General features: G+C 69.2%; 48 protein-coding genes. 5 read left to right on the top strand and 43 right to left on the bottom strand.

Annotated features, from left to right (window positions below):
• Window positions 1-292: 292 nt before the first annotated feature.
• From flgA to AAD027_RS07515, 4 genes are all read left to right on the top strand, one after another.
• The gene (gene flgA / locus AAD027_RS07500) at window positions 293-940 is read left to right on the top strand and encodes a flagellar basal body P-ring formation chaperone FlgA (RefSeq protein ID WP_425605425.1); all 648 of its coding nucleotides are present in this window, start codon (window positions 293-295) and stop codon (window positions 938-940) included.
• A 171-nt stretch (window positions 941-1,111) separates the two neighbouring features.
• Window positions 1,112-1,420 (top strand): flagellar biosynthesis anti-sigma factor FlgM, encoded by a 309-nt coding sequence (gene flgM / locus AAD027_RS07505; RefSeq protein ID WP_341725409.1) that lies wholly within the window; start codon window positions 1,112-1,114, stop codon window positions 1,418-1,420.
• Window positions 1,417-1,770 (top strand): flagellar protein FlgN, encoded by a 354-nt coding sequence (locus tag AAD027_RS07510; protein ID WP_341725410.1) that lies wholly within the window; start codon window positions 1,417-1,419, stop codon window positions 1,768-1,770. Before flgM ends, AAD027_RS07510 begins: the two co-directional genes overlap by 4 nt.
• A 179-nt stretch (window positions 1,771-1,949) precedes the next feature.
• The gene (locus tag AAD027_RS07515) at window positions 1,950-3,101 is read left to right on the top strand and encodes an ATP-binding protein (protein WP_341725858.1); all 1,152 of its coding nucleotides are present in this window, start codon (window positions 1,950-1,952) and stop codon (window positions 3,099-3,101) included.
• Window positions 3,102-3,636: 535 nt separating this feature from the next.
• On the opposite strand, the gene AAD027_RS07520 is transcribed toward AAD027_RS07515, so the two are convergent.
• The 32 genes from AAD027_RS07520 to flhB form a co-directional block, all read right to left on the bottom strand.
• Window positions 3,637-3,786, bottom strand: a complete 150-nt coding sequence (locus AAD027_RS07520) for a hypothetical protein (protein WP_341725411.1) — start codon at window positions 3,784-3,786, stop codon at window positions 3,637-3,639.
• 168 nt (window positions 3,787-3,954) lie between these two features.
• Window positions 3,955-4,233 (bottom strand): GIY-YIG nuclease family protein, encoded by a 279-nt coding sequence (locus AAD027_RS07525; protein ID WP_341725412.1) that lies wholly within the window; start codon window positions 4,231-4,233, stop codon window positions 3,955-3,957.
• Window positions 4,226-5,872, bottom strand: coding sequence for an EAL domain-containing protein (locus AAD027_RS07530; protein WP_341725859.1), 1,647 nt, complete (start codon window positions 5,870-5,872; stop codon window positions 4,226-4,228). Before AAD027_RS07530 ends, AAD027_RS07525 begins: the two co-directional genes overlap by 8 nt.
• A 65-nt stretch (window positions 5,873-5,937) precedes the next feature.
• On the bottom strand, window positions 5,938-6,597 hold the full coding sequence (locus AAD027_RS07535) for a histidine kinase (protein WP_341725413.1): 660 nt from the start codon (window positions 6,595-6,597) through the stop codon (window positions 5,938-5,940).
• Window positions 6,598-7,037: 440 nt separating this feature from the next.
• Window positions 7,038-8,228 (bottom strand): methyl-accepting chemotaxis protein, encoded by a 1,191-nt coding sequence (locus AAD027_RS07540; protein WP_341725414.1) that lies wholly within the window; start codon window positions 8,226-8,228, stop codon window positions 7,038-7,040.
• Between the two features lie 279 nt (window positions 8,229-8,507).
• A complete protein-coding gene (locus AAD027_RS07545) occupies window positions 8,508-9,578 on the bottom strand; it encodes a protein-glutamate methylesterase/protein-glutamine glutaminase (protein ID WP_341725415.1) in 1,071 nt (356 codons plus the stop codon).
• Entirely contained in the window at window positions 9,578-10,180 is a 603-nt protein-coding gene (gene cheD, locus AAD027_RS07550) for a chemoreceptor glutamine deamidase CheD (protein ID WP_341725416.1), read from the bottom strand. Before cheD ends, AAD027_RS07545 begins: the two co-directional genes overlap by 1 nt.
• Window positions 10,177-11,088, bottom strand: coding sequence for a CheR family methyltransferase (locus AAD027_RS07555; RefSeq protein ID WP_341725417.1), 912 nt, complete (start codon window positions 11,086-11,088; stop codon window positions 10,177-10,179). Before AAD027_RS07555 ends, cheD begins: the two co-directional genes overlap by 4 nt.
• A gap of 100 nt (window positions 11,089-11,188) precedes the next feature.
• Window positions 11,189-13,423 (bottom strand): methyl-accepting chemotaxis protein, encoded by a 2,235-nt coding sequence (locus AAD027_RS07560; RefSeq protein ID WP_341725418.1) that lies wholly within the window; start codon window positions 13,421-13,423, stop codon window positions 11,189-11,191.
• A gap of 93 nt (window positions 13,424-13,516) precedes the next feature.
• Entirely contained in the window at window positions 13,517-13,921 is a 405-nt protein-coding gene (locus AAD027_RS07565; RefSeq protein WP_425605416.1) for a hypothetical protein, read from the bottom strand.
• Window positions 13,922-14,094: 173 nt separating this feature from the next.
• A complete protein-coding gene (locus AAD027_RS07570; RefSeq protein ID WP_341725419.1) occupies window positions 14,095-15,654 on the bottom strand; it encodes a diguanylate cyclase in 1,560 nt (519 codons plus the stop codon).
• Entirely contained in the window at window positions 15,629-18,217 is a 2,589-nt protein-coding gene (locus AAD027_RS07575) for an EAL domain-containing protein (RefSeq protein ID WP_341725420.1), read from the bottom strand. Before AAD027_RS07575 ends, AAD027_RS07570 begins: the two co-directional genes overlap by 26 nt.
• A gap of 248 nt (window positions 18,218-18,465) precedes the next feature.
• A complete protein-coding gene (locus tag AAD027_RS07580) occupies window positions 18,466-20,718 on the bottom strand; it encodes a methyl-accepting chemotaxis protein (RefSeq protein ID WP_341725421.1) in 2,253 nt (750 codons plus the stop codon).
• A gap of 269 nt (window positions 20,719-20,987) precedes the next feature.
• Window positions 20,988-21,476, bottom strand: a complete 489-nt coding sequence (locus tag AAD027_RS07585) for a chemotaxis protein CheW (RefSeq protein ID WP_341725422.1) — start codon at window positions 21,474-21,476, stop codon at window positions 20,988-20,990.
• Between the two features lie 266 nt (window positions 21,477-21,742).
• Window positions 21,743-24,337, bottom strand: coding sequence for a Cache 3/Cache 2 fusion domain-containing protein (locus tag AAD027_RS07590; RefSeq protein ID WP_341725423.1), 2,595 nt, complete (start codon window positions 24,335-24,337; stop codon window positions 21,743-21,745).
• A 115-nt stretch (window positions 24,338-24,452) separates the two neighbouring features.
• Window positions 24,453-25,232 (bottom strand): flagellar brake protein, encoded by a 780-nt coding sequence (locus tag AAD027_RS07595; RefSeq protein WP_341725424.1) that lies wholly within the window; start codon window positions 25,230-25,232, stop codon window positions 24,453-24,455.
• A 362-nt stretch (window positions 25,233-25,594) separates the two neighbouring features.
• Window positions 25,595-27,844, bottom strand: a complete 2,250-nt coding sequence (locus tag AAD027_RS07600) for a methyl-accepting chemotaxis protein (RefSeq protein WP_341725425.1) — start codon at window positions 27,842-27,844, stop codon at window positions 25,595-25,597.
• A 398-nt stretch (window positions 27,845-28,242) separates the two neighbouring features.
• Window positions 28,243-30,219, bottom strand: coding sequence for a chemotaxis protein CheA (locus AAD027_RS07605; RefSeq protein ID WP_341725426.1), 1,977 nt, complete (start codon window positions 30,217-30,219; stop codon window positions 28,243-28,245).
• A gap of 51 nt (window positions 30,220-30,270) precedes the next feature.
• Window positions 30,271-30,636, bottom strand: a complete 366-nt coding sequence (locus AAD027_RS07610) for a response regulator (RefSeq protein WP_341725427.1) — start codon at window positions 30,634-30,636, stop codon at window positions 30,271-30,273.
• On the bottom strand, window positions 30,633-30,950 hold the full coding sequence (locus AAD027_RS07615; RefSeq protein ID WP_341725428.1) for an STAS domain-containing protein: 318 nt from the start codon (window positions 30,948-30,950) through the stop codon (window positions 30,633-30,635). Before AAD027_RS07615 ends, AAD027_RS07610 begins: the two co-directional genes overlap by 4 nt.
• A 180-nt stretch (window positions 30,951-31,130) precedes the next feature.
• Entirely contained in the window at window positions 31,131-32,123 is a 993-nt protein-coding gene (locus tag AAD027_RS07620) for a chemotaxis protein CheW (RefSeq protein WP_341725429.1), read from the bottom strand.
• Entirely contained in the window at window positions 32,120-32,902 is a 783-nt protein-coding gene (locus tag AAD027_RS07625) for a ParA family protein (RefSeq protein ID WP_341725430.1), read from the bottom strand. The genes AAD027_RS07620 and AAD027_RS07625 overlap by 4 nt, the downstream gene beginning before the upstream one ends.
• Before the next feature lie 12 nt (window positions 32,903-32,914).
• Entirely contained in the window at window positions 32,915-33,865 is a 951-nt protein-coding gene (gene motD / locus AAD027_RS07630) for a flagellar motor protein MotD (protein ID WP_341725431.1), read from the bottom strand.
• A gap of 18 nt (window positions 33,866-33,883) precedes the next feature.
• On the bottom strand, window positions 33,884-34,624 hold the full coding sequence (locus AAD027_RS07635) for a flagellar motor protein (RefSeq protein ID WP_341725432.1): 741 nt from the start codon (window positions 34,622-34,624) through the stop codon (window positions 33,884-33,886).
• A gap of 195 nt (window positions 34,625-34,819) precedes the next feature.
• Window positions 34,820-36,658, bottom strand: coding sequence for a chemotaxis protein CheA (locus AAD027_RS07640; protein WP_341725433.1), 1,839 nt, complete (start codon window positions 36,656-36,658; stop codon window positions 34,820-34,822).
• A 131-nt stretch (window positions 36,659-36,789) separates the two neighbouring features.
• Window positions 36,790-37,398 carry a protein phosphatase CheZ gene (locus AAD027_RS07645; protein ID WP_341725434.1) on the bottom strand — a complete coding sequence of 203 codons (609 nt, stop codon included), beginning with the start codon at window positions 37,396-37,398 and terminating at the stop codon, window positions 36,790-36,792.
• Complete coding sequence (gene cheY / locus AAD027_RS07650) at window positions 37,398-37,778, bottom strand: chemotaxis response regulator CheY (protein WP_341725861.1); 381 nt, start codon at window positions 37,776-37,778, stop codon at window positions 37,398-37,400. Before cheY ends, AAD027_RS07645 begins: the two co-directional genes overlap by 1 nt.
• A gap of 202 nt (window positions 37,779-37,980) precedes the next feature.
• Window positions 37,981-38,730, bottom strand: a complete 750-nt coding sequence (locus AAD027_RS07655; RefSeq protein ID WP_341725435.1) for an RNA polymerase sigma factor FliA — start codon at window positions 38,728-38,730, stop codon at window positions 37,981-37,983.
• Complete coding sequence (locus AAD027_RS07660; RefSeq protein WP_425605417.1) at window positions 38,727-39,608, bottom strand: MinD/ParA family protein; 882 nt, start codon at window positions 39,606-39,608, stop codon at window positions 38,727-38,729. The genes AAD027_RS07655 and AAD027_RS07660 overlap by 4 nt, the downstream gene beginning before the upstream one ends.
• Complete coding sequence (gene flhF, locus AAD027_RS07665) at window positions 39,598-41,316, bottom strand: flagellar biosynthesis GTPase FlhF (RefSeq protein WP_341725436.1); 1,719 nt, start codon at window positions 41,314-41,316, stop codon at window positions 39,598-39,600. Before flhF ends, AAD027_RS07660 begins: the two co-directional genes overlap by 11 nt.
• Window positions 41,317-41,485: 169 nt before the next feature.
• Window positions 41,486-43,531 (bottom strand): flagellar biosynthesis protein FlhA, encoded by a 2,046-nt coding sequence (gene flhA, locus AAD027_RS07670; RefSeq protein ID WP_425605426.1) that lies wholly within the window; start codon window positions 43,529-43,531, stop codon window positions 41,486-41,488.
• Between the two features lie 29 nt (window positions 43,532-43,560).
• On the bottom strand, window positions 43,561-44,691 hold the full coding sequence (gene flhB / locus AAD027_RS07675) for a flagellar biosynthesis protein FlhB (protein ID WP_341725438.1): 1,131 nt from the start codon (window positions 44,689-44,691) through the stop codon (window positions 43,561-43,563).
• 153 nt (window positions 44,692-44,844) lie between these two features.
• Here flhB and AAD027_RS07680 point away from each other — a divergent pair, with 153 nt between their 5' ends.
• On the top strand, window positions 44,845-46,668 hold the full coding sequence (locus AAD027_RS07680; RefSeq protein WP_341725439.1) for a DUF885 domain-containing protein: 1,824 nt from the start codon (window positions 44,845-44,847) through the stop codon (window positions 46,666-46,668).
• A gap of 10 nt (window positions 46,669-46,678) precedes the next feature.
• Here the strand turns inward: AAD027_RS07680 and AAD027_RS07685 are convergent, their stop codons facing one another.
• The 11 genes from AAD027_RS07685 to AAD027_RS07735 form a co-directional block, all read right to left on the bottom strand.
• Complete coding sequence (locus tag AAD027_RS07685; protein ID WP_341725440.1) at window positions 46,679-47,662, bottom strand: GGDEF domain-containing protein; 984 nt, start codon at window positions 47,660-47,662, stop codon at window positions 46,679-46,681.
• 271 nt (window positions 47,663-47,933) lie between these two features.
• Window positions 47,934-49,862 carry a YadA-like family protein gene (locus AAD027_RS07690; protein WP_341725441.1) on the bottom strand — a complete coding sequence of 643 codons (1,929 nt, stop codon included), beginning with the start codon at window positions 49,860-49,862 and terminating at the stop codon, window positions 47,934-47,936.
• Window positions 49,863-50,294: 432 nt separating this feature from the next.
• Entirely contained in the window at window positions 50,295-50,885 is a 591-nt protein-coding gene (locus AAD027_RS07695) for a TetR/AcrR family transcriptional regulator (RefSeq protein ID WP_341725442.1), read from the bottom strand.
• Between the two features lie 217 nt (window positions 50,886-51,102).
• Window positions 51,103-51,894, bottom strand: coding sequence for a flagellar biosynthetic protein FliR (gene fliR, locus AAD027_RS07700; protein WP_341725443.1), 792 nt, complete (start codon window positions 51,892-51,894; stop codon window positions 51,103-51,105).
• Window positions 51,895-52,022: 128 nt separating this feature from the next.
• Window positions 52,023-52,292: a flagellar biosynthetic protein FliQ gene (locus AAD027_RS07705; RefSeq protein ID WP_341725444.1), complete on the bottom strand. Its 270-nt coding sequence runs from the start codon at window positions 52,290-52,292 to the stop codon at window positions 52,023-52,025.
• Between the two features lie 109 nt (window positions 52,293-52,401).
• Entirely contained in the window at window positions 52,402-53,157 is a 756-nt protein-coding gene (gene fliP, locus AAD027_RS07710; protein ID WP_425605427.1) for a flagellar type III secretion system pore protein FliP, read from the bottom strand.
• Between the two features lie 63 nt (window positions 53,158-53,220).
• The gene (gene fliO, locus AAD027_RS07715) at window positions 53,221-53,616 is read right to left on the bottom strand and encodes a flagellar biosynthetic protein FliO (RefSeq protein WP_341725446.1); all 396 of its coding nucleotides are present in this window, start codon (window positions 53,614-53,616) and stop codon (window positions 53,221-53,223) included.
• Between the two features lie 10 nt (window positions 53,617-53,626).
• Complete coding sequence (fliN, locus tag AAD027_RS07720; RefSeq protein WP_341725447.1) at window positions 53,627-53,962, bottom strand: flagellar motor switch protein FliN; 336 nt, start codon at window positions 53,960-53,962, stop codon at window positions 53,627-53,629.
• Complete coding sequence (fliM, locus tag AAD027_RS07725) at window positions 53,959-55,002, bottom strand: flagellar motor switch protein FliM (RefSeq protein WP_341725448.1); 1,044 nt, start codon at window positions 55,000-55,002, stop codon at window positions 53,959-53,961. Before fliM ends, fliN begins: the two co-directional genes overlap by 4 nt.
• A 15-nt stretch (window positions 55,003-55,017) precedes the next feature.
• The gene (locus AAD027_RS07730; protein WP_341725449.1) at window positions 55,018-55,548 is read right to left on the bottom strand and encodes a flagellar basal body-associated FliL family protein; all 531 of its coding nucleotides are present in this window, start codon (window positions 55,546-55,548) and stop codon (window positions 55,018-55,020) included.
• A gap of 237 nt (window positions 55,549-55,785) precedes the next feature.
• On the bottom strand, window positions 55,786-56,994 hold the full coding sequence (locus AAD027_RS07735) for a flagellar hook-length control protein FliK (RefSeq protein WP_341725450.1): 1,209 nt from the start codon (window positions 56,992-56,994) through the stop codon (window positions 55,786-55,788).
• Window positions 56,995-57,001 lie beyond the last annotated feature (7 nt).

Here is a 57,001-nt window from a genome sequence, read left to right on the forward strand (position 1 = left end):
TTCGTATGGCACAGGGATGTGCCTTACGAAAATTCCCGGTCCGCTTGCGCACCCGGAGCGAAGCGCAGGGCGCGCCGCCTGGGGTGTGCTTTCTTTGGTTACTTTCTTTGCACAAGCAAAGAAAGTGACGCCTCGCGGCGAGCGCACCACGCATCAGCGCCCATGGCAATGCGCCACAGGCCCAGCCCAGCACCCGCGCCGCACTCACACGCAGACGGCGCCGAGAACCCCCGCCTGCGCTGGCACAGTCCTTGCACCACCCGTGACGATGAACCGACGGAGTCCGCCCATGCTGCGCCTTGCCACCGCCCTGATCGCCGGATTGACCGCCTGCGCGGCCATGGCGGCCGATTTCCAGCCCGTGGACAGCATCAAGGCCGCGGCGCTGGGCGCGTTGCCGGCTGGCAGCGACGCCGACGCCACGCTCGATGCCGCGTTGCGCCTGCCCCGCTGCGGGGCACCGCTGTCCGCGCGGGTCAACGGCTCCAACTCGGTGGAAGTCAGCTGCCCGCAGGACGCCGGCTGGCGCCTGTTCGTGCCGGTGCGCGTGCGTCGCAGCCAGACGGTGCTCGTGCTCAACCGCGGGATCGCCCCGGGCGAGGCGATCACCGCCGATGCCTTCACCGCCGAATCGCGCGATGCCGCCCGCATCGTCGGCGCGGCGGTCGCCGATCCCGGCCAGGCCATCGGCCGCGTCGCCCGGCGCACGCTGTCGGCCGGCGCCGTGCTGTCCGCCTCCGACCTGGTCGCTCCCCGCCTGATCCGCCGCGGCGACAACGTCGCGCTGGTGTCGCGGCGGGGCGGGGTGGAAGTCCGCGTGGCCGGCAAGGCGCTGGCCGACGCGGGGGAGAACGAACGCGTCACCGTGGAGAACCTGTCCTCGCGCCGGGTGGTCCAGGGCGTGGTCGGCGCCTCCGGCGACGTCTGGGTCAACCGTTGAAGTGTTGTTGAAATTCCGTCCTAAAGTTGCATCCGGGGCGGCCGATACCGTACGTGGGTGGAAGGGGCATGGCGGAAAACCGTTCCCTTCGCAGGAAACGTGGACGTCGTCACTAAAGTGTCGGCGCCCGCGGCCGATAACCCCCATGAACCCTGTTACAGGTGAACCGACATGAGCCAGAAAATCGAAGGCACTCCCCCCGCCGCCGTACGCAGCACCGGGCCCGTGGGCGGCCGCGTTGCCACGGCGGGTGCCGACCGTTCCGGGCCGGTGGAAGCCAGCGCCGGCAGCGACAGCCTTCGTCTGACCGGCGAGGCCGCCAGCCTGCAGGCGATGCAGCGCGAGCTGTCCACCGCCCCGGCCATCGACAACGCCCGCGTGCAGGCCGTGCGCGAGTCGCTGCAGGCCGGCACCTACCAGGTCAATGCCGAGGCCATCGCCGACGGCATGCTCAGTCTGGAAAGCCAACTGGACGCATGACCGCCATGACGGCCGCGCCCCTGCAGCGACTGTCCGCCGCCCTGGAAGAGGAGCGGCGCGCGATCCTGGAACATGACGTGGAAGCGCTGGTGCGCTCCACCGAGGACAAGCTCGACGCGTTGCGCACGCTGGAAAGCGCGGCCGCCGGCTATGGTTTCCCCGGCGAGCTGCAGGAACGGCTGGCCGAGCTGGCCGAGTTCAACCATGCCAACGGCATCCTGCTGGCGCGCCGCCGCCGTGAGGTGAACTGGGCGTTGCGCCACCTGGGCCGCAGCGAAAGCGCCGGCGCCTACGATGCGCAGGGCCAGACCAGCACCGTCACCAAGGTGCGTCCGCTGGCGGTCGCCTGAGCGCGCCGGCTTCGCAAAGCGGGAACCCGCAACTTGCCGCTCCCGCGGCGGCGCCGGATACTGGCGTCCCGCCGTCCCCGACGGCACCCGCCAGCGCCCCTCCCGTGAGTAGCCCGCGACCCCTCCATGCGCAGGACGATGCGCCGCGCTTCGCCGACCTGCAGGCGCTGGGCGAGTTGATGGACGATGGCGTGCTGCTCTGCCACGGCGACGGCCGCCCGCTGCACGCCAACACCGCGGCCCGCGCGCTGGTGCCCAAGGCCAGCGACCCGCTGGGCGCGCTGGTCGGGCTGCTGCCGCTGGAAGCGCTGCGCACCGCCCGGGCGGAAGGCCGCTGGAACGACGACCTGGCGTTCGACGACGGCCGCATCGTGCAGGTGCGCGCCTACCACCACGACAACGGGCACGGCGGGTACTGCCTGATCGTCTTCCACGATGTCAGCGAAGCGCACGCGCGCCAGCAGGAACTGCAGCGCCGCCATGCGCAGCTGCGGCAGACGCTGGTGCGCCTGGCCGGTGCGCAGGAACAGCTGGTGCAGTCGGAGAAGATGGCCTCGATCGGCCAGCTGGCCGCCGGCGTGGCGCACGAGATCAACAATCCCATCGGCTACGTGCATTCCAACCTGGGCTCGCTGCAGGAATACCTGCACAGCCTGTTCTCGCTGATCGAGGTGTACGAGCGCGCGCTGCGTTCGCCCGATCCCAAGGCCATGCTGCCCGAGATCGACGACTTGCGCGGGCGCTACGACATCGACTTCATCACCGGCGACCTGCCGCAGCTGATGTCCGAGTCGCGCGAGGGCATCGAGCGCGTCACCGCCATCGTGCGCAACCTGAAGGACTTCTCGTATTCCGGCCGCGACGACAGCTGGAAGTCCACCGACCTGCACGCCGGCCTCGATTCCACCATCAACATCATCTGGAACGAGCTGAAGTACAAGGTCACGCTGGAGAAGCACTACGGCAAGCTGCCGCTGGTGCAGTGCCGGCCCTCGGAGTTGAACCAGGTGTTCATGAACATCCTGCTCAACGCCAGCCACGCCATCGACGAACGCGGCACCATCACGGTCACCACCGGCGTGGACGGCGGGGAAGTGTGGGTCGAGATCCAGGACAGCGGCCACGGCATCCCGGAGGAGATCCTGCAGCGCATCTTCGACCCGTTCTTCACCACCAAGCCGGTCGGCAGCGGCACCGGCCTGGGCCTGTCGATCTCCTACGGCATCGTGAAGAAGCACAACGGCCGCATCGAAGTGCGCAACGTGCCGGGCGCCGGCGCCTGCTTCCGCATCACCCTGCCCATCAGACAACCGGCCATCGAAGCCGTCTGAACCGAAGCGCCCGCAAAGGGCTCGAAGCCGGACCCGCATGGCACCCACTCCCCCTCTCCCTCCGGGAGAGGGCAAGGGGTGAGGGCAGGCCGCCGCGATGCTTTGGGGCGGATGGCTGGAAAGAGCATCGTGCCCAAGGGCGCTCTTACACGCCGGACCGAAAAGCGCGAAATTCTTCGTTCGTGGCGAGGAGGGCATGCCATCGTGCGCGCAGCGCACGTTACGCGAAGAACGCGAGTTTCTTCGTGCGGGCAGTTGCGTAGGGTGCGCCCCGGCGCACCGCGCTCCGCTCCATTCGCACGATGGCGATCGCGCCGCAGCGCGCCCGATGGCGAACAGGCGGGTTTTCAGGATGTGGATGTCGATCGCGGCGGTGCGCCAGGGCGCACCCTACGTCCGTCGTCATTCCGGCGCATGCCGGAACCCAGCGCCTTTGCGCATGAGCCCGACCCGTGCGCGTGACGGAAGTCGCTGGGTCCCGGCATTCGCCGGGATGATGGGGAGATGCATCCTCGCGACGTGCGCGCGGCGCACGTTACGCGAAGAACGCGAGTTTCTTCGTGCGGGCAGTTGCGTAGGGTGCGCCCCGGCGCACCGCGCTCCACTCCATTCGCACCATGGCGATCGCGCCGCAGTGCGCCCGGATGGCGAACAGGCGGGTTTTCAGGATGTGAATGTCGATCACGGCGGTGCGCCAGGGCGCACCCTACGTCTGCCGCCGTCATTCCGGCGCAAGCCGGAACCTAGCGACTTCCGTCACGCATGCGGGCCGGCCCGTGCGCAAAGGCACTGGGTCCCGGCTTGCGCCGGGATGACGAGGGTGAGGGCCATGCCATCGTGCGCGCGGCGCACGTTACGTGAAGAATGCGAGTTTCTTCGCGCGGGGCAGTCGCTTGAGTTGCGCTTCGGCCCGCGAGGCCGCGCTGCGGTCCGGATACGCGCGGCTGGCCAGCAGGCGGACCGGCGGATTGGCGCGGGTGTACCTGGCGCCGTTGCCGGCGGCGTGCGCGGCGTAGCGGGCTTCCAGCCGGTTGGTGATGCCGGCGTACCAGGCGCCGTTGCGGCATTCGATCAGGTACAGATGCCACGCCGGCGATGACTCGACGGGAACCGTGATCGCCGACTCAGCCATGGACGCGGTGGTGGGGCTGGTTCTCGTAGGCGACGAAGGCCTGGCGGATGTGCTCGCGCAAGTCGTCGTCGTTCCACGGCTTGGTCAGGAAGCGGTAGATCTCGCCGCGGTTGATCGCCTCGGTGACGGTGGCCAGGTCGGTGTAGCCCGACAGCACCAGGCGCACGGTGTCCGGGTACAGCACCCGCACGCGGCCGAGGAACTCGGTGCCGCTCATGTCCGACATGCGCTGGTCGGACAGGATCACCTGCACGTCGTTGGTGGCCAGCAGCTCGAAGGCGTCGGTGACGTTGCTGGCGGCCAGGATGCGGTAGCCGTCGCGGCGGAACAGGCGCACCAGCGAGCGCAGGATGTTCTCCTCGTCGTCCAGCAGCAGCAGCGTGCGGTCCGGCTTGGTGGCGGTGAACGCGTCCGAGCGCAGGTAGCGCTTGCGCAGCACCGCGCCCGCCTCCTCGGCCGACATCGGCTCGCCGAACAGGTGGCCCTGGAACATGTCGCACTGGTTGCGGCGCAGGAAGCCCAGCTGCACGTCCGTCTCCACGCCGTGCGCGATGATCTTCATGCCCAGCTGGTGGCCCATGGCGATGATGGCGCAGGTGATGGCGACCTCGCGGTTGCTGGCCGGCACGCCCTTCACGAAGCTGCGGTCGATCTTGATCTTGTCCACCGAGAAGCGGATCAGCGAATCCAGGTTGGAGTCGCCCATGCCGAAATCGTCCAGGGTCAGGCGCACGCCCTCGCGGTGCAGGTTGGCCAGCGTGCGGTGGACCAGGTTCATGTCCTTGGCCAGCGCGTTCTGGCGGACCTCCAGCACCACCATCTGGGTGGGGATGCCGGCCTCCTGCATCGCTTCCAGCACCTCGGACACGAAGCTGGGCCGCAGCAGCTGCAGGGTCGAGACGTTGACCGCGATCTCGAAATCGTCGAAGCCCCAGTCGCGCCAGATGCGCGCCTGCTTGAACGCGTTGCGCAGCACCCAGTCGCCGATCTGCACGATCACGCCCAGCTTCTCGGCCACGTGCATGAAGCGCTCCGGCACCAGCATGCCCAGCGCCGGCGAGTACCAGCGCAGCAGGGTCTCCATGCCGACCACGCGGCCGTCGTGGGCGTTGATCTGCGGCTGGTAGAACAGGCGCAGCTCGTTGTTGGCGATGGCGTTGATGATCTGCCGCGCGATGATGCTGTCGCTGCGCGCGGTGATGGCGGCGCCGCGCCGGTACACGCGGACCAGGTTGAGTCCCTCGTGCTTGGCCTGGTCCACCGCGCTTTCCGCGCACTGCAGCAGGCTGGTGGCGTTGTCGGCGTGCTCCGGGCACAGGGCGATGCCCAGGGTGCCGGTCAGGAACAGCGTGTACGGCAGCACCGTCATCGGCAGTTCGATCTGCTCGCGCAGGAAGGCGCCGAACTCCTCCGGCGCCAGCGTGCCCGGCGTGCGCGGCACGGCCACCACGAATTCGTCGCTGCCATGCCGCCATGCGCGCGCGTCCGCGCCGACCGACTGCTGCAGCCGTTCGCTGATCATCGCCAGGGCCTGGTCGCCGACCTCCACGCCCATGTTCTCGTTGATCGAGCGGAAATGGTCGATGTCGATGTACAGCAGCATCACCGGCGTGCCGCCGCTGTTGGCCGCATCGATCATGCGTTGCAGGTCGGGTTCGCCGGCACCCAGGCGGGGCAGGGGGGGCGACGGGTGGAGGTCGGTGTTCAAGCGCTTGCGGAACCGGATGTGGGCGCGAACGCATAGGGTAGGCGAAGTCGCCAGCGGGCGCCGTGCCCGCCGGCCGGTTCGGCAAGGTCGCCACCCACGGACGCGGCCAGTGCCCGCAGCAGGGGCGCGTCGGCCAGCGCGAAAGGCGCGCCGGCGCCGACCAGCAACTGGAAGCCGGCCTGGCCCGCGTCCGTGTTGGGCGCCAGGGACACCTGGACCGGTTCCGCCGATGCGGCCGCCGCCTGCCGCGCCAGCGCCTGGCCGATCCGGAACGCCACCAGCGGCAGCGGCGGGGCGGGCGAGGCGGGCAGCGGTTCGAAGGACGCTTCGACGGGACCGACCTGCGCGGCGATCCGTTCCAGCTCGGCGCGCAGCGCGGCCTCCAGGCCCAGCGTCTCCAGTTGCGGCGGATGCAGCGCCGCGTGCAGGTCGCGCAGCACCGCCACGGTGTCGTCGCTGGCGCGGATGATGTCCAGCAGGTCCTGGCGGCGCTGTTCCGCGTCGGTTTCGTCCAGCGTCAGGTGCGCGGTCATCTTGATGGCGGACAGGGCCTGGCCCACCTGGTTGTGCAACGCGCGCCCCGCGGCATGGCGTTCGGCTTCCTGCTGCAGCAGCAGTTGCAACAGCAGGGCGTGGGCGGGCGACGGGTCGGGCATCTGCGGCGGTTCGACAAGGGGCCGGTGTATCGGGTCGTGAGTATGCCAGCCGTGCGGGCGGCATGCGTTGTCGTCGCGGAAACGGGCGATCCGGGTTTCCAGCGGAGATGCCTTCTCCCCGCTGGTGGGGAGAAGAGCCTGCCCCGTACTCGATACGGGATGGCCGGCAGGCCGGATGAGGGGTATCGGAGCCAGGGAAGGTGATATCGGCGATAACGGATCGAGCGTGGCGGTGGGCAGGAACCCCACACTCGATGCATTGCCATCATCGAACCGGGTCGGCTCCGTCCTGCCCCTCACCCGCCTCCGGCACCCTCTCCCCGCTGGCGGGGAGAGGGGGATGAAAGGGCATCCCGTTTCCCCTTCCAGGCACGAAAAAAAGGGGCGAGCTGCTGTGCAGTCGCCCCGGAGATGCAAGCTGTCGGATGTTGCGCGGTGGCCTAGAACAGCTCCACCGTGCCCGCGCCCATGTTCTGCTGGGCGACCGGCTTGTGCGGCGGGCGCTCCCATTCGGTGCGCTGGTCGCGCAGGCGGTTGCCGATCAGGCGCAGGGCGCTGAGCAGTTCGTTGTCGGTGGCGCCGCCGGTGCGGTGCAGCAGTTCCTGCAGGGCCACGGCTTCCTTGTTGATCGCGGTCAGGCGCTCCAGGTGGGTCATCGCGCTGCCCAGCGACTGGGTGGCGATGTCCTCGAACTGCAGCGAACGGACCGCCTCGGCGACGCTGGCGTCGATGGCGTGGCCGCACATCGAGACTTCGCGCATGCCGTCGCCCAGCGAGGCGTTGATGGCGGCGACCTGGTGCAGCATGCTGGCCGCTTCGCTGCGCGCTTCCCGCGAACGGTCCAGGTCGCGCGAAGCCATGTTGGACACGGTGTCGCGGACCTTGGCGATGGATTCCTTCGAGCTGTGCGCCAGCTTGCGGATCTGCTCGTTGAAGGCGGTGGAACGCTCGGACAGGTTGCGCACCTCGTCGGCCACCACCGCGAAGCCGCGGCCGGCCTCGCCGGCGCGGGCCGCTTCGATGGCCGCGTTCAGTGCCAGCAGGTTGGTCTGGTCGGCGATCGACTTGACGTCTTCCAGCAGCGAGAAGATGCCGTCCAGGTGCTGCGCCATGTCGTCGATGTGGTGCACGGTGGTGCCGCTCTGGCCGGCCACCTGCTCCAGCGCCTCCACCAGTTGCTCCATACGCTGGCTGGCGTTCTGGGCGAAGCGGGCCACGTCCACGCCGGCACGGTCGCCGTCGCCGTTGCGGTCGATGATGCGGGCGATGGCCGCGCTCTGTTCGCGCGACTTGCGGTTCATCGCATCGAAGCTGCCGCCGAGGTTGCTGACGGCTTCGCGGATCAGCTCGCGGGCGCGGTCGATCTCGTGGCGAGAGCCTTCGATCTCGTTGTTGACGAAGCGGCGCAGCTCGGTCAGCAGGGAATCCTGCTCGCGCACCACGGTGGCATGCTCGGGCGAGATCTGGTGCGAATTGACCGCGGTCAGCCAGGCGAAGATCAGCCAGGCCAGGGTCGACGAGGTCAGCAAGGCCCACTGCACGGCGGAAGGCCAGTCCAGGCCGACCGACACGGGGAACAGCAGGGTCAGGATGAGGGGTGCCGCCAGACGTACCAGGATGCGCGAATACATGGGTGCTCTCTACTGAAGCTCACTGTGGAGTATCGGCCGCGGCCATCGGCTCTTTAGGCGGTAATTCGCGGGGTTGCGATGATGCGGCCGAACTGTGATGCGCATTCCCGCCTTTTGTAGGAGCGACGTCAGTCGCGACCGCGATGGTGAGTGGCTGGTGGTGCTGGAGAAGGTGTTTTCCCGTCCCGCTCCGCAGTACTGCGCCCGCGTCCGCGCATCACGGCCAGCCCGGGCCTGCGGTCGCGACTGACGTCGCTCCTGCAGGTGCCGGCGGAGGCATCAGGCGATGCTCGCCGCCAGGTCCAGCAGGCGCTGGGCGATGCGGTCCAGCGGCACGACGTCCCTGGCCGCGCCGATCCTCACCGCCGCGCCGGGCATGCCCCAGACCACGCTGGTGGCCTCGTCCTGCACCAGCGTCGGGGCGCCTGCCTGGGCCATTTCCAGCAGGCCACGCGCGCCGTCGTCGCCCATGCCGGTCAGGATGGCGCCCACCGCGTTGCCGCCGGCGCTGCGCGCCACCGAGCGGAACAGCACATCGACCGCGGGTTTGTGGCGGTTGACCGCCGGGCCGTCGTCGATCTGGCAGCGCCAGCGGGCGCCATCGCGGATCACGCTCAGGTGCTGGCCGCCCGGCGGCAGGTAGGCATGGCCGGGCAGGATCGCTTCGCCGTCGCCGGCCTCGCGCACGGCCATCGCCGAGTGGCGGTCCAGGCGTTCGGCGAAGGCGCGGCTGAAACCGGCCGGGATGTGCTGGGTCAGTACGATGGCGGGCGCGTCGGCGGGCATCTGTTCCAGCACCACGCGCAACGCCTCCGTGCCGCCGGCCGAGGCGCCGATGGCGATCAGGCGGTCGGTGGTGCGGAAGCGCAGCGCCGGCGCCGCCGGCAGCACCGCGTCCATGCCCACGCGCGGCGCGCTGGTGCGCGCCAGCGGGCGCACGCGCGCCTTGGCCGCGGTCTTGACCTTGGCGATGATCTCGTCGGCGTAGGCGTGCAGGCCGCTGGCGATATCGAGCTTGGGCTTGGAGACGAAGTCCACCGCGCCCAGCGCCAACGCCTGCAATGTCGCGTCCGCGCCGCGCTCGGTCAGCGAGGAGATCATCACCACCGGCATCGGCCGCAGGCGCATGACATTCTCCAGGAACGCCAGTCCGTCCATGCGCGGCATTTCCACGTCCAGCGTCATCACGTCGGGGTTCAGGCGCTTGATCTTGTCGCGCGCCAGCAGCGGATCGGCGGCGGAGCCGACGACTTCGATGGCGGGGTCGCGCGAGAGGATCTCGGTCAGCAACTGGCGCACGACCGCCGAGTCGTCGACGATCAGCACGCGGCAGGGAGGGGCGCTACTCATCAGAACAGTTCCACCCCTCCGGTGACGGGCGCCTTGGACAGGCGGGCGCGCGCGGCGGACTCGGCGGCCAGCACTTCGGCGTCGTGGGCATGCGGCAGGCGCTGCACGACCACGCGGCCGGTGTTGGGGAAGTACCAGACCTTGCGCGGATGGATGCCGCGCAGGTCTTCCGCCACCACCGGGATGCGTTCGGCGTCCAGGTACTTGCGGACGAACTCGGCGTTGCGCGTGCCGACCGGATTGCTGGTGAAGCCCTTCAGCACGTTGGCGCCGCCGAACACCTTGGCTTCCAGCCGGTTGCGCGCGGCGCCGCGCTTGAGCAGGTCGTTGATCAGCAGTTCCATTGCGAAGCTGCCGTAGCGCGCGGGCGCGCCGTCGCCGACGTTGCCGTCGGGCAGCAGGAAGTGGTTCATCCCGCCCAGCTTCAGCAGCGGGTCGCGGATGCACGCGGCCACGCACGAACCCAGCACCGTCACCAGCGCGGTGTCGTTGTCCACCACCAGGTACTGGGTGGGCAGCAGCTTGGCCGCGTCGGTCTTGAAGCGCGCGTCGTGGTAGCGCATCACGCCGCCGTCGGCGAAGGCGGTCGCGGCGGCGTTCATGCGGCGGCTCCCGCGCGGCGGTACAGCGTGCGCCCGCAGGGCTGGATGATGTCGGCGGCGTGCAGGTAGTTTTCCGAGTGCCCGGTGTACAGCATGCCGTCGTCGGCCAGGTGCGGCACCAGCCGGGTCAGGATGCCGCGCTGCGTGGGCTTGTCGAAGTAGATCATCACGTTGCGGCAGAACACCGCGGTGAACGGTCCGGCCACGTCGTAGCGCGGCGCCAGCAGGTTGAGCGGACGGAAGTCGATCAGCTGGCGCAGCGCTGGGTGCACGCGGCAAAAGCCTTCGTTCGGGCCGCTGCCGCGCTGGAAATAGCGTCGCTTGACCGCATCGTCCAGGCTGGCGATGCGTTCCATCGGGTAGACGCCGCGCTCGCCGGTGGCCAGCACCTGCGTGTCCACGTCGGTGGCCAGGATGCGGATCGGCGGCGCCAGCGTGCCGTAGGCCTCGCAGGCGGTGATGGCGATGGAATAGGGTTCCTCGCCGGTGGACGCCGCGCACGACCACAGCTTGAGCGGACCGGCGTGCGCGCGCTGCGCCAGTTCCTGCCGCAGCCGTTCGAAGTGGTGCGGTTCGCGGAAGAACGAGGTCAGGTTGGTGGTCAGCGCATTGGTGAACGCCTGCCATTCGTCGCCGCCGTCGCGCTCCAGCTGGTCCAGATAGTCCTTGAAGCTGCGCAGGCCCAGGGCGCGCAGGCGGCGCGAAAGCCGGCCGTACACCATGTCGCGCTTGCCGTCGGCCAGCGCGATGCCGGCGCGTTCGCGGATCAGTTCGCAGACGCGGCGGAAGTCGCGGTCGTCGAACGCGAAGTCGCGGCTGCCGACGGCGCGGGCATCGTCGTCGCGGGGTGGGGCGGAAGTCCGTCGTGTCGCGGCGGCCGGTGCGGGGTGGCGGGTGCTGACGGACATCGGGTTCTCGGTGGGGCGGGACTACGGTCGTTCCATGACCGGCTTCCTTCCTGGCGGGAAGGAAGCCGGCGGGCGGCGGGCACGTTGCAAGCGGTGTGCCTCAGAACTCCTGCCAGTCGTCGCCTTCGGCCAGCGCGGGTTCCGGCGCGGCCACGGCCACGACGGGGCGGGCCGCCGGCCTGGCGGCGGCGACCGGAGCCGGTGCCGGTTTGCCGGCGGGCTTGCCGACGCTGGCGGTGGCGTGGCCGTCCAGCTTGAACACCGACACGCTTTCGGCCAGCACCATCGCCTGTTCCTCCATGGATCGAGCGGCGGCGGAGGCTTCCTCGACCAGCGCGGCGTTCTGCTGGGTGGTCTCGTCCATCTGGGTGATGGTCTGGTTGACCTGCTCGATGCCGGCGGACTGCTCCTGCGAGGCGGCGGAGATCTCGGCCATGATGTCGGTCACCCGCTGCACCGAGGCGACGATCTCGCCCATGGTGGTGCCGGCCTGGTTGACCAGCTTGGAGCCATCGGCGACCTTGTCCACCGAGGTCTCGATCAGACCCTTGATCTCCTTGGCGGCATTGGCGCTGCGCTGGGCCAGGGTGCGGACTTCCGAAGCCACGACCGCAAAGCCCCGGCCCTGTTCGCCGGCGCGGGCCGCTTCCACGGCGGCATTGAGGGCCAGGATGTTGGTCTGGAAGGCGATGCCGTCGATGACGGAGATGATCTCGGCGATCTTGCGGGAGGACTGCTCGATGTCGCGCATGGTGACGACGACCTGGCCGACGACCTCGCCGCCCTGGGAGGCGACGCCGGCGGCGCCGATGGCGAGCTGGTTGGCCTGGCGTGCGGATTCGGCGTTCTGGCGGACGGTGGAGGTGAGTTCCTCCATGGAGGCGGCGGTTTCCTCCAGGTTGGCGGCCTGCTGCTCGGTGCGGCGTGAGAGGTCGCTATTGCCGGAGGCGATCTCGCCGGCGGCGGTGTTGATGGAGGTGGAGGCGTCCTGGATACGGCCGACGATGTCGGTGAGCTGGGCGACGGTGGCGTTGGCGTCGTCGCGCATGCGGGCGAACACGCCGTGGAAGTCGCCTTCCATCCGGGCGGTCAGGTCGCCGCGGGCGATGGCCTGCAGCAGTTCGGAGACTTCGGCCAGGTTCTCGTCGGTGGTCTCCATCAGCTGGTTGAGGCCATCGATCATGTCGCGGAAATCGTACTGGTAACGATCCACGTCGCCGCGCTGGCTGAAGTCGCCGGAGGAGGCCGCCATCGCCAGGCGCTTGATCTCGCCGTTGATCGCCGACAGGTTGGCCTTGGTGGCGTCCATCGTCTCGGTCAGGTTGGCCTTTTCGCCCGGCAGCTTGGGCATGTCCAGGGTCAGGTCGCCGATGGAGTAGCGCTGCATGATCTTCAGCGCATCGCCGATGGCCTGCAGGTGCGAGGCGACCAGCGCGTTGGTGTCGCGGACCATGCGGCCGTACTCGCCGGGGAAGCGCGAATCGTCCATGCGGAAGCTGATCTGGCCTTCGTCGTGGCGCACGGCCATCTCGCTCTGGGCCTCGATGACCGACTGCACCTGCGACTGCATGCGCTGCATGGCCGACAGCAGCTGGCCGACTTCGTCCTGGCGCGAGGTGTCGATCTTGCCGTCCAGCTTGCCGGCCGAGACGTCGTTGGCCACGCGGACGGCTTCGCCGACGGACTTGGCGATGGCGCGGGCGAAGAACCAGGCCAGGGTCAGGCCGCCGACGATGCCGGCCAGCAGCATGATGATGGTCAGCGTGCTGGAGGCGGTGAAGGTGCTGTCGGCGCTGCGGGTGCTTTCCTGCGCCTGCCGGTCCACTTCGACCAGCAGCACCTCCAGCGCGCCGGTGGCCTTGCTGTGCAGGTCGCGGGTGGTGCCGATGAAGGTGTCCACGGCGTCGTCCGGCAGGCCCAGGTCGAGCATTTCCTGGACTTCGGCGTAGGACTGCTCGGCGACCTTCCAGTCCTTGACGAACTGGTCGTAGGCCTGTTTTTCCTTGGGCGTGGTGATCAGCTTGGCGTAGTCCTGCACCTTCTTGTCGATTTCGGCCTCGAGCTGCGCGGCGTGCGTCTTGGCGTCGGCCTTGACCGCTTCGCTGGCGCGCACGTGCTGGCGGTAGGACGTGGTGCGGTAGTCGCCGATCAGGCCGTTCAGTTCGCCGGCCGCACGCACGCTGGGCAGTGCGTTGCCGGTGACGTTGGTGGTGGCGCCGTTCAACGAGTTGAGGCCGACGAAGGCGGCGATGCCCTGGACCAGCATCAGGGCCAGCACGACGCCGAAGGCCAGCATCATCTTCGTCGTCAGTTTGAGGTTCTTGATCCGCTGCATGGGATTCTTATTCCTTCTACCAGGGCGCGCGCCGCGCCGCTCACAAGTACGACCAGGAGACGGCGGGGCGCGGGGCCCCGCCGGCAGGAGGGTTCAACGGATCGTCGCCAGCTTCAGGTTGGACGGCGAATCGACCACGATCTCGGCACGCGACGCGTCGCGCTCGATGGTGCCGATCACGCAGACGTCCTTGCCTTCCAGCTCTTCCGGCGCCGGCTTGAACTTGGCGCGGGCGTTGCCCGGGATGCGGGCGGTGAAGGTGTGGCGCGGGAAGTTGCCGCCCATGTACAGGAAGGTCGGGGTGCCTTCCGAGTTCTCGGCGAAGCGGGCCTTGCCGACCTTGCCGCACACGGTGCCGGCCTTGCCGGTGAAGCGCGTGGCCATGTCGGCGGGGATGGCGTTGTCGATCTGCGACTGGCCGGTGGCCGGTGCAGCCGACGCCAGCAGGGCGGTGCCGACGACGGCGAGCGACAGGGTCAGGGCGGATGCGATTTTCATTCCAGTGTCTCCGGGGGTGATCTGATGAGGTAGGGAGGTAAGGGCTCGATGCCTGAGATCGGCGGTGGACCGGCAAACTTGAGTGCCCTGGGTGGTCCGGCAGGCACCGATGCCCGCGAATGCAAAGCCGGTCACAGTTCGCCGGGGCGGCGGTGCCGCGCGGTGGGCGGACGTCAATGCAGGGAAGGGGAGGCCGCTACCGCCGAGGAGGAATCGGCCACCAGCGCCATCAGGATCCAGCCTTCGTTGAAGCAGGTTTCCACGCCCCGCAGCGGCTGGCCGTCGTGGGTTTCCAGGTGGAAGACGTGGCGCAGCTTCTTGCGCCGGAACTGGTTGGCGCGCCGCAGCCATTGCTCCGGTTCCACGTCGATCACCGGGCCTGCGCGGCGCGGATGCTGCCAGCGGATGATCTCCGCGAACGTGTCCACGCCCGGTGGCAGGTCGTGCAGGCGGACGAACGCGCCGTTGGCCATCACCAGCCGGTCGGAGGGGTCGAACAGCGCGACCGGGGTGTCGGCCACGTCCAGCCCCTGCAGCAGTTGCGAGAGGACCAGCGGGTCGCGCGAGGACATCAACGGCCGCAGCGCGCCGCGGCCGGGCGGGGGACGGCTGGCCTGGCCGCCTTCGCGCGCGACGATGCGGTCGCGGCCGCCGTACTTGGCGGTGTAGAGCATCTGGTCGGCGACGCGGATCCAGTGCACGTGGCTTTCCAGGTCGTCGGTAAGCGTGGCGATGCCGAAGCTGGCGGTGATGGGGTGTTGTTCGAGCAGCGGAGCGGCATGCAGCCGGGCGCGCAGCCGGTCGACCACGTCCAGCGCTTCGGCCGGCGTGGTGTGCGGGAGCAGGATGCCGAATTCCTCGCCGCCGTACCGCGCGGGTACGTCGAAGACGCGCAGGTGGTTGCGCAACAGTACGGCGAAATTGCGGATGGCCTGGTCGCCGGCGGCGTGGCCGTAGAGATCGTTGATCTTCTTGAAGTGGTCCAGGTCCACCATGACCAGCGTGGCGGACTGGCCGGTGCGGCGGCAGCGGGCGAATTCGCCGCGCACCACGGTTTCCCAATGGCTGCGATTGAACAGCCCGGAAAGACCGTCGTGCCAGCTCTGCCGTTCCAGGTCCCTGCGCTTGCGCTGCAGGCGCTCGATCACCTCGTGCCCGGTGTGGCCCACGCCCAGCGGCAGCAGCCACATCAGGGGCAGGGCGGCCAGCACCGTGGCCAGCGAAGGCGCCGGGCGCCAGCCGAAGCCGAACCATCCCAGGCCCAGGCCCATGCAGGCGGCATAGACCAGCACGCCGCGCACGGCCAGGCGCAGGCCGCCACCGGCCATCGACGCCATACCCAGCGTGGCCAGGCCCACGCCCATCGCCAGCAGGTTGAAGTCCAGCAGCGGCAGCCACAGGCCGGCGAACGCGTGGTCGATCAGCAGGTTGCGTTTCTCGGTGCGGTTGGGGTCGCGGGAATGCAGGTAGCGCCACCAGGCCAGGTGCGGCCACCACAGGCACTGCAATGCCGGCCCGACCCAGAGGATCCAGGGTTTCTGCAGGTGGTGCAGCACCGTCCCCATCATCAGCATCGCCAGCGCCGCCGCCACGATGCGCATCAGGTAGATGCGGCGCGGAAAGGCCAGGTAGGGACATAGCGGATAGGTGCGCGGCACGCGCGACAGCGGCGGCGTGGCACGGGCCGGCGTACCGGGAGGCAGCGGGTCAGGCGTGCGCGGGGAGGTCGGCATCGCCTTCGCGCACGGCGGCGTACTGGTGTTCTTCCAGCCACTGTTCCAGTTGCGCGGGCGGCAGGGGCGGCGAGAACAGATAGCCCTGCAGCACCGGGAAGCGCTGCTCGGTCAGGAAGCGGTGCTGCGATTCGGTTTCCACGCCCTCGGCCACGACCCGCATGCCCAGGCTTTCGCCGATGCGCAGCACCGAGGTGGTCAGCGTGCGGGCGATGGCGCTGGTGTCGATGTCGCGCACGAAGCTCTGGTCCAGCTTCAGTTCGTAGATCGGCAGGCGGTGCAGGTGGCTGAGGCTGGAGTACCCGGTGCCGAAGTCGTCCAGCGACAGGCGCACGCCCAGCACGTAGATGGCCTCGATGTTCTCCAGCACGTCCGGGTCCGGGTCCAGCATGACGCTTTCGGTGATCTCCAGCGTCAGGTCGTCGGGGGTCAGGCCATGTTCGTCCAGCAGGTCGGAGATCTGCAGCGACAGCTGGGGGTCGCGGAAGTTGATGGCCGACACGTTGGCCGACACGCGCGGGATGTCCACGCCGCGGCGGCGCCAGTCGGCCATCTGCGCGCAGGCCCGGCGCAGCACCCACAGGCTGAGTTCGGAGATCAACCCGCATTCCTCCGCCACCGGCACGAAGCGCGAGGGGGGAATCACGCCCAGCTCGGGGTGGTGCCAGCGCAACAGGGCTTCCACGCCGTACAGGCAGGCGCCTTCGTGGCCGCTGACCTGCGGCTGGTAATGCAGTTGCAACTGGTCCAGGCGCAGCGCCTCGCGCAGCGCGGTTTCCAGGGAAACGCGCTCCTGCGCCAGGCGGTTCATGTCCACGCTGAAGAAGCGGAAGTCGGCGCCGCCGTCGCTCTTGGCGCGGTACATGGCCATGTCGGCGTGGCGCACCAGCAGGTCGATGTCGCGGCCGTCGTCGGGGAACATCGCCACGCCGATGCTGGCGCTGGGATGCAGCGTCATCAGGCCGGCGTTGGTGGGCGCGGCGATGGCGCCCAGCAGCCGCTCGGCCATGCTGCCGGCCTGCGCGGCGCTGCACATCGGCAGCACCGCGACGAATTCGTCGCCGGCCTGTCGACCGACGATGTTGACGCCGCCCAGTTCCTCGCTGAGACGCGCGGCCACGTCGCGCAGCAGGCCGTCGCCCGCCGCGTGGCCCTGCGCGTCGTTGATGCGCTTGAAGCGGTCCAGGTCGATGAACAGCACCGCGGCCGTGCCATTGGCCTGCGCCACGTTGGCCAGCGCCTGCTCGGCCTTGGCGCTGAACATGATGCGGTTGGGCAGGCCGGTCAGCGTGTCGTAGAACGCCAGCTGGTGGACGCGTTCGTTGGTCTGTTCGCGTTCCAGGGTCAGCGCGCACAGGTGCAGGCAGGTATCGGCCAGGCGCTCGTGCAGTTCGTCCGGGCCACGGTTTTCGCGGTAGTAGAACGACAGCGTGCCCAGCACGCGGCCGCTGCTGGACTTGATGGGATGCGTCCAACACGCGCGCAGGCCCAGCGGCAGGGTCAGGTGGCGGGTGCTGGCGCACAGCGGATCGCTGGCGATGTCCTTCACCAGCACCGGCCGGCCGCGCCAGGCCGCGGCGCCGCAGACGCCCGCGCGCGGGCCGATCGCCATGCCGTCGGTCTTCCGGACCCAGGCCTCCGGCAGGCTGGGCGAGGCCAGCGGCCGCATCAGCCCTTCGTTGTCCACGGTGATGATGGATACGGTCAGTTCCGGCGCGATGTGCTCCACCTCGCGGCAGATCAGCGTCATCACGTCGGCGACGCTCCACTCGTGCACCAGCGCGTCCAGCACCTTGTTGTGCAGCACCTGGTGCATCTTGGTCTGGGTGATGTCGCTCAGCACGCTGACCAGTCCCAGCAGGCTGCCGTCCTCGTCGTGCACGGGATTGATCGCGGCCGACAGCCACAGCGGGCGGCCCACCTTCGTGTAGAGGAGTATTTCGGTCTGCAGGCCCTCGCCGGCGGCGATGGCGCGGTCGATGCGGGCGTTGAGCGTGGGGTCGGTGTGCGGGCCGGACAGCAGGTCCGCGGGCTTCAGTCCGCCGAGTTCCTCCAGCCGGTAGCCCAGCATGCGGGTGAAGCCGCTGTTGACGTAGACCACCTCGCGGTCGGCCGAACTGACGAAGATCGCGTTGTCGCTCTTGTCCACCACGATCGACAGCTGGCGCAGCCGTTCCAGCTGGCGCTGCTGCTCGCTGGTGTCGCGCACGAACGCGGTATGGAACACATGCTGGCCCAGCACCACCTTCGACAACGACACCGATCCGGCCATGCGGCTGCCGTCGGCGCGGTGGATGACGACATCGCGGTTGCTGCCCAGGAGGTGCCCCAGCGCCGTCTCCGGATCGCTCTCGCCGCCCGGCACGGTGCAGGACAGCAGTTTCAGGAACGGCGTGCCGTGCACGTCCTCCCGCCGGCATTTCCACAAGGCCTCGGCCGCGGGATTGAACAGCACCACGCGGTGGCGGCTGTCCATCACGAAGGCGGCATCCACCGACTGTTCCAGCACATGCCAGAGACTGTCCTGCGCGCCCTCGGCCGTGGCGCGGGGGTCCGGCGCCATGTCCCGCACCGGGCCGGACGGCCGCCGCGATGTCAGGCTGCGCCGGAGCATGCGGTGTCCTGGCCGGGCGCGACGGCCCACGGGCCGGCATCAAGGGTGGCGTGCGTTGCGGCGGTCATCGTGGGCCAGTGGGAATGCCATCGGGAGTCATATCGGCCGCCCGCGGCGTTACTTGAAGGCGTGGGCGCGTCGACACCGGAAGGCCGCGGGCGACGGGGCCCGGCGGCACCTGACCGGGAGGCCATGGCTCAGAACTCCTGCCAGTCGCCGTCGGCCAGGACGGGTTCGGGCTTGCGCGCGGCCGGTTTGACCGCACGGGCCTTGGCCGCCGGAACCTTGGCCGGGGAGGCAACGGCTTCGGCCGCCGGTTTGCGCACCGGCGGGGCGGGCGCATGGGCCAGGCGGAAGACCGAGACCGACTCGCTCAGCGCGCCGGCCTGTTCCTCCATGGATCGAGCGGCGGCGGAGGCTTCCTCGACCAGCGCGGCGTTCTGCTGGGTGGTCTCGTCCATCTGGGTGATGGTCTGGTTGACCTGCTCGATGCCGGCGGACTGCTCCTGCGAGGCGGCGGAGATCTCGGCCATGATGTCGGTGACCCGCTGCACCGAGGCGACGATCTCGCCCATGGTGGTGCCGGCCTGGTTGACCAGCGCCGAGCCATCGGCCACGCGTTCCACCGAACTTTCGATCAGGCCCTTGATCTCCTTGGCGGCGTTGGCGCTGCGCTGGGCCAGGGTGCGCACTTCGCTCGCCACGACTGCAAAGCCGCGGCCCTGCTCGCCGGCCCGGGCCGCTTCCACGGCGGCATTGAGGGCCAGGATGTTGGTCTGGAAGGCGATGCCGTCGATGACGGAGATGATCTCGGCGATCTTGCGGGAGGACTGCTCGATGTCGCGCATGGTGACGACGACCTGGCCGACGACCTCGCCGCCCTGGGAGGCGACGCCGGCGGCGCCGATGGCGAGCTGGTTGGCCTGGCGTGCGGATTCGGCGTTCTGGCGGACGGTGGAGGTGAGTTCCTCCATGGAGGCGGCGGTTTCCTCCAGGTTGGCGGCCTGCTGCTCGGTGCGGCGGGAGAGGTCGGAGTTGCCGGAGGCGATCTCGCCGGCGGCGGTGTTGATGGAGGTGGAGGCGTCCTGGATGCGGCCGACGATGTCGGTGAGCTGTGCGACGGTGGCGTTGGCGTCGTCGCGCATGCGGGCGAACACGCCGTGGAAGTCGCCTTCCATCCGCGCGGTCAGGTCGCCGCGGGCGATGGCCTGCAGCAGTTCGGAGAGCTGGCCCAGGTTGTCGTCGTTGACCTGCATCATGGCGTTGAGGCCGCCGACCATCGTGCGGAAGTCGTGCTGGAAACGCTGCTCGTCGCCGCGAACGCTGAAGTCGCCAGCCGCCGCCGCCTGGGCCAGGCGCTTGATCTCGGCGTTGATGGCCAGAAGGCTGCGCTTGGCCGAATCCATCGCTTCGTGCAGGAAGGCGCGGCTGCCGGGCAGGCGGCGGACGTCCTGCGACAGGTCGCCGTCGGCGTAGCGCTGGAGGATGCCGATGGCGTCGTTGAACGCATCCAGGTGCTCGAACATCATGGTGTTGATGCCGGCGGCCAGCTGGCCGTACACGCCCGGGAAGTCCTCCGGCATGCGATGGCCGATGTCTTCGGCCTCGTGCAGCACGATCATCCGCTGGGTCTCCTGCGAGAAGCGCTCCAGCATGTGCACCATCTCGTCCGTGGCCTTGAGCATCTGGCCCACTTCGTCGCGGCCGTGGCGGCCGCTGCGCACGTTCAGGTCGCCGCGCGAGACGCCCTTGATGGCGGCCAGCGCGCGCGACACCGGTTCCAGCACCGAGTTGCCGATCGCCCAGCCGATCGCCAGGTTCAACAGCACCAGCAGGCCGCCGGCGAAGGCCATGACGAGGGTGAACTGCATGGCCTGCGACTGGGTGTCGCCCAGGTAGACGCCGGTGCCGATCACCCAGCCCCAGGGGGCATAGAGGGTCGCGTACGAGGTCTTCGGCATGGGGTCCGGTTCGCCGGCCTTGGCCCAGTCGTAGTCGACGTAGCCGCCGCCGGCGCGGGCCACGCGCACGAATTCGGGGAAGATGCGCTTGCCGTCCGGGCTCAGCACGTCGGCGACCGGCTTGCCGACCAGGTCCTGGCGGGTGGGGTGCATCAGCATGCGCGGTTCTTCGTCGGTGACGTAGAAGTAGTCCACGCCCTCGTTCGCCTGCATCACGCTGAGCGAGCGCAGCGCGAGCCGCTTGGCGGCCTCCTCGTCCAGCGCGCCGTCGTCGGCCAGCCTGGCGTAGTGCCCGATCACGCCCAGCGCCATTTCGGTCTGTGCCTTGAGGCCGGCCTGGCGCGTTTCCGTCAGGTCCAGGTACTGCATGCGCGCGGCCACGATCGCGAGCGCGACGATGCCGACGGCGACGAAGAACGTCTGGATCAGGAACTTGCGCTTGAGCGGGATATTGGACAGTGCGGACGAGAACTGGGCTTGTGCGTTCATGGGGACTCGTGGTGCGGATGACGGGACTGCGGACATGGCCTTGAGGAGCGGCCGCGCTTGCGCGGGCGTGGTGCGTCCTCCTTTCCGTTAGCGGCCGTCGCCGCGGGAATTTCAGTCCTTTTCCAGACCAGTGCGGCGAACCGCGAGGCCGGTCACGCCCCGGCGGGCCGTGGTTCGCGCGAACGGAAACGATCGCAGGCCGGGCGGCCCGCGATCGTCGCGGTATGGCGGGTTGTGGGGCGGGCGCGCCGACGGTGCGCGGCGCGGCGTCAGGCGACGGCCGGTTCCAGTTCAGGCTGGACCAGGTCGGCGCTGTCGATCAGCGTCTCGATGTCCAGCAGGATCAGCATGCGCTCTTCCACCGTGCCGATGCCGGAAATGAAGCGGGTATCGACGTTGGCGCCGAATTCCGGGGTGGGGCGGATCTGCTCCGCGTTCAGCGCGATCACGTCGGACACGCTGTCCACCACGATGCCGACCACGCGGTCTTCCACGTTCAGCACGATCATCACGGTGAAGGCGTCGTAGCGCGCTTCCTTCAGGCGCAGTTTCAGGCGCAGGTCGATCACCGGCACGATGGTGCCGCGCAGGTTGATGACGCCCTTGATGTAGTCGGGCGCATCCGGCAGGCGGGTGACGGAATCGTAGCCACGGATCTCCTGCACCTTCAGGATGTCCACGCCGTAATGCTCCTCGCCGAGGGTGAAGCTGAGGAACTCGTCGGCGGTGGCCACGGCGTTGGTCTTCTTGTCGCTCATTCGATGGGCTCCTGTTGCAGCCGGTAGAGAGGTGTCGGAGGGTCCCGGGGCCGGGACGCGTCGTGGCTTACATCGGCCCGGGGCCGGGTTTCTTTAGGGCCTGTTAACGCTATTGGGAGCGGCAACCCTTCGGGCCGCGCCTGGATGCGCGCGGGACTGCGTCATCATTCGGTCGTGTATCGACATACATTCCCTCATTCTTCCCTGCCCGCACGCACCCAGGCGCGGCGTGGCCTATCCCAATAGCGTTAACAGGCCCTAATGGCTCAGGAGGGCAGCCGCTCGGAAGCGGGACCGGCGGCCGACGCGACTGCGATGCGGGTCACGCGATCGCGGACCAGCGCCGCCACCGCGCCCTCGGAGGCGAGCCGGAAGACGGAGACGGTTTCGCTCAGCGCGCCGGCCTGTTCCTCCATGGATCGAGCGGCGGCGGAGGCTTCCTCGACCAGCGCGGCGTTCTGCTGGGTGGTCTCGTCCATCTGGGTGATGGTCTGGTTGACCTGCTCGATGCCGGCGGACTGTTCCTGCGAGGCAGCGGAGATCTCGGCCATGATGTCGGTGACCCGCTGCACGCTGGCGACGATCTCGCCCATGGTGGTGCCGGCCTGGTTGACCAGCTTGGAGCCGTCGGCGACCTTGTCCACCGAGGTCTCGATCAGGCCCTTGATCTCCTTGGCGGCATTGGCGCTGCGCTGGGCCAGGGTGCGGACTTCCGAAGCCACGACCGCAAAGCCCCGGCCCTGTTCGCCGGCGCGGGCCGCTTCCACGGCGGCATTGAGGGCCAGGATGTTGGTCTGGAAGGCGATGCCGTCGATGACCGAGATGATCTCGGCGATCTTGCGGGAGGACTGTTCGATGTCGCGCATGGTGACGACGACCTGGCCGACGACCTCGCCGCCCTGGGAGGCGACGCCGGCGGCGCCGATGGCGAGCTGGTTGGCCTGGCGGGCGGATTCGGCGTTCTGGCGGACGGTGGAGGTGAGTTCCTCCATGGAGGCGGCGGTTTCCTCCAGGTTGGCGGCCTGCTGCTCGGTGCGGCGTGAGAGGTCGGAGTTGCCGGAGGCGATCTCGCCGGCGGCGGTGTTGATGGAGGTGGAGGCGTCCTGGATGCGGCCGACGATGTCGGTGAGCTGGGCGACGGTGGCGTTGGCGTCGTCGCGCATGCGGGCGAACACGCCATGGAAGTCGCCCTCCATGCGGGCGGTCAGGTCGCCGCGGGCGATGGCCTGCAGCAGTTCGGAGACTTCGGCCAGGTTCTCGTCGGTGGTCTCCATCAGCTGGTTGAGGCCATCGATCATGTCGCGGAAATCGTACTGGTAACGATCCACGTCGCCGCGCTGGCTGAAGTCGCCGGAGGAGGCCGCCATCGCCAGGCGCTTGATCTCGCCGTTGATCGCCGACAGGTTGGCCTTGGTGGCGTCCATCGTCTCGGTCAGGTTGGCCTTTTCGCCCGGCAGCTTGGGCATGTCCAGGGTCAGGTCGCCGATGGAGTAGCGCTGCATGATCTTCAGTGCATCGCCGATGGCCTGCAGGTGCGAGGCGACCAGCGCGTTGGTGTCGCGGACCATGCGGCCGTACTCGCCGGGGAAGCGGGAGTCGTCCATACGGAAGCTGATCTGGCCTTCGTCGTGGCGCACGGCCATCTCGCTCTGGGCCTCGATGACCGACTGCACCTGCGACTGCATGCGCTGCATGGCCGACAGCAGCTGGCCGACTTCGTCCTGGCGCGAGGTGTCGATCTTGCCGTCCAGCTTGCCGGCCGAGACGTCGTCGGCGATGCGCACCGCCTCCTGCAAGGGGCGCGAAGCCATGCGGCGCACGGCGAACCACGTCGCCGCGGAAATCGCCAGCAGCGCCAGCAGCGAGAGCAAGGCGATGTGCCAGGTCAGCGTGCGGGTGGAGGCGATGATGGTCGAACGCGGTTCCACGGCCACCAGCGCCCACTTCCAGGGCGCGAAGCGCTTGACGGCCACCAGCGCGGTCACGCCGGCCTCGCCCGCGCGCGGCGCGATGTCCAGTTCCGCGTGTCCGCTCTCCTGCGCCAGCAGTGCCTTCAATGCGGTTGCGGACTCGGCGTCGACCAGTTCGCCGTACGGCTTGTCCTGGCTGGCGGGATGCACGGCCAGCCTGCCGTTGTTGTCGCCTTCGGCCTGGTCGACGACGAAGAAGTAGCCTTCCTTGCCCAGCCGGGTGCGGCGCAGCTTGTCCTTCAGCGCGGCCAGGCCGTCGCCGTAGTCCTGGCCGACGAACAGGATGCCGACGGTTTGGTCCTGGGCGTCCTTCAGCGGCTGGTAGTGCGTCATGTAGTCGCGGCCGAACAGGCGTGCGCGGCCGGTGTACGGCTTGTCCTCGAGCATCAGCGCATACGCCGGGTGCGCGTGGTCCAGCGCCGTGCCGATGACGCGCTCGTCCTGGGCGTTGCGCAGCGAGGTGGAGGCGCGGACGAACTCGTCGCCGCTGCGGACGAAGACCGTCGCGGCCACGCCGGTGGCGGCGGTGAAGCGATCGACCGCGGTGAAGTCCAGGTTGATCGGCTGCCTGCCGAAGCGCAGCACCGGCACTTCGAAGTCGCCGATCGTGGTGGTGCGCGCAGCATCGATGGACACCTCGCCCTCGGGCAGGGTGGCGCCGAAGCTGCCGGCGATGCGCTGCGTGGCTTCGGTCAGGGTGCTGTCGTACAGCGCCACCGACTCCAGCATGACGTGCGCGGCCACGTCCAGGTCGGTCAGCGCGCGTTCTTCCACGGCGCGGCCGGACTGGTGCTGCACCATCCAGGCCAGGATCATCAGCACGACGCCGACGGCGATGGACACCAGCAGGGAAAGCTTGCTGCCGATGGAAAGCTGGGCGAATTTTTTCATTGGGATCCGGCGGCCTGGCTGTCGTGGAGCGGTGAGTGGCTACGACAGGTGTATCGGCGTGCCGCCGTCAACGTTTAGCGGGCGGCGGTGATGGCCGACGGACGGTCGGTCGGGATCAGGCCGCGCCGCGCTCGCGGGCGCTGCGCTGGCGCTCCAGCCGGAAGATGTAGCGCTGGATCTGCGCATCGGCGCCGCGCGGCAGGTCGGTGAACTGGCAGCCGGCGCGCCAGCTCTCGGTGCCGTTCTGGTTGAGCTGGCGGTGCAGGCTCTTGACCATCAGCCGCACGCTGAGCGGTCCGGTGTCGGGCAGGTGCAGCAGGCAGTCGGGGAACTCGCGGTAGGGCCGCAGCGTGGGGTCGTCCGCCTGCACGGCCAGGGCGATGCCGCCGCCGCTGATGTCCAGCACGCGGTAGTGTTGGTAGGTGGTTTCGCCGTCGGCCTGGTGCTGCGGGATGCCGCAGTCGATCGGCTGCGCGACCGGCACCTGCAGGCGGTAGAACTCGCGGCGCTGCAGGCGCAGCACGCTTTCGGGGATCGCCGCGCGGAACGCGTTCTGCCCATCGACCTGCGTGCGCACCAGGTCCTGCAGCCGGAACTGCACGTGGATCCGGTCCAGCCGCGAGACGCAGGTCAGGTGGGTGGCTTCCTCCACGCTGCGGTTGATCGTCTCGTTGCTGCTGCCGTCGATCAGCAGCGTGTCCTCGTCTTCCTCCACGCTGATCAGCGAGGTGGGAAAGGCATGGTTGCGCGGCGCCGCGTTGGCGGTGACCAGCGCCCGTCGTTCGATCAGCGACTGCAGGATCTTCCGGATCTCGCGCGCGCCACGCACCAGGTACTTCTCCTCTTCCTCGTACCGGACGGGTTCGGCCAGATAGGAATCGGTGGGTTCGGACATGGGCTGGTCGGGTGCGGTGGATGCCTGGCGATGAGGCGTCGAATCCAGTATCGGCGGCGGTCGCACGACCTTTAGCGACGGATGCCGGCGACGGATGCAGGGTGGAACATGCGCGCGGCCCGGAAGCAACTCCCGGGCCGCGTGGGGCATCGCATGGCAGGGCGCGGCGGATGCCGGCTCAGAGCCTGTTCACGACCTCGAAAAAGGAGTTCGTCATTCCGGCGAAAGCCGGAACCCAGTGTCTTTGCTCTTCGGAATGCTCGCGTCGACTCAATGAAAGTCGCTGGGTTCCGGCTTTCGCCGGAATGACGGGTCTTTTTTCTCGAATATCGACCGCGCTGCTCGAGATGGTGAACAGGTCCTCAGAACTCCTGCCAGTCGCCGTCGGCGAGGACGGGTTCGGCGCGGCGCGCGGCCGGCTTGACCGCACGCACCGCCTTGGCCGCCGGGGCTTTGACCGGCTCGGCCGGAGGCTCGGCCACCGGCTTGTTGCGCACCGGGGCCGCCGGCGCATGGGCCAGGCGGAAGACCGAGACCGACTCGCTCAGCGCGCCGGCCTGTTCCTCCATGGATCGTGCGGCGGCGGAAGCCTCCTCGACCAGCGCGGCGTTCTGCTGGGTGGTCTCGTCCATCTGGGTGATGGTCTGGTTGACCTGCTCGATGCCGGCGGACTGCTCCTGCGAGGCGGCGGAGATCTCGGCCATGATGTCGGTGACCCGCTGCACGCTGGCGACGATCTCGCCCATGGTGGTGCCGGCCTGGTTGACCAGCGCCGAGCCATCGGCCACGCGTTCCACCGAACTTTCGATCAGGCCCTTGATCTCCTTGGCGGCGTTGGCGCTGCGCTGGGCCAGGGTGCGCACTTCGCTCGCCACGACCGCAAAGCCCCGGCCCTGTTCGCCGGCGCGGGCGGCTTCCACCGCGGCATTGAGGGCCAGGATGTTGGTCTGGAAGGCGATGCCGTCGATGACGGAGATGATCTCGGCGATCTTGCGGGAGGACTGCTCGATGTCCGTCATCGTCGTCACCACGCGATCCACGACCTCACCGCCGTGGGATGCGATGGAAGCGGCGCCGATGGCCAACTGGTTGGCCTGGCGTGCGGATTCGGCGTTCTGGCGGACGGTGGAGGTGAGTTCCTCCATGGAGGCGGCGGTTTCCTCCAGGTTGGCGGCCTGCTGCTCGGTGCGGCGGGAGAGGTCGCTATTGCCGGAGGCGATCTCGCCGGCGGCGGTGTTGATGGAGGTGGAGGCGTCCTGGATGCGGCCGACGATGTCGGTGAGCTGTGCGACGGTGGCGTTGGCGTCGTCGCGCATGCGGGCGAACACGCCGTGGAAGTCGCCTTCCATGCGCGCGGTCAGGTCGCCGCGGGCGATGGCCTGCAGCAGTTCGGAGACTTCGGCCAGGTTCTCGTCGGTGGTCTCCATCAGCTGGTTGAGGCCATCGACCATGGCGCGGAAGTCGTACTGGTACTTGTCGGCTTCGCCGCGATGGGAGAAATCGCCGGACGCCGCGGCGGTGGCGAGGCGCTTGATCTCGCCATTGATCGCCATCAGGTTGGCCTTGGTGGCGTCCATGGCATCGGTGAGCACGGCCTTCTCGCCGGGCAGGCGGTCCATGTCCATCGACAGGTCGCCGATGGCGTAGCGCTGCATGATCTCCACCAGGCGCAGCTTCACCGCGATGTGCGAGGCGACCAGCGCGTTGGTGTCGCGGACCATGCGACCGTATTCGCCGGGGAAGCGCGAATCGTCCATGCGGAAGCTGATCTGGCCTTCGTCGTGGCGCACGGCCATCTCGCTCTGGGCCTGGATGACCGCTTGCACCTGCGTCTGCATGCGCTGCATGGCCGACAACAACTGGCCCACTTCGTCGCGGCGGCTGGCATCGATCCTGCCGTCCAGCTTGCCGGCGGAGACGTCGTTGGCCGCGCGCACGGCTTCGCCGACCGGCTTGACGATGGAGCGGGTGATCGACCAGCTAAGCAATCCGGCCAGCGCCAGTACCAGCGCCAGGCCCGCGACCATCGTGACCACGGTGCGCTGGTGGGCGAGCTTGGAGGCGACGACATCCTTGGCCAGGTGATCGACGTTGTATTGCGAGAGCGCCTTCAGGTGTTCGAACAGCTCGCGGCGCAGCTGGCGCGACGCGCTGCCCGAGACGGCCTGGGCGGTCGCGAAGTCATCGTCGGCCACGGCGGCAGCGATGCGGTCGTGCGCCTCGAAGTAGGCCGCGCGCGCGGCTTCCACCTTCTGGTACAGCGCCAGTTCCTCGGGCAGGGATTCGGCCGGGATGGCGTTGTAGGCGGCTTCCGAAGCCTCGATCATCGCCCGGGTGTCGGCCAGCCGCTTATCGTAGTCGGCGATCTCGGCGACGTCCCCCTGCTTGGTCAGCTGCGCCTGCTCGTAGGCGCGGAACTCGCCCAGTTGCACGCGCATCTCGCCCAGATGCTGCACGGCGGGCATCCAGTTCTCGTTGACTTCGCTCATCCGCGCGTCGCCCACGTCCAGGCGCCACAGCGAAAAGCTGCCCAGCAGCAGGGTCAGCAGGGTGGTGGTGGTGAAGGCCATCGCCAGCTTCCGGGCGATGGACAGGTTCTGGAACCATTTCATGTAGGGATATCTCCGGTTGGGCAGGCAAGGCGTGCGGCGGCCGGCGCCCACGGGGACGTGGACGTTGGGGTCTCGACAAGGGGCTTCCCGTCCCGCATCGGCCGTGCCGGCGTTGCGTCGTCTGCAAGGGGAGTAACGGCGGCCGCGCAGGCTTCTTGATGACCGTCCGGAGGGAACGTAATCGCGTTTACCGGAACTGTCGGGCGTGTCGTGCGCCGAGTGTGATGCGCGGCGTGCGCCCGCCGCCGGCCCGGATCAGAAGTGCACCTGCGCGCGCAGTTCGAACACGTCAGGGTGAACACAGCCCGCGCCGCGCGGCATCCGCCTTCACATATTCGCCATGGCCCGGCGGGCCGCGTCCGCACGCAACGCAGGAGGGACGCGGATGGGGCGGTGCGTCAGGCCGCCTGCGGCACGCGGCGCGAGCGTACCAGGCCGCCGACATCCACGATCAGGGCCACGCGGCCGTCGCCCAGGATGGTGGCGCCGGAGATGCCGTCGATGCGGCGATAGTTGTTCTCGATGTTCTTCACCACGACCTGCTGCTGGCCGATCAGCTCGTCCACTTCCAGTGCCAGCTTCTGGCCGTCGGCTTCCACCACGACCACCAGCGGATCGGCGCTGCGCGGGTCGCCGTAGCGGTAGTACTCGTTCAGCGCCACCATCGGCAGGTATTCGCCGCGCACGCGCAGCACGCGGCCGTCGCCGGCGATGGTGCGCACGTCCTCGGCCTGCGGCTGCAGCGCTTCCAGCACGTAGCCCAGCGGCAGGATCAGGGTTTCCTCGCCGACCGACACGGCCATGCCGTCCAGGATGGCCAGGGTCAGCGGCAGGCGGATCACCACGCGGGTGCCGTTGCCGGCGGCGCTTTCCAGCTGCACTTCGCCGCCCAGCGCCTGGATGTTGCGGCGGACCACGTCCATGCCCACGCCGCGGCCGGAGAGATCGGTCACCGCCTCGGCGGTGGAGAAGCCGGGCTGGAAGATCAGGTCCCACACCTGCGCGTCGGTGGGGTTTTCCGGCACGGCCAGGCCGCGCTCGCTGGCCTTGGCCAGGATGCGGTCGCGGTTCAGGCCACGGCCGTCGTCGCTGACCTCGATGACGATGTGGCCGCCCTGGTGCGAGGCCGCCAGGGTGATGGTGCCGGTCTCGTCCTTGCTCGCCTCGCGGCGCGTTTCGGGCAGTTCCAGGCCATGGTCGATGGAGTTGCGGACCAGGTGCACCAGCGGATCGGCGATGCGTTCGATCAGGCCCTTGTCCAGTTCGGTGCCTTCGCCGACCGTGCGCAGGCGCACCTGCTTGCCCAGGCGCGCGGACAGGTCGCGCACCAGGCGGGGGAAGCGGCGGAACACCGCGTCCACCGGCAGCATGCGCACGCCGATCACCGCTTCCTGCAGGTCGCGGGTGTTGCGTTCCAGCAGGTCGAGGCCGGCGAACAGGCGTTCGCACTGTGCCTGGTCCAGCACGCCGGAGACCTGCTTGAGCATCGCCTGGGTGATGACCAGTTCGCCGACCAGGTTGATCAGGCCGTCGATCTTGTCGACGCTGACGCGGATGGAGGTTTCCGCGGTGTCGTTGGCGGCGCCGGACGCCGTTGGCGCGGCGGCCGCGACGCCGGCGGTGGCCTGCGCGGCCGCCGCCACGGCGGCGACCGGGATGGCGTCGCGCTGCATCGGCTGGATGTCCAGCTCGCAATCGTCCGCCACCCAGGCGAAGACGTCGTCGATGGCGCTGCGCGGCACCTTGCCGATCAGGCCCAGGTCCCACGCCAGATAGGCTTCCAGCGGATCCATCTGCTCGAAGCCGGGCAGGCGGTCCAGCCTGCACGCGACTTCCAGCGGCGCCAGGTGTTCCAGTTCGCGGATGATGCGCAGCGGGTCGTTGCCGCTCATGAACAGCGAGGGCGCCGGGGTGAAGCCGATCCGCCAGCCTTCCGGCGTCTCCTCGCCCTTGGCGGTTTCGGCGTTCGCGGCGGCGGTCGTTTCGCCGCCGGTCAGCACCGCGTTCAAGCGGTCCTTGATCGCCTGCACCGCGGCCGGGTCGGCCGGCGTGCCGTGTTCGGCTTCGGCCAGCAGCGCGCGCAGCACATCCACCGAAGCGAGCATGGCGTCGATGGCGGGCACGCTGACGGCGCGCTGGCCGGCGCGCAGTTCGTCCAGCAGGGTTTCCAGCACATGGGTCAGGCCGGCGATGGCGTCGAAGCCGAACGTCGCCGAGCCGCCCTTGATCGAATGCGCGGCGCGGAAGATCGAATTGATCAGGTCGCCGTCGCGGCTGCCCTGTTCCAGCGACAGCAGGCCGGCCTCCATCGCTTCCAGCCCTTCACGGCTTTCCTCGAAGAACGTGGCGTGGAAACGCTGCATGTCCATGTTCATTGCGGTGGAGACCTGTGGCGGTGTGCGGTGTGGAGGACGGTGGGGCAGGGATCAGCCCAGGACCTTCTGGACGGTGGCGACCAGTTGTTCCGGGTTGAACGGCTTGACCAGCCAGCCGGTGGCGCCGGCGGCCCTGCCCTCGGCCTTCTTGTCGGCCGCGGACTCGGTGGTCAGCATCAGCATGGGCGTGAACTTGTAGTCCGGCAGGCCGCGCAGCGCGCGGATCAGCGAGATGCCGTCCATGTTGGGCATGTTGACGTCGGTGACCACGGCGTTGAACTTCTGTCCCTGCGCACGTCCCAGCGCGACCTGGCCGTCTTCGGCTTCGTCCACGGCGTAACCGGCCGAGGTAAGGGCGAAAGCGACCATCTGTCGCATCGAGGCCGAATCGTCCACTACCAGAATACGTGCGCTCATGCAGCGTTCTCCACTTGTTGCGAATTGTCTTTGTCGTTGTCGGAGGCGGCGAGGCCCAGTTGCGGTCCCACGCCCAGCAGGCGCGCGGCGTCGCGGAAACTCTGGCTGGCGGCGCCGAAATCGGTGGCCAGCCCCGCCTGCCGCCGCTGCCTGACGAAGCTGCACAGCACTTGCAGGCTGGCGGTGTGGATGCGCTGCACGGCGCCCGCATCCAGCACCAGCGTGTGCGGCTGCGCCAGGTGCGGCGCGAGATGCTGTTTGAGGTCGGTGGCGGCCTCGATACCGAGGTCGTCACCCAATGGCACTGCGCTCATCTTGTCTCCGGAAGGGCGGCTCTGATGGGGTATCGGCGGGGTCGGCGCGGTCTTGAGGGTGGCGCGTGAATGTGTGACGGGGTTGGGGAATCGGGCTGGATGCTGGTTGTCGGTTCCTGGTTCCTGGAACCCGCAACCAACAACCAACAACCAACAACCAACAACCAACAACCAACAACCTCACTTCAACAACTGCGAGGCATCCAGCAGGATCACCGCGCGCTCGTGCAGCCGCGCCACGCCGCGGAACAGCGGATGGGTGATGCGGCCGACGCGGGCGTTGTCGGGCGGCTCGATCTGCTGGTCGGTCAGGTTGGCCACGTCCTCCACCGCGGTGACGCGCAGGCCGAGGGTTTCGCCGTTTTCCTCCAGCACCACCACGCGCGTGGTGGCGTCGGTTTCCACCTGGCGGCGGCCCAGGTACAGGCCCAGGTCGATGACCGGCACCACCTGGCCGCGCAGGTTCATCACGCCCAGCATGTGGTGGGCGGCGCCGCGCAGCGGCAGCAGGGTGGCCGGCAGGACGACTTCCTGCACCTTCAGCAGTTCCAGTGCGTAGTGCTGCTGGTCGCAGCGCAGGCGCAGCCAGCGGGTCTTGCGCTCGGTGGCGCGGCGGCGCTGGCCGGTGTCGATGGGCGCTTGCAGGTAGGGCTTGCTGGGCAACGGCGGCAGTGCCGTCGCGGGCGTGGGTTTCGGCGTCGGCGCGGCCGCCGCGATGGCCGCGGGCGGCACCGGCAAGGGCGGGGCGGCCGGGGGCATGGTCGCCGCTTCGCTGGCCGTCGCGGTCGCGGTGCGGTCGGTCGGCGCGCCGCCGCCATGCAACTGGTCCAGCAGCGCTTCGAATTCGTCGTCGGTGATCAGCTCGCTTTCGCTGCCGGGCCGCACCGGTGCGACGGCCAGGACGGGCGCGGGCGCGGGGGCGGGGGCGGGGGCGGGGGCGGGGGCGGGCGGAACAGGCGCGGGTTCCGGAGAGGCTTCCTTCGTGGCCGCATCGTCGGGATCGGCCGTGGAGGTTCCGGAAGCAACGACGGCCTCGGCCGCCAGGGGCGCGACGTCGGCCGTCGCCGGCGAACCGTCGGGAGCCGCCTCGCCGGCGGCCGGCCGCGCGGGTGTGGCGCCCAGGTCGCCCAACAGGTCCAGCAGGTAGTCGTCCAGCACGGCGGGCGTGGTCATGCCGCCTGCTCCGTGAAGCGGGCTTCGGTCAGCAGCAGCCAGTCCAGCGCGCGCCGGTAGGCGGACAGGCCGCGCCCCGGATACTGCGCGGCCGGCGTGGAGCGCGTCAGCACTTCGACGCTGCAGATGCGGGTGTCGTTGGGAATGGCGTCGTTCCAGACGCATTCGCCGTATTCGTCCTGCATCGCCTTCAGCGTGTCGGCGCCGGTGCGGGTGCGGCGATCGTGCAGCGTGGGCAGCACGGACACCGGCAGCGGACGGCGGCGCGAGCGCTCGATCATGTCGGCGGTGCGGCACATGCCCTTCAGGCCGTGCAGCGCCAGCGGTTCGGTCTGGGTGGGGATGATGACGTGGTCGGCCGCGGCCAGCGCGTTGACCATCAGCAGGCCCAGCGTGGGCGCGCAGTCGAACAGCACGTAGTCGTAGGCGCCGCCGCCACGCGCCAATGCGTTCGACAGGGCCAGGCCCAGGCCCGGCTGGGTGGCGCTGCGGCGTTCCAGCGTGGCCAGTGCGGTCTGGGCGGCGATGAAGCCCAGGTTCTCTATCTCGGTCGCGCGCACGACGCGCGCCAGTTCCGGCGGATGTTCGTCGAACAGGTCCAGCACGCCGGCCGGCGGCGGTTCGGCGGCCACGCCGAAGGCACGCGTCAGCGAGGCGTGCGGGTCCAGGTCCACCAGCAGCACGCGCGATCCGCGCATCGCCAGCCCGCGCCCCAGGGCGAGGGTGGTGGTCGTCTTGCCGACGCCGCCCTTCTGGTTGGCGATTGCCCACACACGCATCAGTTCACTCCTTCATGGACCCGGGACACCGTTGGCGCCCCCCGGCACGGACGACGCGGCGGTCTGCGGCAGCGGCGGCAGCGAGATCACCGACGGCGGCGGAACGTCGGCCGTGTCCTGCGCATGCAATTCCGGTGCCGGCCCGGCCTGGCTGGCCAGGATCACCAGCAGCACGCGGCGGTTGGCGTTGCGGCCCTCCACGGTGGCGTTGTCGCCGATCGGTCGGAACTCGCCGTAGCCGATCATCGCCAGCCGCTCCGGCGGGATCCCGTCGCGCACGAACAGGTGCACCACGCTGGCGGCGCGGGCCGAGGACAGTTCCCAGTTGGACGGGAACTGCCAGGTATTGATGGGACGATCGTCGGTATAGCCCTCCACGCGCACCGAGTTGGGCACGTCGGCGAGCACGCCGGCCAGCCGGGACACGGTGTCCTGCGCCTTCGGGTCCAGCGCGGCCGAACCGGTCGGGAACAGGATGTCGCTGTTGATCTGCACCTCGATCCACAGCTCGGCGCGCTTGATCACGACCAGTTTCTCGTCGATCAGCGGCGCCAGCGCTTTCTCCAGGTCCTGGGCGATGCGCTGCAGCTCGGCCTGCGCGTTCTGCAGGCCCTTGGCGGTGACCGGCACGTTCATCTGCGAGGCCATCGCGGCCAGCAGGGTGACGTTGGGAGCCGGCGAGGGCGCGGACGGGCCCCGCTTGGCGCCGGACTTGATCGGCGAGGGGCGGTCGAAATCGGCGCCCTGCAACTGGTGGTTGCCCACCTGCACCGGGTTGATCGTGCGCGGCGCGCCGCCGAAGGCGGCCGTGAGCGCATCGGCCATCACCCGGTACTTGCCCTCGTTGATGGTGGAGATGGCGTACATCACCACGAAGAAGGCCAGCAGCAGCGTCATCAGGTCGGCGTAGGGGATCGCCCAGGCCTCGTGATTGATGTGCTCGTCGTTTCGCCTGCGCGCCATCGCCGTCGCTCCGCCGGGTCAGTGCAGGAAGCCGGCCAGCTTGGCCTCGATGTTGCGCGGATTCTCGCCCTGCGCGATCGCGATCAGGCCCTCGATGATCATTTCCTGCTCGCGGCTGCGGCCGCCGATCACGCTCTTGAGCTTGGCGGCGATGGGCAGGAAGAACAGGTTGGCCGAGGCGATGCCGTAGATGGTGGCGGTGAACGCGGCGGCGATGCCGTGGCCCAGCTTGCTGGGGTCGGCCAGGTTCTTCATCACCGCGATCAGGCCGAACACGGCGCCGATGATGCCCAGCGTGGGCGCGTACACGCCCATCGCCTCGAATACCCTGGCGGCGGCCATGTCCTGGTGTTCCTGGCCGTTGAGGTCGATTTCCATCATGTGGCGGATGGATTCCGGCTCCACGCCGTCCACCAGCATCTGCAGGCCCTTCCTGAGGAACGGGTCGTCCTGTTCGTTGACCAGCGGTTCCAGCCCCAGCAGGCCCTGCTTGCGCGCGATGTTGCTCCACTCGACGATCTGGCCGACCAGCTCGTCGCCGTTCTTGCCGGGCGGACGGATCACCCAGCGCGAGATCGACAGCGCGCGCTTGAACACCGACGGCGGGGTATGCACCAGGATCGCCGCGATGGTGCCCAGGATGACGATCACGAACGCGGCCGACGACCACAGCGACGACAGGCCCGCGCCCTTGAGGATGCTGCCGCCCACCAGGGCGACCAGCGCCAGGATGAGTCCGATGAGGCTGAAGATGTCCATGTGCTGATCTATCGGCCCGAAGGGGTGGGACTTGAGGTGGATGCACTGTAGGAGCGACGTGAGTCGCGACGTGGGTCACGGCGTCATCGCACCGTAACCACATGACGTGCCCGTAGGAGCGCCCCATGGGCGCGATGCCTTTCCATCATCGAAGACAAGAGCATCACGCCCGAGGGCGCTCCTACAAGGAAGCAGTCACGCCGTCGCGCGCAGGCCGTCCACGTCCAGGATCAGGGCCATGCGGCCGTCGCCGATCAGGGTGGCGCCGGCATAGCCGCGCAGGCCGCGCACGGCGCGCGGCAGCGGCTTGATGACGACTTCCTCGCGGCCGCGCACCTGGTCCACGACCAGGCCGAAGCGCTGTTCGCCCATCTGCAGCACCACGACGGTGAGCAGCGGCGCGACCATCGGTTCCACGTCCAGCCACTGGCGCAGGTCCACCAGCGGCAGGGTGTGCGACTGCCGGTCCAGCACGGCCTGGCCGTCGAACCAGCGCAGGCTGGTGGCCGGCGCGTGCAGCACTTCCAGCACGCGCGCCAGCGGCAGCGCGTAGACCGGCTCGCCGGCCTGCACCAGCAGGGTCGGCAGGATGGCCAGCGTCAACGGCACGCGGATGATGAAGCGACTGCCGCGGCCGACGTCGGAATGGATGGTGATCTGCCCGCTCAGCTCGCGGATGCGCGACTGCACCACGTCCATGCCGACGCCGCGGCCGGAAATGTCGGTGACCTCGGCCTTGGTGGAGAAGCCGGGCAGGAAGATCAGCTGCAGGCATTCGTCGTGCGACAGGCGCGCGGCGGCCTCGGGATCGATCAGGCCCTTTTCCAGCGCCTTCGCGCGCAGGCGTTCGGGGTCGATGCCGGCGCCGTCGTCGCGGATCTCGATGGTGACGAAATCGCCTTCCTGCTGCGCTGACAGGCGCACGCGCCCCTGGCGCGGCTTGCCGCAGGCTTCGCGCAGGTCGGGCAGTTCGACGCCGTGGTCGATGGCGTTGCGCACCAGGTGCACCAGCGGGTCGGCCAGCGCTTCCACCAGGTTGCGGTCCAGCTCGGTGTCGGCGCCGACCAGTTCCAGGTCGACTTCCTTCTGCAGCGTGCGCGCCACGTCGCGGGCGACCTTGGGAAAGCGCGAGAACACCTTGCCCACCGGCTGCATGCGCGTGCGCATCACCGCGCTCTGGAGGCGGGCGGTGGCGATGTCCAGGCTGCTGACGGCGCGATCCAGTTCCTCGTCGCGGATGCGCGCGCGCAGCGTCTTCAGGCGATTGCGCGACAGCACCAGTTCGCCGACCAGGTTGACGATGGCGTCCAGCCGCTTGGTGTCCACGCGGATGGTCTGCTCGGCTTCGCTGGCTGGCTTGGCGGCGGGCTTGGCCGCGGGCGCGGGCTTCGGCGGCGCGGGCACGGGCGGTGCCGCGACGGCGGGCGCCGGGCTCGCCGGTTTGGCGCCTGGAGGCGCGCCACCATGCAACTGGTCCAGCAGGGATTCGAATTCGTCCTCGCTGATCAGGTCGTTGCCGGATGATGGCGCTTTCGCCGTCGGCGGGGCGCCGCCGTGCAACTGGTCCAGCAAGGCCTCGAATTCGTCGTCGCTGATCAGGTCGCCGCCGGCGGACGATGCGGCGGCGGGCGCGGAGGCTTTCGCGGGCGCGGCGACGACGTGCATGTCGAACTGTTCGATCAGCGTGGCCGGCGCGTGCGGCGGTTCCTCGCCCGCGCCCACGGCGTCGAGTTGCTGCTGCAGGTAGTCCAGCGACTGCTGCGCGGCGTCGAAGTGGTGCGGTTCCAGCGTGGCCTGGCCGGCGCGCACCATGCCCAGGGCCTCCTCGGCGGCATGGCACAGGTTGACCATGGCCTGGATGCCGAGGAAGCCGGCGCCGCCCTTGAGCGTGTGGAAGCCGCGGAACACCGCGTTCAACTGCGCGCCGTCGGCCGGGTCCTGTTCCAGCGCGACCAACTGCTCGCCCAGGCGATCGAGGATTTCCTGGGCTTCGATCAGGAAGTCGGCTGCGATTTCGGGGGTGACGGCGGACATGGATGGGCGCGGGGATTCGGGATTCGTGATTGGGGATTCGTTGGAAGCAAGGTGCGTGAGCCGGCGACTCGATGAAGCGGGAGCAACGGGCGTGTTGCGAATCCCGACTCCCCAATCCCGAATCCCGGCCTTTACAGGCCCAGCCCGGAGAGCAGGTCGTCGGCGTCGTCCTGCGAGAACGCATTGCGGTCAAGACCGGCAACGGCCGGGCCGGCGAGTTCTGAAGTCTTTTTCTGTTCCGGCGGCAGTCCCAGCGCGCCGAAGCCTTCGTGCACGCGGCGCACGATGCCGGCGACGCGGCGGATGATCTGGCCGGTGAGGTCCTGGTAGCTCTGCGCCAGCGCCATGTCCGACAGGCCCTTGCCGATCCGGTCGACCAGCACGGCCTGTTCGGGCAACAGGGCGGTGTGCTTGAGTTCGTTGGCGTAGCCGCGGCACTGCTCGGCCAGGTCCAGCGTGGTGTGGCTGGCCTGTTCGGTCATCGCGACGACGTGGTCCAGGCGCGCGCAGGCGTCGTCCAGCTCGCCGGCGTCGGTGGGCGGCAGTTCGCCCAGCGTCTGCGCCAGTTCGCGGGCCAGCCGGCCCAGGCCCTGCATCATCGGCTGAGTGCGCCAGGCGGCGATGGCGTCCAGTTCGCGGCGCCAGCCGGCTTCGTCGCCCTGTTCCAGCGCGTCGAGCGCGTGCTGCAGTCTTTCCACCAGCGCGGCTCGCGCGCCGGTGGCATCGGCGACGGCGTTCATCAGGCAGCCGCTCCCAGGCGTTCGAAGATCTTGCCCAGCTTCTCTTCCAGCGTCTGCGCGGTGAACGGCTTGATGATGTAGCCGTTCACGCCGGCCTGCGCGGCTTCGATGATCTGCTCGCGCTTGGCCTCGGCGGTCACCATCAGCACCGGCAGGGTCTTGTAGCGATCGTCGGCGCGGATGGCCCTGAGCAGTTCGATGCCGGTCATGCCGGGCATGTTCCAGTCGGTGACCACGAAGTCGAAACTGCCCTGGCCCAGCGCGGTCAGCGCGCTGTTGCCGTCCTCGGCCTCGGCGGTGTTGGTGTAGCCCAGGTCGTTGAGCAGGTTCTTGATGATGCGACGCATGGTGGAGAAGTCGTCCACGATCAGGATGCGCATGTTCTTGTTGGCGGTCACGGGTGCTCCGGTGCGGCGTGGACGGTGGGTCTTGTGGCGGTATCGGCCGGCGGGAGGAAATGTTTAGGGGCAGGAGGGGCCGGAGCCGGATTGGGCTGTAGGAGCGGGCCATGCCCGCGATGCTCTTGCGTGATCGGGTCGAAGAGCATCGCGCCCATGGGGCGCTCCTACGGGACCGGCACCCTCACTCGTCTTCCAGCCCCGCATCCGCTTTCTCGAACACCTGCAGGCGGCCGCGCAGGCGGACCATGGCCTGGCCGTGGATCTGGCACACGCGCGATTCGCTGACGCCCAGCACGGCGCCGATCTCCTTCAGGTTCAGTTCCTGTTCGTAGTACATGGACAGCACCAGTTGCTCGCGCTCGGGCAACTGACCGATGGCCTTGACCAGTTGCTGGCGGAACTCGCCGCGCTCCAGGTTCTGCTGCGGCGATGGGCCGCCGGTGCGCGAGGTGTTGGGTTCGCCGTGGTCGTCGATGTGCGATTCCAGGCTCAGCACCTGGCCGCGCGCGGCGTCCTCCATCAGCCGCAGGTATTCCGGCAGCGGCATCTCCATGGCGGCGGCCACTTCGGTGGCGATGGCGGCGCGGCCGGTGCGCTGTTCGATCTCGCGCACGGTGGCGGCGGCCTGGCGCGCGCGGCGGTGGACCGAGCGCGGCACCCAGTCGCCGCGGCGGATCTCGTCGATCATCGAGCCGCGGATGCGGATGGAGGCGTAAGTCTCGAACGAGGCGCCCTGTTCGGCGTCGTAGCTGCGCGAGGCTTCGATCAGGCCGATCATGCCGGCCTGGATCAGGTCGTCGATCTCCACGCTGGCCGGCAGGCGCGCCGCCAGGTGGTGGGCGATGCGGCGCACCAGGTCCGAATGCTGGGCGACGAAGTCGGTGGCGGTGCTGCGTTGCACGGCGCGGTATTGGGCGGCGGCGGTGTTCATGCGGCCACCCCGCGCGGCGAGATCAGGCGTTCGACGAAGAACTCGACGTTGCCGCGCGCGCCGGCCGGCGGCTGCCAGCGGGCGGCCGTGCGGGCGATCTCGGCGATGGCGCGCGCCGACGGGCTGCCCGGGTAGGCCTTCACGACGGCCTGCTGGCGCTGCACGGCGCGGCGCAGCCAGTCGTCCTGCGGCACCGCGCCCAGGTAGTGCAGGGCGACGTCGCCGAGGAAGCGCTCGCACACGCGCGCCAGCTTCTCGTACAGCTTGCGGCCCTCGTTGGGGTCGCGGACCATGTTGGCGATGACGTGCACGCGGTCCAGGCCGCGTTCGCGCGCCAGCACCTTGATCAGCGCGTAGGCGTCGGTGATCGAGGCGGGTTCGTCGCAGACCACCACCACGGTGTCCTGCGCGGCCTGGCAGAAGGTCAGCACGCTGTCGGTGATGCCGGCGGCGGTGTCCACCACCATCACGTCCAGGGCGCGCTGCAGTTCGGAGAACACGTTGACCAGGCCGACGTGCTCGGCCGGCGAGAGTTCGGCCATGTGCCGGAAACCCGACGAGGCCGGCACGATCAGCACGCCCTCGGGGCCTTCGACCAGCACGTCATCCAGCTGGCAGCGGCCGGCCACCAGGTCGGCCAGGGTGAACTTGGGCGACAGGCCCAGCAGCACGTCCACGTTGGCCAGGCCCAGGTCGGCGTCCATCAGCAGCGTGCGCTTGCCCTGTTCGGCCAGCGAGACGGCGAGGTTCACCGACACGTTGGTCTTGCCCACGCCGCCCTTGCCGCCGGTGATGGCGATGACGCGCACCGGGTGGAAGGCCCCCGGCAGCGGTGGCGTGTTGCGCGGATTGGTCTGCAGCAGGTGATCAGGCGACATGGCTGGCCTCGGGAGAGCAGGGTTCATCGGCTTCGCGGCGCAACTGGTCCAGGCGCAGCACGAGGTGCGCGCTGTTGGCGCGATGCAGGTCGTCCGGCACGCGCTGGCCGTCGGTCACCCAGGCCATCGGCAACTGGTGGTCCACGACCACCGACAGCGCGCTGCCGAGGCGACCGGTCTCGTCAAGCTTGGTCAGCACCACGCCCTGCGGTTGCACGCTGCTGAAGCGGCGGACCACTTCGTCCAGGTCGCCGAAATGCGAGTTGGCCGGCAGCACCAGCAGGGTCTTGACCTGTCCGGACGCGCGCAGCCAGTTGAGCTGGCCGACCAGGTTGCGGTCGCGCTGGCCCAGGCCGGCGGTGTCGATCAGCACCAGCTTGTAGTCGCGCAGGCGGTGCAGCACCTGCGCCAGGCTTTCGGCGCTGTCGGCCTCGTGCACGGCGATGCCCAGCCGGCGGCCGTAGCCATGGAGTTGTTCGCGGCCGCCGACGCGCACGGTGTCGGTGGTGACCAGCGCCACGTCGCGGGCGTTGTGGCGCTCGGCGAAGCAGGCGGCCAGCTTGGCGATGGTGGTGGTCTTGCCGGCGCCGGTCGGGCCGACCAGGGCGATCACGCCGCCGGTTTCCAGCGGATCGGTGTCGGTGACCGGCAGCTTCTTCGACAGCAGGCCCAGCATCAGGCCGCGGCCGCGGTGGGCTTCGGTGTCGGCGGGAATCTGCAACGCGATGTCGCGGGTGATGCCGGCGTCGAAGCCGTAGTCCTCCATCAGTTCCATCGCCTGCATGCGCACCGGCGAACCGCGCAGGCGTTCGTCGGTGAGGCGGTGCATCTCGCGTTCGATCATCTCGCGCATCGAGGCCAGCTCGCTGCGCATCTGCACCAGTTGCTCGTCGCTCTCGCGCGCCTGGCTGGCGTTGTCGGCGACCACGGTCAGGGTCGGCACGATGACGGCGGAAGGCGTGGGCACCTGGCCGGCGACCGGCGCCGCCGGCGGGTGGGCATGCAGCGCGGCGACGTTGTCGACCGGCTCCGGGATCGCGACCGGGGGTGCGATGGCGGGCAGCAGGGCGTCGAAATCGAGGGCGTCGCTGGCGTCGCGCCTGGTCGCGGCGTCCGCGCGCGGCGCGGCTTCGACGACCGTTTCCCGCTTGATGGCGGCCGGCGCCTGGATGACCGGTTCGTTGGCCGGTTCGTTGGCGGGCAGCGGCGGCAGGCATGCGGCCAGCTTGGCGGCGAACGACGGGGGTTCGATCATCGGCGCGGCCGGGCGGTTTGCGGGGATTCGCGCGGTGGGCGCGGATTCCTGCGCGCGCGGCGGTTCCTGCGCCGGCGGGGCGATGTCCGTGCCCTGCGTGGCCTGCGGCGGATTGCCCTGGCGACGCGAAAGGAAATAGCTGGCGGCCTCTTCGGCCGGCGACGGCGCGGCGGCGTTCCTGGCGGTGCTGCGCGTGCCATCCACCGCCGTCCTGTGGGACGCTTGGGCGGGCGACGGGTCCAGCAGCGGATGCAGCGCGGGCGCCGGCGCGGCGGGGCGCATGGCGTCCAGCGTGCGCTGCACCAGCGCCTCGTCGTAGTTGCTGGCGGCGACGATTTCCACGCCGTCCTCGGTCACCCGGTTGGACAGGATGACCGCATCCGGCCCGTGTTCCTGCCGGACCATCGCGAAGGCGGTGCGCATGTCGGCGGCGACGAAGCGTTTGATTTTCATTTTGAAGGGCCGGGATTCGTGATTCGGGATTGGGGATTGGTAACAGCGCAAGCGGTACGTCCTATTCGTCGAGGCCTTTTCGATGTCGTCGCCAATTTCATTCCTGCTCTCTCCGCTTGAAGGGAACCGCTCTTGCGAATCCCCAATCTCGAATCCCGAATCCCGGCTCTCAACTGATCGTCCCCACCAGCTTGAGCCGCTTGTCCTCCGGCACCTCGCTGTAGGCCAGCACCGACAGTGCGGGGACGCTGTGGCGGACCAGGCGGGCGAGGGCGGCGCGGACCGATCCCGGTACCAGCACCACCGCGGGCTCGCTGCGGGCTTCCTGCTTGGTCACCACGTCGGACAGGCTCTGGTGCAGGCGTTCCGCCAGCCCCGGTTCCAGTGCCGCGCCGGTTCCCTGCGTGCTGTCCTGCAAGACGCGTTCCAGATTCGGCGCCAAGGTGTAGACGGGCAGCTCCGGCGCCATGCCGGAGATCTCCTGCACGATGAAGCGGCCCAGCGAGGTGCGCACCGCCGCCGTCAGCGCGGCCGGGTCGGTGTTCTGCGGGGCGAATTCGACCAGCGCCTCGACGATGCGGCGCAACTGGCGGATCGGCACGCGCTCGATCAGCAGGTTCTGCAGCACGCGCACCACGGTGGCCAGCGGCAGCGCCTTGGGCGTCAGGTCCTCGACCAGCTTGGGCGCGCTGCGTCCCAGCGTGGCCAGCAGCTGCTGCACCTCCTCGTGGCCCAGCAGTTCCGGCGCGTGCTCGCGGACCAGGTGCGACAGGTGCGTGGCGACCACGGTGGCCGGATCGACCACGGTGTAGCCCAGCGATTCGGCGGTGGCCTTCTGGTGGGGCTGGATCCACACGGCGTCCAGCCCGAAGGCCGGGTCCTTGCCGGGGATGCCGTCGATGGGGCCGAACGCGCCGCCCGGGTCCAGCGCCAGTTCGCGGTCGGGATGGATCTCGGCCGAGGCCACCGGCACGCCGTGCACCAGCAGGCGGTAGCCGTTGGACGGCAGCTCCAGGTTGTCGCGGATGTGCACCGGCGGGATCAGGAAGCCCAGGTCCTGGGTCAGCTTGCGGCGCACGGCCTTGATCCGCGACATCAGTTCGCCGCCCTGGTTCTTGTCCACCAGCGGGATCAGCCGGTAGCCCACTTCCAGGCCCAGCGGGTCCACCGGGCGCAGTTCGTCCCAGGTCAGTTCGGCATTGCGGTCGGGCGTGCCGGGGGCGGGCAGGGCGGCCGTGTCGCTCGTGGCTTCCGGCCCGGCCTGGGTCTTCTTCCACATTTTCCAGGCGAGGTAGCCCAGCGCCGCGGCCAGCGTCAAAAAGGCGACGTTGGGCATGCCGGGCACCAGCCCGACCAGGCCCAGCACGCCGGCGGCCACCGCCAGCGCGCGGTGCTGGCCGAAGGCCTGGCCCATCACCGCCTGGCCCATGTCCTGCGAACGCGAGGCGCGGGTGACCAGCATGGCCACGGACGAGGAGACCAGCAGCGCCGGCAGCTGGGCGACCAGGCCGTCGCCGATCGACAGCAGGGTGTACGTGGCGGCGGCATCGGCGGCCGGCATGCCGTGCTGGAACATGCCCACGGCGAAGCCGCCGACCAGGTTGATGAACAGGATCAGGATGCCGGCGATGGCGTCGCCGCGGATGAACTTGTTGGCGCCGTCCATCGCGCCGTAGAAGTCGGCTTCCTCGCGCACTTCCTCGCGGCGGGCCTTGGCTTCCTCGCGGGACAGGATGCCGGCGTTGAGGTCGGCGTCGATGGCCATCTGCTTGCCGGGCATCGCGTCCAGGATGAAGCGCGCCGACACTTCCGAGATGCGCCCGGCGCCCTTGGTGATCACCACGAAGTTGATGATGGTCAGGATGGCGAACACCACGATGCCGACGGCGTAGTTGCCGCCCACCACGAACTCGCCGAACGCGGCGATGACCTTGCCGGCGGCCTCGTGGCCGTCCTGGCCGTTGAGCAGGATGACGCGGGTGGACGCCACGTTCAGCGCCAGCCGCAGCATCGTGGTCATCAGCAGCACGATGGGGAAGATGGTGAAGTCCAGCGGCCGCTTCACGTAGACCACGGCCAGCAGCACCACCAGCGAGATGGCGATGTTGAAGCTGAAGAGCGCGTCCAGCACCGGCGGCGCCAGCGGCACGACGACCATGGCCAGCAGCGCCAGCACGACCAGCGGCGCGCCCAGGCCGTGCTTCAGCATGTCCATCAGGCGGGCCGTGGTGGTCGGCTGGGCGCTCATGCCTTGCCCCCGTGCTCATCCACGTCCACCGCCGGCAGGTCCGGCAACGCCGCCTGGCCGATGCGCCAGGCGCGCAACTGGTACACGTAGGACAGGATCTGGGCAACGGCGGCGTACAGTCTCACGGGGATCTCCCGGCCAATCTGCCCTTCGCGATACAAGGCGCGTGCCAAAGGCGGCGCCGAGACGATGGCGATGCGGTGGGCGTCGGCCACTTCGCGGATGCGCTGGGCCATCTCGTCCACGCCCTTGGCGACCACCGTGGGCGCGCCCATCTGGCCGCTCTCGTACTTCAGCGCGACGGCGTAGTGGGTCGGGTTGACCACGATCACGTCGGCGGTGGGCACGTCCTCCATCATCCGGCGCTGCGACAACTGGTGCTGCAACTGGCGGATGCGGCCCTTCACCTCCGGCCGGCCCTCGCTTTCCTTCATCTCCTCGCGCAGTTCCTGGCGGGTCATCTTCAGCTTCCGCTTCCAGTTCCACTTCTGGTACGGCGCGTCGATGGCGGCCAGCAGGATCAGCGCACCGGTGGTGGCCAGCAGCAGGGTGCTGGTGAAGCCCAGCCCGCTGCGCACCGCCTGCTCCAGCGGCATGGTCATCAACTCGCGCAGCGGGTTGAGCCCCAGCCTGATGCACAGCGTCGCCGCGCCGCCGACCAGCACCACGCGCAGCAGCGACTTGAGCAGTTCGGCGACGCTTTCGGGGCCGTACAGCCGCTTGATGCCGGCCATCGGGCTGAGCCGCTTGAAGTCGGGCATCAGCGATTTCTGCGAGAAGCGCAGGCCGCCCATCAGCGCCGGGCCGGCGATGCCGGCCAGCACGCAGACCAGGGCGATGGGCGAGACGACCGCCAGCAGCTTCAGCAGCAGCAGGCCGACGTGGCCGAACAACTGGTCGGGCTGGCGCATCAGGCCCGGCTCGGGGCTCAGCGCGACCTTCATCCAGCCCAGCGCATTGCGGCCCAGCAGCGGCGCCATGGCGATGATCGACAGCACGCCCGCGCCGAACACCGCCGCCGTCGCCAGCTCGCGCGAACGCGGGATGTTGCCCTGTTCGCGGGCATCGCGGAGCCGTTTCTCGGTGGGAAGTTCTGTGCGTTCGCCGCTTTCGTCCTGCTCGGCCATGACGTTGTTCCGACGGGGTCGGACGGGGCCGTGCAAGAGTTGTTCCGAAGTCCGGCTTCCCATGCGCCGGGGCGGCGCAGCGCGACTGCCGTCTCACCCGTGACGGCCCGCATGCGGCGACAATCCCGCCTCTCGTCATGGCCAGGAGGCCCGATGCCGCGGATTGCCCGGAAACTGTTGGCGGCAGCGAGCCTGTTGTTCGCCGCGACGACGATGGCGCAGCCGCCCGCCGCCGACGGCCTGAACGCGGTGATGGATGCGCAGTTCCAGCGCGCGGTGGCCGCGGACCCCGAACTGGCGAGCTTGATCGGGGCGGGCACCGACGACAGCAACGGGCGCCTGACCGACATCTCGCTGGCCCAGCGCGAGGCGTTGCGCGCGCAGATGCGTACCTTCCTGGCGGAGATCGACGCGTTCGACCGCGACCGCCTGCACGGCCAGGAACGCTGGAGCCACGATACCGGCCGCTGGTTCTACCAACGCCAGCTGGAACTGCTGTCGTTCGACTGGGCGCCGGCCTGGATGCAACTGTCGGCCGGTCCCTACGCCGTGGACCACCTGTTCGGCATGGCCACCATGCTGCCGCGCACGCTGGATGCCAACCACGCCGTCGTCGACGAGGCGGGGGCGCGCCAGTACATCCGCCGGCTGCATGCCGCCGGCATCAAGCTGGACCAGTTGAAGGCCAACTTCGACATGCAGGCCGCGCAGGGCGTGGTGCCGCCGCGGGTGGCGCTGGAAGGGGCCGCGCAGCAGATCGGCGAACTGATCCGGCCGCCGGCCGCCGAGAGCGTCTTCGTGCAGTCGCTGGCGCGCAAGCTGGACAAGGTGGAGGACCTGGACCCCGCGCTGCGCGAACGCCTGCTGTCCGAAGCGACCGCCGCCGTGGAGGACGACGTCGATCCCGCCTACGCGCACCTGCTGGCGCGGTTGGAACAGGCCATCGCCTCGCAACCGCACAGCCGTGGCCTGTGGGTGCTGCCGCAGGGCGATGCGTACTACGCGGCCGCGCTGCGCTGGTACACCAGCACCGACATGCCGCCGGAAGAGGTGCATGCCGTGGGCCTGGCGGAAGTGGCGCGCATCGAACAGGCCATGGATCAGCGCCTGCGCGAGATCGGCCTGGCCGAAGGCTCGCTGGTCGAGCGGATCGAAGCCTTGAACCAGGATCCGCGCCGCCGCTACGAGGACTCGGAAGCGGGACGCGAGGCGCTGCTGGCGGACGTGCGCACGCTGCTGGACCGCGCCGATGCGAAATTCCCGACCCTTTTCACTCGCCTGCCGACGCAGCCGCTGGACGTGCGGCGCGTGCCGGAGTACGCGCAGGACGGCGCGCCCGGCGCCTATTACACGCAGCCCGCGCAGGATGGTTCCCGCCCCGGCATCTTCTTCCTCAACCTGGGCACGATGGACTTGAACTGGTGGACGCTGCCGACCCTGGCCTACCACGAAGGCGCGCCCGGCCATCACTTCCAGGTTTCGCTGTCGCAGGGCCTCACCGACCTGCCCATCCTGCGCCGCACGCTGAATCCCAGCGCCTTCTCGGAAGGCTGGGCGCTGTATGCCGAACAGTTGATGGCCGAGCAGGGCGCCTACGACGACGATCCCGCGGGCGACCTGGGGCGCCTGCAGGCGGAGATGTTCCGCGCCGTGCGCCTGGTGCTGGATACCGGCCTGCACCGCATGCGCTGGACCCCCGAGCGCGCGATCGCCTACCTGCGCGAGAAGACCGGCAAGAGCGAAACCGAATCGCAAGCGGAGGTCTACCGCTATCTCGTCCAGCCGGGGCAGGCGAGTTCGTACAAGATCGGCCAGCTGAAGTTGCTGCAGCTGCGGGCGCGCGCCCGCGACCGGTTGGGCGAGGACTTCGACCTGCGCGCCTTCCACGACGTGCTGCTGCTCAACGGCGCGCTGCCGCTGGAGGTGGTGGAGCAGGTGGTGGACGAATGGGTGCAGGACGCTGCCGCGAAGCGGTAGCCCGGCTTGGTCAGAACAGGCCGTCGACGATGACGTAGCTGTCGCGACCGTTGGACTTGGCGCGATAGAGCGCGGCGTCGGCGCGCGAGAACCAGTCGTGCCAGGTCTTCTCCTGTTCGCGCATCATCGCCGCGCCCAGCGAGATGGTGATCCGCCCGCCCGGCCCCCGCAGCCCGTCGCGCACGGCCCTGCGCAGGCGCTCCGTGGCGGCCTCCAGGTCGGCGCTGGAATCCAGTTCCAGCAGCGCCACGAATTCCTCGCCGCCGAAACGGAACACCTGGTCGCCGCGGCGCATCTCGAAGCGCAGGATCGCGGCGAGATCGGCGATGGCCGCATCGCCGGCGGCGTGGCCGTACAGGTCGTTGACTTCCTTGAAGTGGTCCAGGTCCAGCACCACCAGCCCGAACTGGCGATGGGCGGTGTGGAATTCGTGCACGGCCATGGCCAGCGCCCGTTCCATGCTGCGGCGGTTGGGCACGCCGGTCAGCGCGTCCATCGCCGCGAGTTCCTCCAGCCGCGCGCGGTCGCCCTGCGTGCGCTTGGCGAAGATGTAGGAGAAGCCCGTGATCAGCAGCATGCTGACCGCCACGGACGTGGCGTGGAATCCGTTCTCGAAGAAGTCGGGCAGCAGTTGCACGCCGACCAGGATGGCGAGGTTGGCCGGGACGGCCAGCCAGCGGTTGGCGATGAAGAAATTGGTCAGCAGGACCAGGTAGATCCAGGTCAGCGCGGTATGTCCGATCAGCGCGCACGCCGCCAGCGCGCCCAGCGAATTGAACACGCACAGCACCGCGCCGGCGCGCCGGCTGTCGCCGCTGCGCCACGCATAGACGACCGGCAGCATCACGCAGGCCACGATGCCGAAGTCCAGCCAGGCCAGCGCCCGCTGGCCGTTGAGCCAGCGGTAGGCGCCGAAGACGGCGATGGTCGCGGCCGTGATCGAACCCAGCAGGACGATGATGTCCAGGCGGAAATCGCGGCGTTTCGGCTTCATGGCAAGGGCCGGATGCGCAGGAAGGGAAGAGGGGTGTTCGTCGTTCAACGGCTGCTGCGGGGCGCCTGGCCCATGCGTCTGGAAGCAGCGCGCAGTTTAGGGGCTTGCCGGAGGGTGGTCGTGACCCGCATCACGGTTGTCATGCTCTGGAAGTGATCGCCGCGGCGCCGTCCGGGGAACGGCGCCGCAGGATTCCCGAAAGCGAGAGACAGGGAGCGGGCACAGTCTCCCTGTCCTTCGCCACTGGCCATCGACGCACGCCTGGACGCGACTACCAGCCGAAACCCACGCCGACGCCGGCCGAGTGTTCCGAGCCGCTGAAGGCGCCCCCCACTGTGACGGTGGCACGGTCCGAGATCGCCCGCTGGTAGCCGATGGACAATGCCTGTTCGCCACCCTGGAAACCGACGCCCACGCCCATCCGGTTCTGGGTGCGGATGCCTGCGGTACTGGTGGCCATGTTCAACATGGCGGCGTTCATGGCGCCTTGCCTTTCGATGCGCTGGTCCTGCCGGTTGAAGCGCCATTCCATGTCGCTGCGCAACTCGTCGATGGCCGCCATCGGCACGGCCAGCGCCTGCTGGAAGCGTGCGTCGGTGTAGGCGTTGGCGGAAGACAGCGTGGCGGCATCGCCGGACTGGATGTCGTTCTGCACATCCTGTCGCACTGCGGCCTCGCGCGCGTCGGTGTAGTTGTTGGCGGTGCCGACCGCTGCCGCATCGCCCGCATCCATCTGGCCCTTGTTCACCGCGTCCGTGGCGTTGACGCCGGCGGCCACGTTCGCCACGCGCGATCCGCCGTCGCCTTCCAGCGTGATCGCGTTGCGGTCGTTGTCGTCGTAGGCCACGGCCAGTGGGTTGGCGCCGGGTCCCTGCGGACCTTGCGGGCCCTGTGGACCGGCGGGCCCCTGCGGTCCCTGGGGACCGATCGGACCCTCCGGTCCATTGGGACCCTGCGGTCCGGTGGGACCGGTCGGACCACCGGGACCGGCAGGGCCGCTGGGACCCGTCGGGCCGGTGGGTCCTTCCGGACCGGTGGTGCCCGGTCCGCCGCCGCCCGTGCCTTCGGGGCCTTGCGGGCCGGTCGGACCGGTGAGGCCTGCGGGCCCGGTGGGACCGGAGGGTCCTTGCGGACCCGTGGGGCCGGCAGGGCCTTCCGGTCCCTGGGGCCCGGTCGGGCCGGAGGGCCCCTGAGGACCTTGCGGTCCCGCGGGCCCCTGCGGTCCGGGGGTCAACTGGATGTTGTCGATGCGCGTGTTCAATGCGGTCAGTTGGGTGTTCACCGCCGCGAAGGCCGAACCGACGTTGTTGTAGCTGCTGCCCTGGATGACATAGGCCGGGGCATTGAAGATGCCGCCATTGAAGCTGGCGCCGCCTCCCAAAGCCTGTGCCAGCGTATCGAGCTGCGACACGTTGACCGCATCGGTGTCCTCGGTGCCGGCCGCCAGGCGCACTATCTGCCGCAACATGGTGGTGTTGCCCACCGAGACCGTGTTCGCGCGGTCTGCCAGCGATCCCAGCCCCAGTGCCACGCTGTTGGTCGCGGTGACCGAGGCGAACTGGCCCAGTGCGGTGCTGTCGGTGGCCGTGGCCTGTGCGCCCTGGCCCAGCGCGGTGCCGCGGGTGCCGCTGGCCGTGGCGTTCATGCCGATGGCGGTGCCGATGTTGCCTGCGGTGGCGCCGCGTCCGACCGCAACGCTGTTGGAGCCGGTGGCCTGGGCATTGGAGCCGTAGGCGGTCGCCTGGGGGCCAGTGGCCCGCGCGCCGCCGCCCACCGCGGTGCTGTTCTGCGCGGTGGCGGCCGCATTGGTGCCGATGGCGACCTGATTGATGCGGGTCAGGTCCGCGGCACTGCCGGTTATCGCGTTCTGGCCGATGGCGATTCCGCCGCTGCCATTGGCGATGGCGCCATTGCCCACGGCCACGGTGTTCGCGCCCAGTGCCTGCGCATCGGTGCCGAGCGCAGTGCTGCCTGCTTCCGCCGCGTTCGCTCCATCGCCACAGGCGAAGGCATTGGTACCCGTGGCGGTCGGCGCGGACGCAGGGCCTTCGCATGTCGACTGGGCGTAGGCGCATGCCGGTGCCGCCAGGCAGAGGATGGCGGTGGCAAGTCGATGAACCGGCAAGCGGGAGGAAGGGGCCCGCACGCGGTCGGGTTGGTGGGGCGCTTCGACGGGTTGCGTAGAGTCGTGCTGTTTCATGTTGCCTCCATGTCGGGACTTCAGGGGAAACAGCGACGCTTGCCGTGGGGGCGCAGGCATCGCGAGACGCACGAAGAACCCGGGAAAGCAACTGCACGATGACCGGACACGGGCCGCTTCGGGCGGTACGGACTACGGGTTGCGAAGGGAAGCAAAGAAGAACCGCTGACGCATGAGCTGGCGTCAGGAACATCGTCGCGGGGGAGGATGCGGGAAGGCGTGGATTTCCGTCGGCCGGGCGAGTCTGCCGTCAGGGCAGTGGGTCACTCCGCCTGCCGGGGGAACGGCAATGCGGTGGACAGGCAGCGGACAGGACATGGTTCGGCCTCAGGGGAAAGGACACGGAACGACCTGGTGGCGCCGAAGGTAACCGCATGCATGTGAAAGCGGCAAAAAAAGCCGATGGAAGCCGCCGATGGAAGCCGCCGGGAATCAGGCGGTCAGCGCTTCCAGCGTCTTGAACACCTGCGGCACCGCCAGCGCCGGCGTGCCGCCGGTGACGCTGACCGCGCGCAGGGCGTGCTGGTAGCTCTGCCAGATCAGTTCGTCGGCATGCTGGATGTCCACGCCGCGGAATTCGCCGTCGGCGATGCCGCGGGTCAGCTCCTGCCGCACGGGTTCGCGCATGCGGCGCAGCGCGGCGTTCATTTCCGCTTCCACGCCGATCGACCAGCGGGCCGACACGCTCCACAGCGCCGGGAAGGCGATGAAGGTGGCGGTGTCCTCGCGCGCCATCCAGAAATAGAAATCCAGGATGCGCTGGGCATGCGTCGAGCCCTGCGGACGGTCCACCATCGGCGCCTTGCGCGCGCTGTAGTCGCGGATCAACAGCGTGGCGATGATGTCGGCCTTGGTCTCGAAGTGCAGGATCACGCCGCGCGCGCTGAGCCCGGTTTCCAGGCCCAGGTCCATCAACGTGGTCTCGTCGAACCCCTTGGTGAAGAACAGGCGTCGCGCCGCCGCCAGCACGGCTTCGCGCGTCTCGTGACTGGTGCGTCGCTTGTAGGTCGGGCTGTTGGACATGGCACTCCTCCTTGGATCCATCTTCGGCGGATGACGGCACGCGCCTGGAACGGATCCGGCATGCGGTTCCATTCGCGGGCGTATGTCACGTTCCCTCACGCCATTCTGCACCGGTTCATGCATTTAGTGGAACCGCGGCCGATGAAAACGGCGATGAGGCGCGCACAGGTGCCAAAAACGCGGTTGACAGCGCAGTCGATGAGTAACCGTGGTTTCGTCAGGAACTCACTTGCCGCGCCGCATCAAAGGACAGGTCGAAGATGCGTTGCACCGGCGGCCCCAGCTCGCCGGCCAGCAGCGCCAGCAGGAACAGCCCCAGCAGCAGCGCGGTCGGCAGGCCCAGCTGGATCGGGTTCAACGCCGGCGCCGCGCGGCCCAGCACGCCGAAGGCCAGGTTCACCGCCAGCATCGCCACCATCACCGGCAACGCCAGCCCCACGGCCGCGCGCAACACGTGCGAGAACAGGGCCGGCGCCACCTGCAGCATCCGCGCCACGTCGGGCAGGGCATCGCCGATCGGCAGCGAGCGGTAGCTGTCCACCAGCAGCGACACCAGCGCCAGGTGGCCGTTCATGGTGAAGAACAGCAGGCCGAAGGCCAGGTAGAACCATTGGCCCACCACGCCGGAATTCACCCCGCGCAACGGATCGGACATCTGCGCGAAGGCCAGGCCGGTGCCCTGCGAGATCAGTTCGCCCGCCAACGCGCCGGCCTCGAACGCCAGCCGCAGCATGAAGCCCATGCTGGCGCCCAGCGCCAGTTCGCGGGCCACGTTCAACACCGTGGAGGCGTCGAAGGCGATGCGGTCCGGCGTGCCCGGCAGCAGCGGCGCCAACGCCATCGCCAGCGCGCCGGCGATGATCACCCGCACGCGCACCGACACGGCGCGCGTGCCGATCAGCGGTGCGGCCATCAGCAGCGCACCGGTGCGCAGCATCGTCCACAACACCGCATTGACCATGCCGAAGGCCTGCTGGCCGTCGATGACCATTTGCGTGGCGGGATCCATGAAGAGCCGGGATTCGTGATTGGGGATTAGGGATTGGAGAAAAGCGGTGGGTGAACGGGGATCGAACCGTCCTGGATGCCGGGTCTGCTCTTGCGAATCCCGAATCCCGAATCCCCAATCACGTCGGCTCAGCCGATCAAGTGCGGCAGCCGCTGGAACAGCGTGGTGGTGTATTCCACCAGCGTGCCCAGCAAGTAGCTGCCGGTGGCGAACAGCGCGGCGGTCAGCGCGATGGCCTTGGCGACGAAGGCGATGGTCGGCTCGTTCAACTGCGTCGCCGCCTGGATCACGCCGACGATCACGCCGACCACCAGTACCACCAGCAACAGCGGGCCGCCGACCCAGAGGGCTATCTCAAGGCCGCCACGCAGTTCGGTGAGAGCAAGTTCGGGAGTCATTCGAGGGCCGGGATTCGTGATTGGGGATTCGGGATCGGGAAGAGCGGGCAGGTTGGAGATCGGCTGGGCTTTTGCAAATCCCGAATCCCCGATCCCGACTTCAACGTGGCTATGCCACGTTGAAGCTCGCCGCCAGCGAGCCGACGATCAACACCCAGCCGTCGACCAGCACGAACAGCAGGATCTTGAACGGGGCGGAGACCAGCATCGGCGACAGCATCATCATGCCCATCGACATCAGCACGCTGGCCACTACCAGGTCGATGATCACGAACGGGATGAAGATCAGGAAGCCGATCTCGAACGCGGTCTTCAGCTCGCTGGTGATGAACGAGGCCACGACGATGGGGAAGGGCACGTCGGCCGGGCCGGCATAGGCGCCGTGGCCGGCCAGGCCGGCGAAGGTCATCAGGTCGGTCTCGCGCACCTGCGCCAGCATGAAGTCGCGCAGCGGCCCGGTGGTCATGGTCCACGCGGTGGCGAAATCGATCTGGCCGTCGAGGTACGGCGCCATGCCCTGCGCCCAGGCTTTTTCGCCCACCGGCATCATCACCAGCATGGTCAGGAACAGCGCCAGCCCCACCAGCACCTGGTTGGACGGCGTCTGCCCGGTGCCCATCGCCTGCCGCAGCAGGCCCAGCACGATGATGATGCGGGTGAAGGCGGTCATCGCCAGCAGTGCGGACGGGATCAGCGTGATCGCCGTCATCAGCAGCAGCGTCTGCAGCGGCAGGCTGACCGTGTTGTCGCCGACCTGGCCCACGTTGACCTTCGGCAGGGCCGGCAGCGTGGGCGAGGACGGCGGCGTCGGCGCGGCGGTGGCCGCCGTCTGCGCCGTCGCGGGCGCGCTGGTGGCCTGCGCCATCGCGATCGCGGGTGCGCACAGCCACAGCAGGCAGATCAGGGAAAGAACGAGGCGACGCATCTTTCAGGTCTCTTTGCGCAGGCGCTTGGCCAGCAGCTCGGCGAAATTCGGCATCGTCGGCGCGGGCGCGACGACCAGGGGTTCCGGCAGCGTGTGCAGTGCGGTGATGCCGCCGGCGGTCACGCCGATCAGCAACTGTTCCTTGCCCACTTCGATCACCATCACGCGTTCCTTGGCGCCCACCGACAGCATCGACACCACGCGCAACTGCTCGCTGGGGCGGATGCCCAGCCCCGCGCCGGGCATGCGCTTGAGCAGCCAGGCCAGGCCCAGGATCAGGCCCAGCACCAGGATCAGGCCGACCAGCGCGCCGCCGACGCCGGGCGTGGACGGCGCGTGCTGGCCGATCTTCTGGGCCGGTGCGGCGGCGGTGGCGAGCAGGGTGGGCAGGAAGGTCATCGCGGTCCACTCAGCGCAGGCGGCGGATGCGTTCGCTGGGGCTGACCACGTCGGTCAGGCGCACGCCGAAACGGTCGTTGACCACCACCACCTCGCCGTGCGCGATCAGCGTGCCGTTGACGAACACGTCCAGCGGATCGCCGGCGCCGCGCTCCAGTTCCACCACCGAGCCCTGGTTGAGCTGCAGCAGACTGCGGATCGGCATGCGCGTGCGGCCGACTTCCAGCGACAGCGTGACCGGCACGTCCAGGATCACGTCCAGGCTCATGTCGGGTTCGCCGGCCGGCGTCTCCGCGGGCGGTTCGTCGAAAGTCGTGGCGAGGGTGTCTTCGTTCTCGGGAATCATGGCGTGGCGTCCTGGAAGGCGACGGGTGTGAGGGCATGGCTGGGCGGCACCGTGTGCTTGTGCTGGCTACCGGGTGGATGCTTGGCGGTGATCTTCACCGCGTTGTTGCCGTTGGAAATGCCGAACTCGCCGGTGAACACCGGCACCTGCTCCACGCACACCGGCACCGCCTTGGGCAGGTCGATGGGCAGGATGTCGCCGACCTTGAGGCTGGTCAGCTGGCGCAGGTCGATGCGCTTCTCGGCCAGCACGCTGGACACGGTGACCTCGGCGCCGCGCAATTGCTCGTGCAGGGTCACGCGGAAGCTGTCGTCGTCGTGCACGCGGTCGGACTGGATGCCGGCGTCCAGCAGTTCGCGGATCGGTTCCAGCATGGAATAGGGCAGGGTCACGTGCAGGTCGCCGCCGCCGCCGTCCAGCTCCACGTGGAAGCGGCTGACCACCACGTACTCGCGCGGGCTGACGATGTTGGCGAAGTGCGGGTTGACCTCGCTGGTGATGTATTCGAAGTCCACCGGCATCACCGGCGCCCACGCGTCGATCAGGTCGGCGAAGGTCTGCTTCAGCAGCAGGTGGATCACCCGCATCTCGGTCTGGGTGAACTCGCGGCCCTCGATCTTGGCGGGGTAGCGCCCGTCGCCGCCGAAGAAGTTGTCCACCATGGTGAACACCAGCTTCGGCTCGAACACGATCAGGCCGACGCCGCGCAACGGCTTGAACTTGATCAGGTTGAGGTTGGTGGGCACGTACAGCGAATGCAGGTAGTCGCCGAACTTGATCGTCTCGATGCCGCGCACCGACAGCTCGGCCGAGCGGCGCAGCAGGTTGAACAGGCCGATGCGCCAGGTGCGCACGAAGCGCTCGTTGATCATCTCCAGCGTCGGCAACCGGCCGCGCACGATGCGGTCCTGGCTGGCGAAATCGTAGGGCCGCGCGATGGTCGGGTCGATCGGCGCCTCTTCGGTCTCGATCGCGCCCGAATCCACGCCGTTGAGCAGGGCGTCGATCTCGTCTTGCGACAGCAGGTCACTGGTCATCATGGCGAACGGCGTCCGTTACTGCATCACGAAGCTGGTGAACAGCAGGGATTCGGCGGAAGGCTTGCCGGTCTCGGCGACCAGCAGCGTCTTCACTTCGGTCAATGCGTCGCTCTGCAGGCGTTCCTTGCCGGCGCGGCTCATCAGGCTGGCGGCGTCCTGCTGGGCGAACAGCATCAGCAGGCGCGCGCGGATCGCCGGCGCGTGCAGTTCGATGGCCTTCAGCGATTCCGGGTCGCGCGTCATCAGCTGCACTTCCACCTGCAGGTAGCGCGCGCCGCCGGTCTCGCCGACCAGGTTGACCACGAACGGCGGTTCCAGCGCGAAATACTGCGCCGGTGCCGGCACCGTGCCCGGCCTGGTGGTCCTGGGCGCTTCCGGTTTGTCGGCCGTGCCGGCACGGCTGGCGAAATACCATGCGCCGCCACCGGCCGCGCCCGCGGCGATCACCGCCACCAACATGATGGTGAGCAACGGCTTGCCCGACTTGGCCTTCTTGTCGCCTTTCTCGGCCTTGGGTTTGCTTGCGATCTTGTCGGCGGCTGCCACGGCGATGGATCTCCTGAGGGGTCGCCGTACTGGATGCAAGCGGTGTGCCGCGGAGCTGCGGCAGGCCTGTCGATGTTTTGACGGCGGCCGCGGAGCCTTGTGGGAGCGACGTGAGTCGCGACCGCAAGAACTACATGTCCGGAATACCTCTCTCCCCGGACCCGATACGCATGTTCCAAGGATTCATGGCTGGCCTGATCCCCGGTCGCGACTCACGTCGCTCCCACAGGGGGGATGTCAGGCGTAGGCGTCCAGCAGCCCCAGCGCGGTCATGCGGACGGGGCGGGGCAGGTCGGCGTCGCCGCTGCCGCCGGCGCCCGTGGCGGCATCGCCTTCATGGCGGCCGGAACCGGTGGCCTGCGACGAGGGCTGGTGCTGCTGGCCCACGTCGGCGTGCGCCAGCTGGAAGCCGTGCTGGCCGAGCATGTCGCGCAGCCTGGGCAGGCTGTTTTCCAGCGCCTGGCGTACGTCGGCCTGGGCGCTGGTGAAGTCGGCGTGCACACGGTCGCCGTCCAGGCGCAGGCGCACTTCCACCGTACCCAGTTCGTTGGGACTGATCCTGATGTGGGCGTGGCCGATCTTCTGGTCGGCCATCCAGCGCACGCTGTCGCCGATCTCTTCGTCGAAGCGGCCGCCGTGCAGGTCGGCGCCGGGCGCTTCCATCGCGTTGACGGTGGCGGTGCGCGCCAGGCCCAGTGGCGTGCCGACATTGCCTAGCCCAGCCAGCGTGTTGCCGGTGGGCGCGGTGGAGTCGGTGTCGTCGCTGCGCAGTGCGTCCACCGCGTCCTTGCCCAGCGCGATGGCTTCGGGCACGGCTGCGGCCACGTTGCCGGTGGCCAGGTGGGTGGCGAAGGACAGCAGGTTCTGCAGGGTGGGCTTGCCGCCTTCGGCCTGCGTCGCCGGGGCGTTGTTGGCCGCGGCATCGGCCGGCGCAGTATCCGCCGGCGCCGCCGATGTCGATGCCGCGGCACCGGCCAGGATCTGCGGCAACAGCGGATCGGCACCCGCGCTGCCGGCGGCATCGGCGACGAAAGCGCTGTTCGCCGGGGCCTGGGCGGGCAGCAGGGTCGCCGCCGCATCGGTGAGCAACGGATTCGCGACAACAATGGAATCCAGGTCGTGCGCGGCAGGGAGTTCCATCAGCCAGGCCGTCGCCAGCAGCGGATCGGCGCCGTCTTCCTGCGGCTTGGATGCGCGGCGGGCCGCCGTGCGTTCGGTCCGTTCCGTGCCGGCCTGTTCCTCCTGCGCGGAGGCGGGGCGCCGCTCATCGCGCCTGGACGCGTGCGTGTCGGCACGGGAAGCGGAGCGGGTCGATGGTCGTTCCTGCCGCACCAGTTTTTCGAAATCCGGCTTGTCCTTCGTGCGTGCGACTTGGTCCGCGCCGGACGCGTCCTTGCCCGGGGCGCCGGCCTTGGCGGTGTTGCCGGTGAAGGCGAGGGCGGACATCGAAGGG

It is taken from the genome of Pseudoxanthomonas putridarboris (genome assembly GCF_038321125.1).
Lineage (GTDB): Bacteria > Pseudomonadota > Gammaproteobacteria > Xanthomonadales > Xanthomonadaceae > Pseudoxanthomonas_A > Pseudoxanthomonas_A putridarboris.

Coding starts and splice junctions, on each gene's coding strand:
- flgM (WP_341725409.1), top strand. CDS start 1,112: ATGAGCCAGAAAATCGAAGGCACTCCCCCCGCCGCCGTACGCAGCACC.
- AAD027_RS07510 (WP_341725410.1), top strand. CDS start 1,417: ATGACCGCCATGACGGCCGCGCCCCTGCAGCGACTGTCCGCCGCCCTG.
- AAD027_RS07515 (WP_341725858.1), top strand. CDS start 1,950: ATGGACGATGGCGTGCTGCTCTGCCACGGCGACGGCCGCCCGCTGCAC.
- AAD027_RS07525 (WP_341725412.1), bottom strand. CDS start 4,233: ATGGCTGAGTCGGCGATCACGGTTCCCGTCGAGTCATCGCCGGCGTGG.
- AAD027_RS07530 (WP_341725859.1), bottom strand. CDS start 5,872: ATGATCGATGCGGCCAACAGCGGCGGCACGCCGGTGATGCTGCTGTAC.
- AAD027_RS07535 (WP_341725413.1), bottom strand. CDS start 6,597: ATGCCCGACCCGTCGCCCGCCCACGCCCTGCTGTTGCAACTGCTGCTG.
- AAD027_RS07540 (WP_341725414.1), bottom strand. CDS start 8,228: ATGTATTCGCGCATCCTGGTACGTCTGGCGGCACCCCTCATCCTGACC.
- AAD027_RS07545 (WP_341725415.1), bottom strand. CDS start 9,578: ATGAGTAGCGCCCCTCCCTGCCGCGTGCTGATCGTCGACGACTCGGCG.
- cheD (WP_341725416.1), bottom strand. CDS start 10,180: ATGAACGCCGCCGCGACCGCCTTCGCCGACGGCGGCGTGATGCGCTAC.
- AAD027_RS07555 (WP_341725417.1), bottom strand. CDS start 11,088: ATGTCCGTCAGCACCCGCCACCCCGCACCGGCCGCCGCGACACGACGG.
- AAD027_RS07560 (WP_341725418.1), bottom strand. CDS start 13,423: ATGCAGCGGATCAAGAACCTCAAACTGACGACGAAGATGATGCTGGCC.
- AAD027_RS07565 (WP_425605416.1), bottom strand. CDS start 13,921: ATGAAAATCGCATCCGCCCTGACCCTGTCGCTCGCCGTCGTCGGCACC.
- AAD027_RS07570 (WP_341725419.1), bottom strand. CDS start 15,654: ATGCCGACCTCCCCGCGCACGCCTGACCCGCTGCCTCCCGGTACGCCG.
- AAD027_RS07575 (WP_341725420.1), bottom strand. CDS start 18,217: ATGGCGCCGGACCCCCGCGCCACGGCCGAGGGCGCGCAGGACAGTCTC.
- AAD027_RS07580 (WP_341725421.1), bottom strand. CDS start 20,718: ATGAACGCACAAGCCCAGTTCTCGTCCGCACTGTCCAATATCCCGCTC.
- AAD027_RS07585 (WP_341725422.1), bottom strand. CDS start 21,476: ATGAGCGACAAGAAGACCAACGCCGTGGCCACCGCCGACGAGTTCCTC.
- AAD027_RS07590 (WP_341725423.1), bottom strand. CDS start 24,337: ATGAAAAAATTCGCCCAGCTTTCCATCGGCAGCAAGCTTTCCCTGCTG.
- AAD027_RS07595 (WP_341725424.1), bottom strand. CDS start 25,232: ATGTCCGAACCCACCGATTCCTATCTGGCCGAACCCGTCCGGTACGAG.
- AAD027_RS07600 (WP_341725425.1), bottom strand. CDS start 27,844: ATGAAATGGTTCCAGAACCTGTCCATCGCCCGGAAGCTGGCGATGGCC.
- AAD027_RS07605 (WP_341725426.1), bottom strand. CDS start 30,219: ATGAACATGGACATGCAGCGTTTCCACGCCACGTTCTTCGAGGAAAGC.
- AAD027_RS07610 (WP_341725427.1), bottom strand. CDS start 30,636: ATGAGCGCACGTATTCTGGTAGTGGACGATTCGGCCTCGATGCGACAG.
- AAD027_RS07615 (WP_341725428.1), bottom strand. CDS start 30,950: ATGAGCGCAGTGCCATTGGGTGACGACCTCGGTATCGAGGCCGCCACC.
- AAD027_RS07620 (WP_341725429.1), bottom strand. CDS start 32,123: ATGACCACGCCCGCCGTGCTGGACGACTACCTGCTGGACCTGTTGGGC.
- AAD027_RS07625 (WP_341725430.1), bottom strand. CDS start 32,902: ATGCGTGTGTGGGCAATCGCCAACCAGAAGGGCGGCGTCGGCAAGACG.
- motD (WP_341725431.1), bottom strand. CDS start 33,865: ATGGCGCGCAGGCGAAACGACGAGCACATCAATCACGAGGCCTGGGCG.
- AAD027_RS07635 (WP_341725432.1), bottom strand. CDS start 34,624: ATGGACATCTTCAGCCTCATCGGACTCATCCTGGCGCTGGTCGCCCTG.
- AAD027_RS07640 (WP_341725433.1), bottom strand. CDS start 36,658: ATGTCCGCCGTCACCCCCGAAATCGCAGCCGACTTCCTGATCGAAGCC.
- AAD027_RS07645 (WP_341725434.1), bottom strand. CDS start 37,398: ATGAACGCCGTCGCCGATGCCACCGGCGCGCGAGCCGCGCTGGTGGAA.
- cheY (WP_341725861.1), bottom strand. CDS start 37,778: ATGCGCATCCTGATCGTGGACGACTTCTCCACCATGCGTCGCATCATC.
- AAD027_RS07655 (WP_341725435.1), bottom strand. CDS start 38,730: ATGAACACCGCCGCCGCCCAATACCGCGCCGTGCAACGCAGCACCGCC.
- AAD027_RS07660 (WP_425605417.1), bottom strand. CDS start 39,608: ATGTCGCCTGATCACCTGCTGCAGACCAATCCGCGCAACACGCCACCG.
- flhF (WP_341725436.1), bottom strand. CDS start 41,316: ATGAAAATCAAACGCTTCGTCGCCGCCGACATGCGCACCGCCTTCGCG.
- flhA (WP_425605426.1), bottom strand. CDS start 43,531: ATGGACATGCTGAAGCACGGCCTGGGCGCGCCGCTGGTCGTGCTGGCG.
- flhB (WP_341725438.1), bottom strand. CDS start 44,691: ATGGCCGAGCAGGACGAAAGCGGCGAACGCACAGAACTTCCCACCGAG.
- AAD027_RS07680 (WP_341725439.1), top strand. CDS start 44,845: ATGCCGCGGATTGCCCGGAAACTGTTGGCGGCAGCGAGCCTGTTGTTC.
- AAD027_RS07685 (WP_341725440.1), bottom strand. CDS start 47,662: ATGAAGCCGAAACGCCGCGATTTCCGCCTGGACATCATCGTCCTGCTG.
- AAD027_RS07690 (WP_341725441.1), bottom strand. CDS start 49,862: ATGAAACAGCACGACTCTACGCAACCCGTCGAAGCGCCCCACCAACCC.
- AAD027_RS07695 (WP_341725442.1), bottom strand. CDS start 50,885: ATGTCCAACAGCCCGACCTACAAGCGACGCACCAGTCACGAGACGCGC.
- fliR (WP_341725443.1), bottom strand. CDS start 51,894: ATGGATCCCGCCACGCAAATGGTCATCGACGGCCAGCAGGCCTTCGGC.
- AAD027_RS07705 (WP_341725444.1), bottom strand. CDS start 52,292: ATGACTCCCGAACTTGCTCTCACCGAACTGCGTGGCGGCCTTGAGATA.
- fliP (WP_425605427.1), bottom strand. CDS start 53,157: ATGGCGCAGGCCACCAGCGCGCCCGCGACGGCGCAGACGGCGGCCACC.
- fliO (WP_341725446.1), bottom strand. CDS start 53,616: ATGACCTTCCTGCCCACCCTGCTCGCCACCGCCGCCGCACCGGCCCAG.
- fliN (WP_341725447.1), bottom strand. CDS start 53,962: ATGATTCCCGAGAACGAAGACACCCTCGCCACGACTTTCGACGAACCG.
- fliM (WP_341725448.1), bottom strand. CDS start 55,002: ATGATGACCAGTGACCTGCTGTCGCAAGACGAGATCGACGCCCTGCTC.
- AAD027_RS07735 (WP_341725450.1), bottom strand. CDS start 56,994: ATGTCCGCCCTCGCCTTCACCGGCAACACCGCCAAGGCCGGCGCCCCG.